This window comes from Staphylococcus sp. FSL W8-1268 (genome assembly GCF_038003965.1).
Taxonomy (GTDB): domain Bacteria; phylum Bacillota; class Bacilli; order Staphylococcales; family Staphylococcaceae; genus Staphylococcus; species Staphylococcus hominis.
Map to the genome: position 1 here is coordinate 865,073 of NZ_JBBOQE010000001.1, position 57,671 is coordinate 922,743.

At 30.5% G+C, this 57,671-nt stretch carries 57 protein-coding genes (2 of these 57 running past the window's edge); 42 read left to right on the forward strand and 15 right to left on the reverse strand.

The genetic code is table 11. The annotated features are described in order from the left end of the window. Positions 1-319, forward strand: the 3' end of a protein-coding gene (locus NST64_RS04400) for a DUF4097 family beta strand repeat-containing protein (protein WP_002455103.1). The gene continues 524 nt to the left of window position 1, outside the view; the window shows 319 of its 843 coding nt (coding positions 525-843); the start codon falls outside the window, past its left edge; its stop codon occupies positions 317-319. 65 nt (positions 320-384) lie between these two features. On the opposite strand, the gene NST64_RS04405 is transcribed toward NST64_RS04400, so the two are convergent. Beyond that, positions 385-1,425, reverse strand: a complete 1,041-nt coding sequence (locus NST64_RS04405) for a C45 family autoproteolytic acyltransferase/hydolase (protein WP_049417658.1) — start codon at positions 1,423-1,425, stop codon at positions 385-387. 279 nt (positions 1,426-1,704) lie between these two features. On the opposite strand from NST64_RS04405, the gene NST64_RS04410 reads away from it, so the two are divergent. After that, positions 1,705-1,878: a hypothetical protein gene (locus NST64_RS04410; protein WP_002450085.1), complete on the forward strand. Its 174-nt coding sequence runs from the start codon at positions 1,705-1,707 to the stop codon at positions 1,876-1,878. Positions 1,879-2,000: 122 nt separating this feature from the next. Further along, positions 2,001-3,047, forward strand: coding sequence for a 6-phosphogluconolactonase (pglS, locus tag NST64_RS04415; protein ID WP_049417657.1), 1,047 nt, complete (start codon positions 2,001-2,003; stop codon positions 3,045-3,047). A 57-nt stretch (positions 3,048-3,104) separates the two neighbouring features. Here pglS and NST64_RS04420 read toward each other — a convergent pair whose 3' ends face one another. From NST64_RS04420 to NST64_RS04430, 3 genes are all read right to left on the reverse strand, one after another. Next, on the reverse strand, positions 3,105-4,487 hold the full coding sequence (locus NST64_RS04420; protein ID WP_002450045.1) for an aldehyde dehydrogenase: 1,383 nt from the start codon (positions 4,485-4,487) through the stop codon (positions 3,105-3,107). 179 nt (positions 4,488-4,666) lie between these two features. After that, on the reverse strand, positions 4,667-5,596 hold the full coding sequence (locus tag NST64_RS04425) for a manganese-dependent inorganic pyrophosphatase (protein WP_002450056.1): 930 nt from the start codon (positions 5,594-5,596) through the stop codon (positions 4,667-4,669). A gap of 48 nt (positions 5,597-5,644) precedes the next feature. Beyond that, the gene (locus NST64_RS04430) at positions 5,645-6,205 is read right to left on the reverse strand and encodes a cysteine hydrolase family protein (protein ID WP_002450084.1); all 561 of its coding nucleotides are present in this window, start codon (positions 6,203-6,205) and stop codon (positions 5,645-5,647) included. Between the two features lie 133 nt (positions 6,206-6,338). On the opposite strand from NST64_RS04430, the gene NST64_RS04435 reads away from it, so the two are divergent. Further along, positions 6,339-7,421: a glycosyl hydrolase family 28-related protein gene (locus NST64_RS04435; protein ID WP_037554385.1), complete on the forward strand. Its 1,083-nt coding sequence runs from the start codon at positions 6,339-6,341 to the stop codon at positions 7,419-7,421. A 240-nt stretch (positions 7,422-7,661) separates the two neighbouring features. Next, positions 7,662-9,221, forward strand: coding sequence for an SLC13 family permease (locus NST64_RS04440; protein ID WP_049417653.1), 1,560 nt, complete (start codon positions 7,662-7,664; stop codon positions 9,219-9,221). Between the two features lie 180 nt (positions 9,222-9,401). On the opposite strand, the gene pheA is transcribed toward NST64_RS04440, so the two are convergent. Together pheA and NST64_RS04450 are read right to left on the reverse strand one after the other, a co-directional pair. Beyond that, a complete protein-coding gene (gene pheA, locus NST64_RS04445) occupies positions 9,402-10,202 on the reverse strand; it encodes a prephenate dehydratase (protein ID WP_049417651.1) in 801 nt (266 codons plus the stop codon). A gap of 30 nt (positions 10,203-10,232) precedes the next feature. Continuing rightward, positions 10,233-11,300 (reverse strand): nitric oxide synthase oxygenase, encoded by a 1,068-nt coding sequence (locus NST64_RS04450; protein ID WP_049438073.1) that lies wholly within the window; start codon positions 11,298-11,300, stop codon positions 10,233-10,235. A gap of 178 nt (positions 11,301-11,478) precedes the next feature. Here NST64_RS04450 and NST64_RS04455 point away from each other — a divergent pair, with 178 nt between their 5' ends. The 10 genes from NST64_RS04455 to NST64_RS04500 all read left to right on the forward strand — a co-directional run bounded on the left by NST64_RS04455 (position 11,479) and on the right by NST64_RS04500 (position 22,842). Next, positions 11,479-12,948: a nicotinate phosphoribosyltransferase gene (locus tag NST64_RS04455; protein WP_002450035.1), complete on the forward strand. Its 1,470-nt coding sequence runs from the start codon at positions 11,479-11,481 to the stop codon at positions 12,946-12,948. Beyond that, positions 12,941-13,777: an ammonia-dependent NAD(+) synthetase gene (gene nadE / locus NST64_RS04460; RefSeq protein WP_002450018.1), complete on the forward strand. Its 837-nt coding sequence runs from the start codon at positions 12,941-12,943 to the stop codon at positions 13,775-13,777. Before NST64_RS04455 ends, nadE begins: the two co-directional genes overlap by 8 nt. 110 nt (positions 13,778-13,887) lie before the next feature. Beyond that, a complete protein-coding gene (locus NST64_RS04465) occupies positions 13,888-14,493 on the forward strand; it encodes a DUF2179 domain-containing protein (protein WP_002450021.1) in 606 nt (201 codons plus the stop codon). Beyond that, positions 14,474-14,656: an NETI motif-containing protein gene (locus NST64_RS04470; RefSeq protein ID WP_002455112.1), complete on the forward strand. Its 183-nt coding sequence runs from the start codon at positions 14,474-14,476 to the stop codon at positions 14,654-14,656. The genes NST64_RS04465 and NST64_RS04470 overlap by 20 nt, the downstream gene beginning before the upstream one ends. Positions 14,657-14,878: 222 nt before the next feature. Continuing rightward, complete coding sequence (purB, locus tag NST64_RS04475) at positions 14,879-16,174, forward strand: adenylosuccinate lyase (protein WP_002450041.1); 1,296 nt, start codon at positions 14,879-14,881, stop codon at positions 16,172-16,174. A gap of 103 nt (positions 16,175-16,277) precedes the next feature. Then, positions 16,278-16,580, forward strand: a complete 303-nt coding sequence (locus NST64_RS04480) for a YerC/YecD family TrpR-related protein (protein ID WP_002450083.1) — start codon at positions 16,278-16,280, stop codon at positions 16,578-16,580. Positions 16,581-16,739: 159 nt separating this feature from the next. Further along, complete coding sequence (locus tag NST64_RS04485; protein WP_002450036.1) at positions 16,740-17,432, forward strand: heptaprenylglyceryl phosphate synthase; 693 nt, start codon at positions 16,740-16,742, stop codon at positions 17,430-17,432. Then, complete coding sequence (gene pcrA / locus NST64_RS04490) at positions 17,432-19,624, forward strand: DNA helicase PcrA (protein ID WP_002450038.1); 2,193 nt, start codon at positions 17,432-17,434, stop codon at positions 19,622-19,624. The genes NST64_RS04485 and pcrA overlap by 1 nt, the downstream gene beginning before the upstream one ends. Before the next feature lie 3 nt (positions 19,625-19,627). Continuing rightward, entirely contained in the window at positions 19,628-21,631 is a 2,004-nt protein-coding gene (gene ligA, locus NST64_RS04495; RefSeq protein ID WP_002450088.1) for an NAD-dependent DNA ligase LigA, read from the forward strand. A gap of 11 nt (positions 21,632-21,642) precedes the next feature. Then, entirely contained in the window at positions 21,643-22,842 is a 1,200-nt protein-coding gene (locus NST64_RS04500) for a CamS family sex pheromone protein (RefSeq protein WP_049417644.1), read from the forward strand. A 59-nt stretch (positions 22,843-22,901) separates the two neighbouring features. Here NST64_RS04500 and putP read toward each other — a convergent pair whose 3' ends face one another. Beyond that, positions 22,902-24,380, reverse strand: a complete 1,479-nt coding sequence (gene putP / locus NST64_RS04505) for a sodium/proline symporter PutP (RefSeq protein WP_107632335.1) — start codon at positions 24,378-24,380, stop codon at positions 22,902-22,904. 485 nt (positions 24,381-24,865) lie between these two features. Here putP and gatC point away from each other — a divergent pair, with 485 nt between their 5' ends. The 7 genes from gatC (at position 24,866) to dinB (ending at position 32,646) form a co-directional block, all read left to right on the forward strand. Then, positions 24,866-25,168, forward strand: coding sequence for an Asp-tRNA(Asn)/Glu-tRNA(Gln) amidotransferase subunit GatC (gatC, locus tag NST64_RS04510; RefSeq protein ID WP_002450027.1), 303 nt, complete (start codon positions 24,866-24,868; stop codon positions 25,166-25,168). Between the two features lies 1 nt (position 25,169). Continuing rightward, positions 25,170-26,627, forward strand: a complete 1,458-nt coding sequence (gene gatA, locus NST64_RS04515) for an Asp-tRNA(Asn)/Glu-tRNA(Gln) amidotransferase subunit GatA (RefSeq protein WP_002450043.1) — start codon at positions 25,170-25,172, stop codon at positions 26,625-26,627. A gap of 12 nt (positions 26,628-26,639) precedes the next feature. Next, positions 26,640-28,067: an Asp-tRNA(Asn)/Glu-tRNA(Gln) amidotransferase subunit GatB gene (gatB, locus tag NST64_RS04520; RefSeq protein ID WP_017175240.1), complete on the forward strand. Its 1,428-nt coding sequence runs from the start codon at positions 26,640-26,642 to the stop codon at positions 28,065-28,067. Between the two features lie 301 nt (positions 28,068-28,368). Beyond that, entirely contained in the window at positions 28,369-29,289 is a 921-nt protein-coding gene (locus NST64_RS04525; RefSeq protein ID WP_002450025.1) for a diacylglycerol kinase, read from the forward strand. Positions 29,290-29,420: 131 nt separating this feature from the next. Further along, positions 29,421-30,782: a 23S rRNA (uracil(1939)-C(5))-methyltransferase RlmD gene (rlmD, locus tag NST64_RS04530; protein WP_039984324.1), complete on the forward strand. Its 1,362-nt coding sequence runs from the start codon at positions 29,421-29,423 to the stop codon at positions 30,780-30,782. A 136-nt stretch (positions 30,783-30,918) separates the two neighbouring features. After that, complete coding sequence (locus NST64_RS04535; protein WP_002488057.1) at positions 30,919-31,467, forward strand: DUF3267 domain-containing protein; 549 nt, start codon at positions 30,919-30,921, stop codon at positions 31,465-31,467. A gap of 108 nt (positions 31,468-31,575) precedes the next feature. Further along, positions 31,576-32,646: a DNA polymerase IV gene (gene dinB / locus NST64_RS04540; RefSeq protein WP_002450074.1), complete on the forward strand. Its 1,071-nt coding sequence runs from the start codon at positions 31,576-31,578 to the stop codon at positions 32,644-32,646. A gap of 27 nt (positions 32,647-32,673) precedes the next feature. Here dinB and NST64_RS04545 read toward each other — a convergent pair whose 3' ends face one another. Continuing rightward, positions 32,674-33,231: a 3'-5' exonuclease gene (locus tag NST64_RS04545; protein ID WP_002450022.1), complete on the reverse strand. Its 558-nt coding sequence runs from the start codon at positions 33,229-33,231 to the stop codon at positions 32,674-32,676. 241 nt (positions 33,232-33,472) lie between these two features. On the opposite strand from NST64_RS04545, the gene NST64_RS04550 reads away from it, so the two are divergent. Together NST64_RS04550 and NST64_RS04555 are read left to right on the forward strand one after the other, a co-directional pair. Continuing rightward, entirely contained in the window at positions 33,473-34,783 is a 1,311-nt protein-coding gene (locus tag NST64_RS04550) for a Mur ligase family protein (RefSeq protein ID WP_340731096.1), read from the forward strand. A gap of 2 nt (positions 34,784-34,785) precedes the next feature. Continuing rightward, complete coding sequence (locus NST64_RS04555; RefSeq protein ID WP_002450023.1) at positions 34,786-35,502, forward strand: type 1 glutamine amidotransferase; 717 nt, start codon at positions 34,786-34,788, stop codon at positions 35,500-35,502. A 44-nt stretch (positions 35,503-35,546) separates the two neighbouring features. On the opposite strand, the gene NST64_RS04560 is transcribed toward NST64_RS04555, so the two are convergent. Next, positions 35,547-36,536, reverse strand: a complete 990-nt coding sequence (locus NST64_RS04560; RefSeq protein WP_049417637.1) for an FUSC family protein — start codon at positions 36,534-36,536, stop codon at positions 35,547-35,549. A 173-nt stretch (positions 36,537-36,709) separates the two neighbouring features. On the opposite strand from NST64_RS04560, the gene map reads away from it, so the two are divergent. Further along, positions 36,710-37,462, forward strand: coding sequence for a type I methionyl aminopeptidase (gene map, locus NST64_RS04565; protein ID WP_002450057.1), 753 nt, complete (start codon positions 36,710-36,712; stop codon positions 37,460-37,462). Positions 37,463-37,510: 48 nt separating this feature from the next. On the opposite strand, the gene NST64_RS04570 is transcribed toward map, so the two are convergent. Further along, a complete protein-coding gene (locus tag NST64_RS04570; RefSeq protein ID WP_002450063.1) occupies positions 37,511-38,521 on the reverse strand; it encodes a HoxN/HupN/NixA family nickel/cobalt transporter in 1,011 nt (336 codons plus the stop codon). A 368-nt stretch (positions 38,522-38,889) separates the two neighbouring features. On the opposite strand from NST64_RS04570, the gene NST64_RS04575 reads away from it, so the two are divergent. Genes NST64_RS04575 through vraR form a run of 4 tightly spaced genes read left to right on the forward strand, consistent with a single transcriptional unit; the run spans position 38,890 to position 41,519 of the window. Further along, the gene (locus NST64_RS04575) at positions 38,890-39,135 is read left to right on the forward strand and encodes a hypothetical protein (RefSeq protein ID WP_340731097.1); all 246 of its coding nucleotides are present in this window, start codon (positions 38,890-38,892) and stop codon (positions 39,133-39,135) included. Positions 39,136-39,155: 20 nt separating this feature from the next. Beyond that, on the forward strand, positions 39,156-39,857 hold the full coding sequence (vraT, locus tag NST64_RS04580; RefSeq protein ID WP_002450089.1) for a cell wall-active antibiotics response protein VraT: 702 nt from the start codon (positions 39,156-39,158) through the stop codon (positions 39,855-39,857). After that, a complete protein-coding gene (gene vraS, locus NST64_RS04585; RefSeq protein WP_002450020.1) occupies positions 39,854-40,888 on the forward strand; it encodes a sensor histidine kinase VraS in 1,035 nt (344 codons plus the stop codon). The genes vraT and vraS overlap by 4 nt, the downstream gene beginning before the upstream one ends. 1 nt (position 40,889) lies before the next feature. After that, the gene (vraR, locus tag NST64_RS04590; protein WP_002450048.1) at positions 40,890-41,519 is read left to right on the forward strand and encodes a response regulator transcription factor VraR; all 630 of its coding nucleotides are present in this window, start codon (positions 40,890-40,892) and stop codon (positions 41,517-41,519) included. A 79-nt stretch (positions 41,520-41,598) separates the two neighbouring features. Here vraR and NST64_RS04595 read toward each other — a convergent pair whose 3' ends face one another. From NST64_RS04595 to NST64_RS04605, 3 genes are all read right to left on the reverse strand, one after another. Next, positions 41,599-42,807, reverse strand: a complete 1,209-nt coding sequence (locus NST64_RS04595; protein WP_002450069.1) for a YihY/virulence factor BrkB family protein — start codon at positions 42,805-42,807, stop codon at positions 41,599-41,601. Between the two features lie 91 nt (positions 42,808-42,898). Continuing rightward, the gene (locus NST64_RS04600; protein WP_002450075.1) at positions 42,899-43,180 is read right to left on the reverse strand and encodes a hypothetical protein; all 282 of its coding nucleotides are present in this window, start codon (positions 43,178-43,180) and stop codon (positions 42,899-42,901) included. Positions 43,181-43,185: 5 nt separating this feature from the next. Beyond that, entirely contained in the window at positions 43,186-43,650 is a 465-nt protein-coding gene (locus tag NST64_RS04605; RefSeq protein ID WP_049417631.1) for a low molecular weight protein-tyrosine-phosphatase, read from the reverse strand. Positions 43,651-43,791: 141 nt separating this feature from the next. Here NST64_RS04605 and NST64_RS04610 point away from each other — a divergent pair, with 141 nt between their 5' ends. Genes NST64_RS04610 through NST64_RS04620 form a run of 3 tightly spaced genes read left to right on the forward strand, consistent with a single transcriptional unit; the run spans position 43,792 to position 45,823 of the window. Continuing rightward, positions 43,792-43,998, forward strand: coding sequence for a DUF1128 domain-containing protein (locus NST64_RS04610; protein ID WP_002450082.1), 207 nt, complete (start codon positions 43,792-43,794; stop codon positions 43,996-43,998). A gap of 11 nt (positions 43,999-44,009) precedes the next feature. Then, complete coding sequence (locus NST64_RS04615) at positions 44,010-45,257, forward strand: aminopeptidase (protein ID WP_002450076.1); 1,248 nt, start codon at positions 44,010-44,012, stop codon at positions 45,255-45,257. Between the two features lie 32 nt (positions 45,258-45,289). Next, the gene (locus tag NST64_RS04620) at positions 45,290-45,823 is read left to right on the forward strand and encodes an acyl-CoA thioesterase (RefSeq protein WP_002450051.1); all 534 of its coding nucleotides are present in this window, start codon (positions 45,290-45,292) and stop codon (positions 45,821-45,823) included. A 305-nt stretch (positions 45,824-46,128) separates the two neighbouring features. On the opposite strand, the gene yfkAB is transcribed toward NST64_RS04620, so the two are convergent. Next, complete coding sequence (yfkAB, locus tag NST64_RS04625; RefSeq protein WP_002450052.1) at positions 46,129-47,274, reverse strand: radical SAM/CxCxxxxC motif protein YfkAB; 1,146 nt, start codon at positions 47,272-47,274, stop codon at positions 46,129-46,131. A 143-nt stretch (positions 47,275-47,417) separates the two neighbouring features. Here yfkAB and NST64_RS04630 point away from each other — a divergent pair, with 143 nt between their 5' ends. From NST64_RS04630 to NST64_RS04660, 7 genes are all read left to right on the forward strand, one after another. Then, complete coding sequence (locus tag NST64_RS04630) at positions 47,418-47,579, forward strand: SE1561 family protein (RefSeq protein ID WP_002450046.1); 162 nt, start codon at positions 47,418-47,420, stop codon at positions 47,577-47,579. 109 nt (positions 47,580-47,688) lie between these two features. Beyond that, entirely contained in the window at positions 47,689-48,207 is a 519-nt protein-coding gene (locus NST64_RS04635) for a type 1 glutamine amidotransferase domain-containing protein (protein WP_002450071.1), read from the forward strand. 451 nt (positions 48,208-48,658) lie between these two features. Further along, a complete protein-coding gene (gene sgtB / locus NST64_RS04640) occupies positions 48,659-49,471 on the forward strand; it encodes a monofunctional peptidoglycan glycosyltransferase SgtB (protein WP_002450042.1) in 813 nt (270 codons plus the stop codon). A gap of 168 nt (positions 49,472-49,639) precedes the next feature. Continuing rightward, entirely contained in the window at positions 49,640-50,443 is an 804-nt protein-coding gene (recX, locus tag NST64_RS04645; protein ID WP_002488055.1) for a recombination regulator RecX, read from the forward strand. After that, positions 50,436-50,750, forward strand: a complete 315-nt coding sequence (locus NST64_RS04650; RefSeq protein WP_002455132.1) for a YfhH family protein — start codon at positions 50,436-50,438, stop codon at positions 50,748-50,750. The genes recX and NST64_RS04650 overlap by 8 nt, the downstream gene beginning before the upstream one ends. Positions 50,751-50,765: 15 nt before the next feature. Continuing rightward, positions 50,766-52,283, forward strand: a complete 1,518-nt coding sequence (locus tag NST64_RS04655; protein ID WP_107632395.1) for an ATP-binding cassette domain-containing protein — start codon at positions 50,766-50,768, stop codon at positions 52,281-52,283. Between the two features lie 8 nt (positions 52,284-52,291). Then, positions 52,292-53,056 (forward strand): hypothetical protein, encoded by a 765-nt coding sequence (locus NST64_RS04660; RefSeq protein WP_002450050.1) that lies wholly within the window; start codon positions 52,292-52,294, stop codon positions 53,054-53,056. Positions 53,057-53,172: 116 nt separating this feature from the next. Here the strand turns inward: NST64_RS04660 and NST64_RS04665 are convergent, their stop codons facing one another. Beyond that, on the reverse strand, positions 53,173-54,150 hold the full coding sequence (locus tag NST64_RS04665) for a metal-dependent hydrolase (RefSeq protein ID WP_002450068.1): 978 nt from the start codon (positions 54,148-54,150) through the stop codon (positions 53,173-53,175). A gap of 135 nt (positions 54,151-54,285) precedes the next feature. Between NST64_RS04665 and mutY the strand changes: the two genes are divergently transcribed. The 3 genes from mutY to NST64_RS04680 form a co-directional block, all read left to right on the forward strand. Then, a complete protein-coding gene (gene mutY, locus NST64_RS04670; RefSeq protein WP_002450062.1) occupies positions 54,286-55,332 on the forward strand; it encodes an A/G-specific adenine glycosylase in 1,047 nt (348 codons plus the stop codon). Positions 55,333-55,424: 92 nt separating this feature from the next. Then, positions 55,425-55,967 carry a nucleoside tri-diphosphate phosphatase gene (gene ntdP, locus NST64_RS04675; RefSeq protein ID WP_002450077.1) on the forward strand — a complete coding sequence of 181 codons (543 nt, stop codon included), beginning with the start codon at positions 55,425-55,427 and terminating at the stop codon, positions 55,965-55,967. A 153-nt stretch (positions 55,968-56,120) separates the two neighbouring features. After that, on the forward strand, positions 56,121-57,671 hold the 5' portion of the coding sequence (locus tag NST64_RS04680) for an ABC transporter ATP-binding protein (protein ID WP_002450087.1). 186 nt of this gene lie beyond the right edge of the window; the window shows 1,551 of its 1,737 coding nt (coding positions 1-1,551); it begins with the start codon at positions 56,121-56,123; the stop codon falls past the right edge of the window.

Sequence of the window (57,671 nt, forward strand, 5' to 3'; positions counted from 1 at the left end):
TATTAAAAATAGTCAATTTAAAGTAATAAATTCTAATATTGTGGTTAATCATTGTACCTTGAAAAATGGGTTATTCATTACAAATGAAGGAAAACTTGACTTTAAAAACATGCCAAGTCAAATTGATATGAAGAGTTCAAGTAAAAAAGGTGATATAAACATTGAGTATAAAACTAAGCCTAAAGACACCTTGTTAAAACTACATCCAGGAATGGGTGACAATAACATTAAGAATCCTTATTTTAAAGATAGCAAAGTAGGTAATAGTTATAATATTATAGAGTGTTATAACGTTAAAGGTGATATAAATATTAAATAGGATGAAAAAGATTAGACAAAACGTTGATTAATTAAATTTTAAAACGTTTATCTAATCTTTTTTTATTAATACGTAGCAAATGTTAAATCAGTATCTAGCTTTCCAGTAAATTCTATTAAATCAAGTTCATGACCCTCTAACCATGATTGAAAGTCGATAGATAGAGGGGGTCTATTCTCACCTAATGTCATCCAAGCTTTTAAATGTTTAGGTTCATACATTGATGTATGAATCGTTCCTGACCAACTTTTAAATAACTTACTATAAATGTCATATTTAGGATCATTAAAAAGTTTAAACGCAGTATATTTATCTATATCTTCTGAAGTTTGACTAATTGTGCGAGCAAGACGTTCTTTAGATTCTTTGGTATAGTTACGATTTTCATGTGTTAATATTTCAAAGTGATTAGTACAAACTTTATCATATCTAACATCAAATGAGCGTGGCGTAATTTCAACAATTGCATGATTTAAATGCTTATCCATTAAAATATAACTAAATGAACTTCTATGGGGTAACTCTTTTAGAAATTGAATTGCTTCTTTTACATCTTTACAATATTCTAAGACAAGTCGTCCTACCATATAACATACAAATCCATTTGCAGGATGCTTACGGTGCATAAAATTATATCCCATCACAAGACCTGCTTCATTCATACCATCCATACGACCAGTTACTCTAGAGGTTGGTCCTATTTGCGCGAGTCCACCATCATTTGGTTGATAAAGAAGATATCTGCCATCATATGTAGCAGGATGATAGTCATAATTACGAACCATATAATCTTTACCTTGAAAAACTGTACATCCACTTTCATTTAAATCAGTAAAACGATAGTGACCGAAATTTAAAATCATTTGTTTAGTCGGTAAATTTAATATCTCTTGCATTCCTAATAATTCTTCCCAGATTTCTGGTGCATACGTTTGGAAAATGCTATATGTTTCATTAACATCAATGTCAAAACGAGGTATACGCTTCTTCCATTCACGTTCTCTATTTTCTAGTAAGGGCGTCTGTTTTAACCACTGAGCAGTTTTGATACCTAAATCAAAATGTGATCCGCGAAAGGTCATAATATCTGACTTAACTTCTTGCATGAAAAATCCTCCTATCATTTGTTTTATTATTTATATTGAACAATAATTTATATTAAATTTAAAGCCTTATAATGTTTATTTATATATGATAGTAATTCACTGTGTAAATAAGACAAATGTCATTCATTATAAATAAAGAAAAAATATTTGATTTTTTAAAAATCTTTAATTTTAGGTTTGAAATAATATATAAAAAGGTATGTATTTAATCATAACGTTAACTATGTTAAAATTATTTAATGTAAACGTATTTATTTTAAGTACAGGGGTGAAACATAAATGTGGGATTTCATTAAAGGTTTATTTAAATTCTTATTAAGCTTTACAGCTATTACAGCACTAGTTGTTGGTGTAGTAGTAGTAGTATTTGGCTTTATTTTCAAAAAAGACTTTGAAGATATCGAAAGAAAAACAAAAGAAATCGTATCTGATATTGAAAGCAATAATGCTTAATGCAACGATGTACCATATACCAGTAATTTCATTTGAAGTTACTGGTTTTTTTTATTACTCTTAAATAAATACAATTAGCTAGTATAAATATTAATGATATTGAATATAATGGAGGTATTAAAATGACAACTAAAGGTTATGTGGGATCTTATACAAAAAAAGAAGGTAAGGGTATTTATATATTCGAACTTAATGAAGATAATGGAGAAATACAATCAGTAGATACAGGATATGATATCGAAGCATCGACTTATCTTGCTCAAACTGAACAATTTTTGTATGCAATTACTAAAGAGAATGAGGCATGTGGTGTAGCTGCATTTAAAAAAGGCGAGAATGGACAGCTTACACTCATTAATAAATGTTTAGCTTCAGAGAATGGAACAGGGTGTTATATTTCTGTTTCTAGTGATCATAACTTCTTATTCGAAGCGGTTTATACTGCTGGAATAGCACGTATATATCAACTTAATCCTGACACAGGCGAAGTGGTAAAATTAATTGAAGAGTTAGAACATAGTTATCCAACTGGAACACATGAGCGTCAAGATCATAATCATGTTCATTTCATTAGAGAAACCCCTGACCATAAATATGTAGCTGTGACTGATTTAGGTGCAGATAAAATTGTAACATATACATTCGGAGTTGAAGGGTTTAAAGAACATGCGGTATCAGAATTCCATGCTGAAGATGGACCGCGTCATATTGAATTCCATAATAATGGGAAATACGCGTATGTTGTTCATGAGTTATCTAATAGAGTAAGCGTTGTACAATATCATGATGGAAAATTTGAAGAAATTGAACGTCATTTAACGATTCCTGAAGATTTCACTGGAGAAACTAAATTAGCAGCTGTGAGACTATCTCATGATGAACAAAATTTATATATTAGTAATCGTGGACATGATAGTATAGCGATATTTACAGTAGTTGATGATGGAAAAGGAATTAACCCAGTTGAAATAGTAAAAAGCGGGGGAGAATTTCCAAGAGATTTTAATATTACTGAGTCAGATGAATACCTTGTATGTGCACATCAAGAAGGAAATTACGCGTTAACAGTATTTAGACGTGATACAAATAGTGGTATGTTGATTGCTACTGACAATCAGTATACCGCACCTGAAGGTGTATTTGTTGATTTCTTGAATTCATCGTTATAGATAAAAAATACCCCTATAATGTAAACACTTGTAAAGTGAGCCATTATAGGGATTTTTTTATAAGTTTTTGAAAAATGTTCTAATATATTTGAATTTACCTTTATAAGGGGGATAGATAATACTCGAATCTAGTCGAGTAGATTTAAAAATATATGATTTCATATGACTAAATGTATCAAATGAATATTTGCCATGATATTCGCCAATTCCTGAAGCACCTACGCCACCAAAGGGTAAATTTGGGTTAGCTAAATGCATTAAAGTGTCATTGATTGCACCGCCACCAAATGACAATTCTTCTAGCACACAGTTCGTTGTATTTTCATCTTCACTAAATAAATATAAGCTTAGAGGTTTAGATTTGCTTTGAATAATATCTATCGCTTCATTAAAATCATCGTAGACGATGATTGGTAATAATGGACCAAAAATTTCTTCTTCCATAATTTTAGATTGTGGAGTAATACCGTCTAAAATTGTAGGTTCGATATATTGTTCATTTTCATCAGTATGCCCACCAAAAATCACTTCATTACGATGTATTGCTAATAATTCAGAAAGTCGATTGAAATGTTTTGTATTAACAATACGTCCAAAATCAGGGCTATTTTGAATATTTTTGCCATAGAATTCTTCAATAGATTGTTTAAATGCTTGAATTAATTCATTTTTAACTTTTCTATTCACTAAAATATAATCTGGTGCTACACAAGTTTGACCAGCATTGGTGAATTTACCGAAGCTAATACGATCACTTGCTACTTTAATATTAGCAGTTTCATCTACAATCACTGGTGATTTACCACCAAGTTCAAGTGTGACAGGAACTAAATTTTTACTTGCTGCTTCGTAAACAATTCGACCTACATTTTCGCTACCAGTAAAGAATATATAATCAAATGGAAGATTGATTAATGTTTGAGTTTCTTCAACGCCACCTTCAACGACAGCTACAAAATCGCTTGCAAACACATCTTCAATCACTTTTCGCACTACTTGTGCAACATGAGGAGTAAGTTCAGAAGGTTTAATGATGGCGTTATTACCAGCTGCTATAGCACCAATAAGAGGTTCGAATAAAAGTTGTACAGGATAATTAAATGGACCGATAATTAATATTGTCCCATAGGGCTCAGGCTTAATATAACTCTTTGATGGAAACATAAATAGGGGTGTATCTACTTGCTTAGTTTTAGCCCAGTTTTTTAATTCTTTACGAGCTGTTTTTATACTTTTTAAAAGTATACCAATTTCAGTAGCATACGCTTCTACTGAACCTTTCCCTAAGTCTATTTTTAATGACTCTAATAATTCTGTTTCATGGTCTTTAATACTTTTACTTAATAATTTTAATTGTTGTTTACGAAATTTGATATCTTTAGTTTGATGTGTTTTAAAAAACTGTTTACTTTCTTGAAATTGTTTTTCTATTAAATTCAATTGTAGTACCTCCTGTACAGTCAATCCTAATACCGTTATAGGTGTGATTGACTATATAATTTTAGTTAAATGTATCCAAGGTTAAAACATTTGAATGAATGATTAAAATAAATTAAAAAAAGGCTGAGAGTTAAGTAACCTACTATCTCAGCCTTATTATATATGAATTAAAATATGAATTATTTAGTTAAAATTTCAGTGATTTGAGGTACAACTTGTTTTTTACGAGAAACTACACCTGATAAGAAAGCCATACCATCATCTAATTGAACATTGAAGGCTTGACCAACTTTATCTTTTTCAGCCCCGACAACTAAAATTTTAGAATCACTGTTAATAATATCAGTGACAACTAATACAAATAAATCATATTTTTCGTTTGCACTTGTTTCTAACATTGCTTTTTCCAATTCATCTTTACGATTTAAGACTTCATCAATATCTACAGTATTGACTTGAGCAATACGAGTAACATAATCTCCCATATTAAATGATTTAGCATCCATATTTAATAACTCTTCAGCAGATTTATCAGTTGTTGAAGCACCTGCTTTCAACATTTCTAAACCATATTCATCTAAATCGACATTAGCAATGTCTTTTAATGCTTTAGCAGCATTTACATCTTCTTCAGTACATGTTGGAGATTTAAATAATAAACTATCTGAAATAATAGCTGAAATCATTAATCCAGCAATTTCAGGTTTAATCTTAAAGTTACGTTCTTTATACATTTTATAAAGAATTGTAGCAGTACAACCTACAGGTTCTGCACGATAGTATAAAGGACCTGCTGTTTCAAAGTTCGCAATTCTATGATGATCTACGACATTCACAATATTCGCTTTAGCAATAGTTTCAGCACTTTGTTGGAATTCATTGTGGTCAACTAAGATAACGTCTTGACCTTCTAAATCATCATTTAATAAAGTTGGTGCATCAACTTTAAAATGATCTAATGCATATTTTGTTTCAGCACTCACTTCACCTAAGCGATAAGGAGTTGCTTCAGAATTTCCAGTTTGTTGTTCAAAATCAGCCATTATAATAGCTGAAGATATTGCATCTGTATCCGGATTTTGATGTCCAAAAATATAAGTTTTTGCCATTGATTTATTCACCCTTAATTTTTAAATTTATCCTTATTTTAGCATGTTTTAATTGATAACTTCTACCTTTGCACCTAATGAGTTTTTAAAATGAGCTAAAGCGAACTGATGACCCTCTTCATTAAATGAGGCAACACCTTGTTCAGGGATAATAATATGATAGCCTAAATTATAAGCAGAAATTGCTGTATGGAGTACACATATATCAGTACATACACCTACAATTTCAACAGTATCAATATGTCTTTCTCTTAATAAACTATCTAAAGCAGTACCATAAAAAGAATCATAACGTCGCTTATCTAAATAATGTACAGTATCTTCATTTTTATATTTATCAAAAAATGATTTTACCTTACCATATAATTGACGACCTGAAGTGCCTTCAATGTTATGTGGTGGGAATAATTTAGTTTCAGGATGATACGGGTCTTCTTCAAAATGTAAATCCATCATGAAAAAGATATTATCATGTTGATGTTGATATTGATTGAGTCTTTCTACAATAAACTGTTCAATATCTTGGCCTGGTTTACCACAAGTTAATCGGCCGTCATCAGCGATAAAATCATAAGAATAATCTACAACAATCAATGCTTTGTTAGTCATAATAAACATCCCTTTCTTAATAAATGTTTGAATACCTTAAAAAATGTATAATATTAAATTATAAATATAGTATAGCTATACACCATTATGGTTACAAATATATTTAATAACAACATAAGATAGGGGATAAAAAATATTGATCAATGCACAGGATTTTGGTTTAAAAGGAAAACATAAACGAAGAGATACTAAAGCTATACAAAAAGCACTTAATGCCGCAAGATACGGAGAACATACAGTTTATATACCATCTGGGACTTATTATATTAGTAAAGCATTAGTGATATATGATCATACCACTTTAATATTAGAAGATGATACCATCTTGCAGCGTCACTCGAGAGATGCATTGTTAAAAAATGGTAAAAAATTTGGTTTCTATCATGGATATCAAGGAAATGGGCATATTAAAATAAAAGGTGGTATATTTGATATGAACGGTTCAAAGTACCCCTACAATAATACCGCAATGTCTATAGGTCATGCTGAAGATATCGAGTTAATAGATATTACAGTACTTGATGTTGTAGGTGGACATGCACTAGATGCTTGTGGAATCAATGGTTTATATATTAAGGACTGTAAGTTTAAAGGCTTTTTTGATGTAAATGGTGATCGCTCATTTTCTGAAGCAATTCAATTAGACATTCAAGTGCCTGGGTCATTTCCTAAATTTGGTACGACTGATGGCACGATTACCAAAAATGTTGTCATTGAAGATTGCTATTTTGGAAATTCAAACCAATATAAAATGCAAGCTTGGAATAGAGCGATAGGCTCTCATGCCAGTCGTTATAATCGCTTTTACGAAAATATTCATATAAGGAATAATGTGTTTAACGGAATGAATGAATATGCATTAACTCCGTTAAAATCAAAGACAATGTTTATCTCAAATAATACCTTTATAAATTGTAATGGTGGTATTCGTTTTCTTGGAGTTAAAGATGGAAAAAATGCGGCTGATGTTTCTACAGGACAAGTTCAAAAGACTCAAGCTGGAGATAATTTGACTGTAACCGGTAATCATTTCGAAGGAGAAATGAAAAGAGATGCTATACACGTGAGAAGTTATAATAATGTAAAACATACTAATGTTTTTATTGCAGGTAATTCGTTTAATCATTCGACACAAAGATTACATTTAGAAGATATTTCTAATTTGACATTTAATCAAAATGATAAAGTTAAAGTTAAAAAAATTAATATTGATTAGTATTTAATTTAAAAAGGTATAATTATAGATGAAAAATAAATGATACGCGCTTTATTATGATATATAATAAAGCGTTTTCTTTTATGTTATAATATCATTATATATTTTCAAAAAAGTCAGATTTCTATGAGGCTTGTTTGCAATATAATAGGTATCAAATCAACTTTGTTGAGATGATGCCATATTTCTAAAAATAGAATATATTAAGTTAAGTTTCTAATTTTAAAGGGGGAGAATTAGATGGCTAAGCAATCAGGTTTTCGAAGAAATGCACAATACTTAACATTTTTTTCTAAAAAAGATCATACAAATCAATCTTATTCTATGGGGCAATTATTGGGGCTCATTTTAGGACCGTTATTGTTTGTTCTTATCTTATCATTCTTTCATCCAGTAGAACTTCCTTTCAAAGGGGTATATGTTTTAGGAATTACGGTGTGGATAGCTATTTGGTGGATTACAGAAGCGATACCAATTGCTGCAACGAGTTTTTTACCACTCATACTTTTGCCTTTAGGACATGTACTTTCGCCTGAACAAGTCTCTTCTGAATATGGTAATGATATTATCTTTTTATTTTTAGGTGGTTTTATTCTTGCAATTGCTATGGAAAGATGGAATTTACATACACGTGTAGCTTTAACTATTATTAGATATATTGGCGCAAGCACGAGTAAAATATTATTAGGCTTCATGATTGCTACAGGATTCCTATCAATGTTTGTATCAAATACAGCGGCTGTTATGATAATGATACCTATTGGTTTAGCAATTATTAAAGAAGCGAATGAGTTGAAAGATGATGACGTTAAATCAGATAGTATTTCGAAGTTTGAAAAATCACTTGTCTTAGCTATTGGTTATTCTGGGACCATCGGAGGATTAGGTACACTTATTGGAACACCGCCACTCATTATACTAAAAGGACAATTTGAACAACATTTTGGACAAGAAATTAGCTTTGCTAAATGGATGATTGTTGGTATTCCTACAGTCATTATTTTAATAGCATTAGCATGGGCTTATTTAAGATTTATCGCATTTAGACATGATTTGAAGTATTTACCGGGTGGTCAAACATTGATTGAAGATAAACTCAATCGTCTTGGTAAAATGTCTTATGAAGAAAAAGTGGTTCAAGCTATTTTTATTCTTGCAAGTTTACTATGGATAACAAGAGAATTTATTTTAAAAAGTTTTTCAATAACATCTGAAGTTGCAGACGGTACAATTGCAATATTTATTTCTATTTTACTTTTTATATTTCCGGCTAAAAGTAAAGAAAAACATAAGCGAATTATTGATTGGGAAGTGGCAAAAGAATTACCATGGGGTGTACTTATATTATTTGGTGGAGGCTTAGCTTTAGCAAAAGGAATTTCAGAAAGTGGTTTAGCAAAATGGCTAGGTGAGCAACTAAAAATGTTAGATGGGGTGCATCCACTAGTAATAGTTATTGTCATTACAATATTTGTGTTATTTTTAACAGAAGTGACTTCAAATACAGCAACTGCTACAATGATTTTACCTATTCTTGCTGCGCTATCTGTAGCAGTAGGTGTACATCCAATGTTATTAATGGTACCCGCAGCTATGGCAGCAAACTGTGCTTACATGTTACCAGTAGGAACACCCCCAAATGCTATTATATTTGGATCAGGTAAGTTGAGTATTAAAGAAATGGCTAAAGTAGGAGTTTGGGTTAATTTAATTTCTGCAGTGATTATTATAGTAGTTGTTTATTTCTTAATGCCATATATTTTAGGATTTGATATTTCTGATACATTAAATTTAAAATAAAATTAAATATCTTGAAATCATATATTCATTATGTATGTTTTATCTTAATATTTTAAATAAATATATAAAAAGAGCCTGGGACATCATGAGTTCATGAGTGGTCCTAGGCATTTTTAATATGATGCGGCTAGGTTTTCAGAATGAAAGGATACATTCAACACAAATATTGTCCACTCCCTTTTATTGACGATGAAAAGCACCAATAATTTTCACTGAAAAATCTAATGTTTCTAATATTGATATAACTTTATTCAAATTATCTGATAGCCCGGTATCTGCTTGTACGAAGAAGCGATACATACCCAGTTGAGTTTTCAGTGGTCTTGATTCAATCCATGATAAATTAATATCAAATAATGCAAATGTAGTCAGTATACTTGCCAGTAATCCAGCTTTGTCATACTTAGGAGTAATTAATAGCATTGTGTTATTCGTTTTAGACTCAAAGTCATTATCATTTTTTATGACTAAAAAACGTGTAACATTATGCGGGTAATCTTGAATATTACTCTCTATAGCAGTATATCCGTACATTTCACCACTACCTACAGGGACAATGGCTGCTACATCCGAGGAGATTTTTTCTAATCCTTGAATCGTACTCTCAACATAATCGTAAGAAAATTGATGTTTTTGAATGTATTGGCTTGTTTGACTGATGGCTGGTGCGATAGAGTATACCTTTTTTATATTTTCTATCTTTGAGTCCCTTGTCGCATATAAACCAAAATTAATATCTAAATGTATTTCCCCATGTGCAAAAACATGTTGTTGAGCTAGTGCATCTGCCACAATGTTTATAGTTCCTTCAATTGAATTTTCTATGGGTACAATTGCTACAGATTGAGCGTCACTATTTACTGCCTTAATGACTTCATATAAATTAGACTTTGGTATGAAGTTAAAATTATCTTTTGAAAAATATTTTTTAGCAGCTAAATATGAAAATGTACCTTCGGGACCTAAATAATATAAATGCATGATGAATTGTCACCTCATGAATCTTGTACATTAGTGGAATGGACATTTCATCGGTGTCGCTTTTTTATAATGGAAATTAGGGTCTTTAATAATATTTTTGTATCCATGATGGTAATTAGCAGTTAACGTTGGCGATAACGGTGGGGCTAACCATGACCATTTTCCAGTAACATCACGATGATGCTGTTCCTCTTTTTCTTCAAATAATTCAAATTGTTTAGCAGCAGTTAAGTGGTCAACAATAGAAACACCCTGTGATTTAAAAGAGTGATAAACTGCATAATTTAATTCTACTAATGTACGATCTTTATTAAATGAATTATTTTTAAGTGTACCAAATTCAAATGTTTCTGCAACTTTTTCAAGCAAATTATAGCGGTAAGTATCAGTAAAATTACGAACTGCAATTTCAGTGACCATATACCAACCATTAAAAGGAGCAGTTGGATATGTAATTCCACCTATTTTCAAATCCATATTAGAAATAATAGGAACACCATACCATTTTAAATGTAAATCTTTCAGCTTTGGAAATTGATCATGTTCTATATCTACTTCTTTAATCAATGAAGCTGGAAATTCATGATATTTTATAGGTGAATTTGGTAATTGATAAATAAGAGGAAGCACGTCAAAGTCTGAACCTTTGCCTTTCCATCCCAAATGATTAGCTAATTGTGTTATCTCGCGTTCTGATGGATCACCTTTATCTTCATATCCTGCGTAACGTATTAATTGATTGTTATATATTTTAGGTGCATCAGTTGAAGAAAATATAGTGATATATGGTTTGATTTTACCGCCATTTGTTGCTTTGTTTAAATGATTATGAAGCGCATCTAAGAAATGTTGTTCTGTATAAATATCGCGTGCATCCACAACATTTAATGATTCCCAAAATAAGCGCCCGACACATCGATTGGAATTACGCCATGCCATTTTAGCGCCATAATTTAGTTCTTCATAAGTATGTGTATAGGTACCTGTCCGATTGATTTCTTTCCCTATCTCAGTGATACGTTTAGAAATAGTATGATTTGAGTAATTTAATTCACCATACATAGTTTGGATAAAATTTGTAGCTTCTTCTAATAGCATATAATCACCTCAATAGTATTATAAGCGAGTAACTGATATAACACATACAATAAATACTTATGTCATGAATTTGTCGAATTAAAAAAATTTAATTTTTAAATTAAAGACTATTATCGAAAATACTCACTATTACTGAATTGTGATAAAATATACAAAAAGGTTGTTAGGAGAGATGAGGATGTATCGTTACGAAGATGATAGTTTAATGTTACATAATGACTTATATCAAATAAATATGGCAGAAAGTTACTGGAATGACGGTATTCATGAAAGAAATGCAGTGTTTGATTTGTATTTCAGAAATATGCCATTTGGAAGTGGATATGCTGTTTTTAATGGGTTAAAAAGGATGATTCAATTTATAGAAAACTTCCATTTTAGTGATTCTGATATCGAATATTTACAATCAATAGGATATAAAAATGATTTTTTAAAATATCTTAAAAATTTGAAATTTACAGGGAATATTCGCGCGATGCAAGAAGGGGAATTGTGTTTTGGGAATGAACCATTATTACGAGTAGAAGCGCCATTAATTCAAGCTCAACTTATTGAAACGATTTTACTTAATATTGTAAATTTTCATACGCTTATTACAACGAAAGCTAGTAGAATTCGTCAAGTTGCACCACAAGATACGTTAATGGAATTTGGTACACGACGTGCACAAGAAATTGATGCCGCAGTTTGGGGAGCACGTGCAGCATATATTGGTGGGTTTGATTCAACAAGTAATGTCCGAGCAGGCAAATTATTTGGTATTCCAGTTTCCGGAACTCATGCTCATGCACTAGTTCAAACATATGGTGATGAGTATAAAGCATTTAAGATTTATGCAGAACGACATAAAAATTGTGTGTTTTTAGTAGATACGTTCCACACTTTAAAATCAGGGGTACCAACTGCAATTAAAGTTGCAAAAGAATTAGGAGATTCCATTAATTTTATAGGTATAAGATTAGATTCTGGTGACATTGCATATTTATCGAAAAAAGCTCGTCGTATGCTTGATGATGCAGGCTTTAAAGACGCAAAAATCATTGCTTCAAATGATTTAGATGAGCAAACAATTACCAGTTTAAAGGCACAGGGTGCAAAAGTAGATTCTTGGGGTATAGGGACTAAATTGATCACGGGTTATGATCAACCAGCCTTAGGAGCAGTTTATAAGCTTGTCGCTGTTGAAAATAATGAAGGTGAATATGTAGATCGTATCAAGCTATCAAATAATGCGGAAAAAGTTACTACGCCTGGTAAGAAAAAAGTATATCGTATTATTAATACTAAAACTGGCAAGGCTGAAGGTGACTATATCACGCTTGAACATGAAAATCCTAATAAAGAAAAACCATTAAAGATGTTCCATCCAGTTCATACTTATAAAATGAAACATGTTAAGCATTTTGAAGCAATTGATTTACATCATTCAATTTTCGAAAATGGTAAATTAGTTTATGACTTACCAAGTGAAAAAGAAACTCAAGATTATTTAAAACAATCATTATCACAATTGTGGGAAGAAAATAAACGTTATTTAAATCCACAAGAATATCCAGTAGATTTAAGCACAAGTTGTTGGAATAATAAACAAAAGCGCATTCTTGAAGTGACAGAACATGTTAAGGAAATGGAGGAAGACAATGACTAATTTACAAGATATCGTAGTAAAAGAAATGAAAGTAAAGAAACATATTGATAGTCAACAAGAAATTCGTGAGATTATCCAATTCATTAAAAACTATGTTCAATCACATACATTTATTGAGTCATTAGTACTTGGCATATCTGGTGGTCAAGATTCTACACTTACTGGTAAATTAGCGCAATTAGCAGTTGAAGAACTCCGTAAAGAAGGAAGAGAATGCCAATTTATAGCAGTTAAACTTCCCTATGGTAAACAAAAGGATGCTGATGAAGTAGAAGATGCACTTCATTTTATTCAACCTGATGAAGTGATTACAGTTAATATTAAACCAGCAGTAGATCAAAGTGTAGCATCATTGAAAGAAGCGGGTATTGAACTTACAGATTTCCAAAGAGGAAATGAAAAAGCAAGAGAGCGCATGAAAGTACAATTTTCTATTGCTTCAAATCGTAGTGGTATTGTTATAGGAACGGACCATTCAGCTGAAAATATCACAGGTTTTTATACTAAATATGGTGACGGTGCTGCTGACATTGCACCTATCTTTGGACTAGATAAACGCCAAGGTAGACAGCTTTTAGAATATTTAGAAGCGCCAACACATTTATATGAAAAAGTGCCTACTGCTGATTTAGAAGATGATAAACCTCAATTACCTGATGAGGAAGCATTAGGGGTAACTTATAATCAAATTGATGACTACTTAGAGGGCAAAGAAGTACCAAGTGATGCAAAAACAACGATAGAGAATCATTATGTTAAAAATGCACATAAAAGAGAATTGGCATATACTCGCTATACTTGGCCTAAACATTCATCTACAAAAGAATAAATGAATACTCTAATAATTAAATGATTTAATTACTATTAGTTTTTAGTGACAAAATTATTTGTGACTGATAAAATTATTTCGAATTTTAGTTAAATGAAATGAGGAATAATATGTCAGTAATTACGTCAAATCCATGGATAATGGTATTAGCGATATTCATCATTAACGTTTTTTATGTTACATTTCTTACAATGCGTACGATTTTAACGTTAAAAGGATATCGTTATATGGCAGCAGTAGTAAGTTTTCTTGAAGTTTTAATATATGTTGTTGGATTAGGGCTAGTGATGTCTAGTTTAGATCAAATTCAAAATATTATTGCATATGCCTTTGGATTCTCAATAGGTATCATTGTTGGAATGAAAATTGAAGAAAAGCTTGCATTAGGCTATACAGTTGTAAACGTAACATCTGCAGAATACGAGCTTGATTTACCTAAAGAGTTACGAAATTTAGGTTATGGTGTTACTCACTATGAAGCACATGGTAGAGATGGAAGTCGAATGGTAATGCAAATTTTAACACCTAGACGTTATGAACGAAAATTAATGGAAACTGTTCGTAGTTTAGATGAAAAAGCATTTATCATTGCGTATGAACCTAGAGCCATTCACGGTGGATTCTGGACTAAAGGTGTTCGAACTAAGAAAGTAAAAGCATATGAAGTAGAAGAAATAGAAAGTGTTGTGGAACATAGTGAAGTTCAAGGTAAATGAAAATGAAACTATTTCAGATTGTATTGCACGTATGAGAAAAGAAGGATACATGCCAGTCAGACGTATTGAAAAACCTGTTTACTTTGAAGATAAACAAGGAAATATAAAGATATTACGACAAGATATTCAATTTGTTGGTAAGAAAATAGAAAATGACATTTAATAACTGCTCATATATGGGTCTTTGACAATTTAGAAGTCAGAGACCTTTTAATATTTTTATAAAGTTCGTAAACCTATATTCAATTAGAATAAAAAATCTTTATACTTTTAGTATAGAATCTGTTAAACTATAAATATAGAGTTAAATACGAACTATTTTACTTAAAAACGATTTAATGTACAGCTTTTTATAAAAATAATTACATAAGATAGGAGTTTAATAATGATTGAACGTTATTCAAGAGAAGAAATGTCTAGTATTTGGACAGACCAAAATAGATATGAAGCATGGTTAGAAGTGGAGATTCTTGCTTGTGAAGCCTGGAGTGAATTAGGGTATATTCCTAAGGACGACGTAAAAAAAATTCGTGAAAATGCTAAAGTGGATGTCAATCGTGCAAAAGAAATTGAACAAGAAACACGTCATGATGTAGTAGCATTTACAAGACAAGTATCTGAAACACTTGGAGAAGAACGTAAATGGGTTCATTATGGATTAACTTCTACAGATGTTGTAGATACTGCATTAAGTTATGTAATTAAACAAGCGAATGAAATTATTGAAAAAGATATTGAACGCTTTATTAAAGTACTTGAAGAAAAAGCTAAAAAATATAAATATACATTAATGATGGGTCGTACACACGGTGTTCATGCTGAGCCAACCACTTTTGGCGTAAAAATGGCATTATGGTATACAGAAATGAAACGTAATTTAAAACGTTTTAAAGAGGTACGTAAAGAAATTGAAGTTGGGAAAATGAGTGGCGCAGTAGGAACATTTGCCAATATTCCTCCTGAAATTGAAAGTTACGTTTGTAAACATCTTGGAATTGACACAGCCCCTGTATCAACTCAAACACTTCAACGTGATCGTCACGCTTATTACATTGCAACTTTAGCGTTAATTGCGACATCATTAGAAAAATTTGCTGTAGAAGTTCGTAATTTACAAAAAACTGAAACGAGAGAAGTTGAAGAAGCATTTGCAAAAGGTCAAAAAGGATCATCAGCAATGCCGCATAAACGTAATCCAATCGGTTCAGAAAATATTACAGGTATTTCAAGAGTGATTCGTGGTTATATTACAACTGCTTATGAAAATGTCCCATTATGGCATGAACGAGACATATCTCATTCTTCTGCAGAGCGAATTATGTTACCAGATGTAACAATTGCATTAGATTATGCTTTAAATAGATTTACTAATATTATCGACCGTTTAACAGTATTTGAAGATAATATGAGAAATAATATTAATAAAACATTTGGTCTTATTTTTTCACAACGCGTTTTACTTGCATTAATTAATAAAGGTATGGTTCGTGAAGAAGCATACGATAAAGTACAACCTAAAGCGATGAAATCTTGGGAAACTAAAACACCTTTCCGTGAACTTATAGAACAAGATTCAACCATTACAAATGTTTTATCTAAAGAAGAATTAGACGAGTGTTTTGATCCAAAACATCATTTGAACCAAGTCGATACCATTTTCAAACGTGCTAATTTAGAATAGTTACTAATATAGTTTTAGCATGTTCAATTGAAATAACTACACTTTAATTAATTAATGCGTTAAAATATAGTTATATTTAATTTGAAAATAGGGGTTGCTTGAGATGCAAATTGAAAAATTAAGAGGAGAAGCATTGGATGAATTATTTGATGCCATCTTAACACTTAAAGATAGAGAAGAATGTTATCAATTCTTTGATGATTTATGTACAGTCAATGAAATTCAATCTTTATCTCAAAGACTTCAAGTTGCTAAAATGATAAAGCAAGGTTTTACTTATGCAACTATAGAACAGAAATCTGGTGCATCAACAGCTACGATATCTAGAGTTAAACGCTCACTGCAATGGGGTAATGATGCGTATACAATGATTTTAGATAGATTAAATGTTGAAACAAAAGAATAAATAAAGAGAGACAATTGCTTAGCTAAAAATAGCAATTGTCTCTTTTTTGTGAATATAATTTTTACAATTTGAACTAGTATAAACTTAGTGTATTGATTTAGAATTGCAAAGGTAAAAATGCTATAATTTAGTGTATGTTAAAAGAAGGAGTTATGGATAATGTATGACATTAGAAAGTGGCAGCATGTATTTAAACTTGATTCTGCCAAAGAGATTAGCGACGAAAATTTAGAAGCCTTATGTATGTCAGATACTGATGCCATCATGATTGGTGGGACAGACGATGTAACTGAAGATAATGTCATTCATCTTATGAGTAGAGTTAGAAGATATCCATTACCTTTAGTACTAGAGGTTTCAAATTTAGATAGCGTAATGCCTGGCTTTGACTTTTATTTTATACCCTCAATATTAAATAGTAATGATGTGACATACCATAATGGTTTGCTTCATAAAGCATTAAAACAATATGGTCATATGATTAATTTTGAAGAAGTGATGCTTGAAGGGTATGTCGTTCTTAATCCAGATAGTAAAGTAGCCAAACTTACGCAATCAAATACTCAGTTAGATGTTGAAGATATTGAAGCTTATGCTCAACTCGTTGAAGAAATGTATAAGTTGCCAATTTTGTATTTAGAATATAGTGGTACATATGGAGATAAAGATATCGTAAAAGCCACTTCCCAAATGTTAACCCATACACAATTATTTTATGGTGGTGGTATTAGTTCTTTAACTGAAGCTAAAGAAATGAAAAATTATGCCGATACAATTATTGTAGGTAATATTATATACTCAGATATTAAAAAAGCTTTAAAAACTGTAAAAATAAAGAAGGAGTCGAAATAATGAATGCTCTAGTAAGTAATATGAATAAAGAACAAAGTGAAGCAGTTAGAACGACAGAAGGTCCTTTGCTTATCATGGCTGGCGCAGGGTCAGGTAAAACAAGGGTGTTAACACACCGCATAGCCTACTTATTAGATGAAAAAGATGTTTCTCCGTATAACATTTTAGCTATTACGTTTACTAATAAAGCTGCAAAAGAAATGAAAGAGCGTGTGGAACACTTGGTTGGTGAAGAAGCTCAAGTGATTTGGATGTCAACATTCCATTCAATGTGTGTAAAGATTTTAAGAAGAGATGCAGATCGTATTGGCATTGAACGCAACTTTACCATTATTGACCCAACTGATCAAAAATCTGTAATTAAAGATGTACTTAAAAATGAAAATATTGATAGTAAACGTTTTGAACCGAGAATGTTTGTTGGTGCCATCAGTAATTTAAAAAATGAATTGAAAACGCCCGAAGATGCGATGAAAGAAGCAAATGATTTTCATTCACAAATGGTTGCAACAGTATATAGTGGATACCAACGTCAACTATCTAGAAATGAAGCATTGGATTTTGATGATTTAATCATGAAAACGATTCGTTTATTTGAACGTGTACCAGATGCATTAGAATACTATCAAAATAAATTTCAATACATCCACGTAGATGAGTATCAAGATACAAATAAAGCACAATATACACTTGTTAAATTACTTGCAAGTAAATTTAAAAATTTATGTGTTGTAGGTGATTCTGATCAATCAATATATGGATGGCGTGGTGCAGATATTCAAAATATACTATCTTTCGAGGAAGACTATCCTGAAGCAAAGACTATTTTCCTAGAACAAAATTATCGATCAACAAAAACCATTTTAACAGCTGCAAATGAAGTGATTAAACATAATACTGAACGGAAACCTAAAGGGTTATGGACCGCAAATAATGGTGGAGAAAAGATTAAATATTATGAAGCGATGACTGAACGTGACGAAGCAGAATATGTAGTTCGTGAAATTATTAAACATCGTAAGTCTGGAAAAGACTATAATGATATGGCAATTTTGTATCGAACAAATGCACAATCACGTGTGTTAGAAGAAACATTTATGAAATCAAATATTCCTTATACGATGGTTGGTGGCCAAAAGTTCTATGATCGTAAAGAAATCAAAGACCTGTTAAGTTATTTAAGAATAGTGGCAAATAGTAATGATGATATTAGTCTTCAAAGAATTATTAATGTTCCTAAAAGAGGGATAGGGCCATCATCAGTTGATAAAATTCAACGATATGCACTAGATAACAATATTAGTATGTTTGATGCATTAGGAGAAGTGGATTTTATAGGGCTCTCTAAAAAAGTAACTCAAGAATGTATACAATTTTATGAAATGGTTCAAAACTTAATTAAAGAACAAGAATTTTTAGAAATTAGTGAGATTGTTGAGGAAATACTTGAAAAATCAGGTTATCGTCAAATGTTAGAACGTGAACAAACAATTGAATCACGTAGTCGTCTTGAAAATATTGATGAATTTATGTCTGTACCTAAAGACTATGAAAAAGATACACCTTTAGAAGAACAATCATTGATTAACTTTTTAACTGATTTATCACTTGTCGCAGATATTGACGAAGCACAAATTGATAGTGGTGTAACGTTAATGACCATGCATTCTGCAAAAGGATTAGAGTTCCCAATTGTATTCATAATGGGTATGGAAGAATCACTTTTCCCTCATATTAGAGCAATTAAAAGTGATGATGACCATGAGATGGAAGAAGAAAGACGAATTTGTTATGTAGCCATTACACGTGCAGAAGAAGTGTTATATATTACACATGCGACTTCTCGTATGTTATTTGGACGTTCACAAGCAAATCTACCATCACGCTTCTTAAAAGAAATCCCTGAAGAATTATTAGAAACACCAGCAAAATCAAAACGACAAACAATCACTTCTAAGTCAACTACACCGTCAAAACGTGGTTTTAGTAAACGTACGACTTCTACTAAAAAACAAGTATCTGCTTCAGATTGGAAGGTAGGAGATAAAGTGACACATAAATCATGGGGCGAAGGTATGGTGAGCAATGTAAGTGAAAAAAATGGCTCTGTTGAATTAGATATTATATTTAAATCTGAAGGTCCTAAGCGTTTATTAGCTCAATTTGCGCCTATCGAAAAAAAGGAGGATTAGTAAATGGATAACATTCAAAATCGTGTCAATGAACTGCATGATTTATTAAATCAATATAGTTACGAATATTATGTGAAAGATAATCCTTCTGTACCTGATAGTGAATATGATAAATTATTACGTGAATTAATTGATATTGAAAATGCACATCCTGAACTAAAAACTGACGATTCTCCAACAGTTAGGGTTGGTGGAGAAGCTCAATCATCATTTGAAAAAGTAAATCACGAAACACCTATGCTTAGTTTAGGTAATGCTTTTAATGAGGAAGAACTAAGACGTTTTGATGAACGTATTCGAGAACATATTGGTAACGTGGAATATATGTGTGAGCTAAAAATTGATGGTTTAGCAGTTTCTTTAAAATATGAAGATGGACGATTTGTGCAGGGATTAACGCGAGGAGATGGGACCACAGGAGAAGATATTACAGAAAATCTACGTACTATTCATGCGATTCCTCTTAAAATTAAAGAACCTTTAAATGTTGAAGTTCGTGGAGAAGCATATATGCCACGTCGTTCCTTTATGAGATTGAATGATGAGAGAGAAAAAAATGAAGAACAACCATTTGCTAATCCACGTAATGCAGCAGCAGGTTCTTTAAGACAATTAGATCCTAAATTAGCTGCTAAACGTAAACTAAGTGTCTTTTTATATAGTGTAAATGATTTTACAGATTTTAGCGCTACTACTCAAAGTGATGCATTAGATGAATTAGATCGTTTAGGGTTTAAAACTAATCATGAACGTGCACGCGTAGAAGATATAGAGGGTGTACTAGAATATATTAAAAAGTGGACTAAACAACGTGAACAGCTATCTTATGATATTGATGGAATTGTTATTAAAGTGAATGATCTTGATCAACAAGACGAAATGGGATTTACTCAAAAATCTCCACGTTGGGCAATCGCTTATAAGTTTCCAGCTGAAGAGGTTGTCACAGAACTTAAAGATATTGAATTAAGTATAGGACGTACTGGCGTCGTTACACCGACAGCCATTTTAGAACCTATTCGTGTTGCGGGTACTACAGTTTCAAGAGCATCACTTCATAATGAAGATTTAATTAAAGAACGTGATATTAGAATCGGTGATAGCGTTATAGTGAAAAAGGCTGGAGATATTATTCCTGAAGTCGTAAGAAGTATTATTGACCGTCGTCCAAATGATGCAAAACCATACCATATGCCAACGCATTGTCCAAGTTGTGGTCATGAATTAGTGCGTATTGAAGGAGAGGTTGCGCTTAGATGTATCAATCCAAAATGCCAAGCGCAACTTGTGGAAGGATTGATTCATTTTGTTTCTCGACAAGCGATGAATATAGACGGACTAGGAAATAAAATCATTCAGCAACTGTATCATCATCAGCTTATTAAAGATGTAGGTGACATTTTTTATTTAACTAAAGAAGATTTATTGCCTTTAGAACGAATGGGCACAAAAAAAGTAGAAAACTTATTAAGCGCTATCGAACATGCAAAACAAAATTCTTTAGAACATTTATTATTTGGTTTAGGTATACGACATCTTGGCGCCAAAGCAAGTCAAATTTTAGCAGAGAAATTTGAAACCATGGATCGTTTACTTAAAGTAACAGAAGAAGAACTGGTAGCGATCCATGATATTGGAGATAAATTAGCACAATCTGTAGTAACGTATCTAGATAATGAGGATATTAAAGCACTTATTGAAAAATTAAAAGATAAAAATGTCAACATGATATATAAAGGTGTTAAATCCTCTGAAATTGAAGGACATCCGGAATTTCAAAATAAGACTATTGTTCTTACTGGAAAATTACAACAAATGACACGTAAAGAAGCAACAACATGGTTAGAAATGCAAGGTGCTAAAGTAACAAGTAGTGTAACTAAAAGTACAGATTTAGTAATAGCTGGTGAAGATGCTGGCTCAAAATTGTCTAAAGCTGAACAATTTGGTACAGAAATATGGTCCGAATCACAATTTATTGAAAAACAAAATGAAATAGCAGAATAGAGGAGAACGTAATGAAGCGGTTATTATTATTAGTTATAACGTCGCTTATGATATTGACAGCGTGTGGCAATGGGAATGATAAAAATAGTCAGTCAAATAATAAGCAACAAGAACAAAATTCAAATAATGTAAAAACAGTTGCCACTGATCAAGAAGTTCAAGGAGATAATTATCGTACAATCTTACCATTTAAAGAAAGCCAAGCTCGTGGAGTATTACAAGATAATATGGCTAATAGCTATAATGGTGAAGATTTCGAAAATGGTTTATTACATCTAAGTAAGTCTGTATTTCCAACTGATAATTTTTTATATCAAGATGGGCAGTATTTAGACAAAAATACAGTTAACGCATATTTAAATCCCAAGTATTCTAAAGACGAAATTGATCACATGAGTGAAAGTGAAAAAGAATCAAAAAAAGCTACTGAAAATTTAGGTCTTAATCCATCACATGATGGAGAAACTAAACCAGAAAAAATAGCAGAAAGCTCTCCTGCTTATTTATCTAATATCTTAGAACAAGATTTTTATGATACAAATGATACAAAAGGAAAAAAAATTAAAGGCATAACAATTGGTCTTGCTATGAATAGTGTCTATTATTATCAAAAAGAAAAAGATGGAGAAACATATAGCAAATCGCTAGATAATAAAGAAATTGAAAAACAAGGTAAAGCAATGGCTCAAGAGTTACTTACACGCCTTAGAGCAAATAAAGATTTGAAAAATATTCCAATTCACTTTGCAATATATGTTCAATCGAGTCAAGATGCAATTACGCCAGGACACTTTATTGCTAATACGATTGTTGATGATAAACAAACTAAAATTAATAAATGGAATAAAATTGATGAGATTTCAGCACTTTTACCTTCAACAGAAGCAGAAAAATATGACAAAAATCTAAATAATAACTTTAAACAATTTAATGACGATCTTCAATCTTATTTTTCTAATTTTACTCAAGCAATTGGAAAAGTGAAATTTGTAGATAAGAAACCTAATAGACTAGTGATTGATTTGCCAATCGATTACTATGGTCAAGCTGAAACAATAGGAATTACACAATATGTAACAGAACAAGCTAAGAAATATTTTGATAATATAGATAGTTACGAAATTCGTATAAAAGATGGTAACAATTCAAGAGCACTTATTAGTAAAACAAAAGATGACAAAGACCCACAAGTCCATATTTATAGTAATTAATTAAAAAGAGGTTGTGACACGTCGTGTCGCAGCCTCTTTTTAATTTTCAATAAATTAATTTATTTTTCGCGAACAATTGTTTTAACTTGATTTAACTGTTGTTCAATAGAATAGTCTGATTTATAGGTGAAGATGCTAACAAGGTATGTAACGATTACACTACTAATAAAACCAGGTATAATTTCATACATGCCAAATAGTTCATTAATATTAGCAAGTGGTTTAACCCAGACAATCCAAATAATGACTACGAGAGCTCCAGCAATCATACCACTTATCGCACCCTCACGTGTTAGTTTTTTCCAATATAAAGAAAAAAGAACAAGTGGGCTAAATGCTGCACCAAAACCTGCCCAAGCATTTCCGACTAGGTTTAATATGGTGTCATTAGGAGACCATGCAATAGCAAGAGCTACAATGGCTACAGCTAACACAGACAATCTGCCTACCAGTACAAATTCTTTTTGATGTGATTGAGCATGTTCTTCACCGCGAATGAGCTTATAGAAATCTTCTGTAAGTGAGCTTGAAGTCACTAATAATTGTGAAGAAATTGTACTCATAATAGCAGCTAGGATAGCAGCAAGTAAGAATCCACCTACTAAAGGATGGAAAAGAACTTGGCTCATGATAATAAATAATGTTTCTGGATCGTCCATTTTAATGTGATTTTTCGAAATAAAAGCAATTCCAGTTAACCCTACACCCACAGCTCCAAGTAAACCTACAGTCATCCAACTTATTCCTAAGCGTCGTGCTTTAGGTAAAAGTTTGTGAGATTTAATAGACATAAATCGTACAATAATATGAGGCTGACCAAAATAACCTAATCCCCATGCAAATAATGAAATCATACCTAAAAAAGTAGTACCTCTAAATAAATCCATATTAGTTGGTTTCATTTCAGCTACTTGATGGAATGTATCCCATCCACTAAGTTGTATCAAAGCAACTATTGGTACCATTACCATTGCGATAAGCATGATAACCCCTTGGAAAAAGTCAGTAATAGAAACAGCTAAATATCCTCCGAAAAAGGTATATAAAATAACGATAATTGCGACTGAAATAAGTCCCAAATGATAATTTAATCCAAATGCGCTTTCGAATAATTTACCTCCAGAAACAAAGCCAGAGTGAGTATATAAAGTGAAAAAAATAACAATAATAAGACCAGAAATAATTTTAATGATACTATGTTTATCATTAAGACGGTTTTTGAAAAAATCAGGGAGCGTAATTGCATCTCCAGCAACTTCTGTATATACTCTAAGCCTTGGTGCAACAACGAGATAGTTAACATAGGCGCCAATAGTTAAACCAATTGTAATCCATATTGTCGATAAACCTGTGCTATAAACAGACCCTGGAAGTCCCATAATCATCCAACCACTCATATCTGAAGCACCGGCTGATAAAGCAGTAATATATGGGCCTATATTCCTCCCACCTAACATATACTCACTTAAATTGCCGGTTGCCTGTTTATAACCATAGTAACCAATCACTAGCAGAATAATAAAATAGATTGCAATCATAATATAAGTCTGTCAGTTTGTGTTAGCATGAGTGCCTAAATTTACACCTAATACAAACATTGTAATTACCCCCTTTAAAACTTTTAAATTTATGTTTTTCAACAACATTGTACTGAAAAAAAGAAGTGACGATTTTTAAATTAGTTACGTGTAATATTATACAATGATATTTATAGATTAGAGAAGTAAAATTTTATCTATAAATAACAGTTTATTTTAATGTAATTATAAGCGTTAACAAGAATTAGAGTATAGATAAAAAATAATTCATTTTATTATATAACGTTAATATTAATAAATTATTAATAGAAATTAATGTATATTTATAGGTAACTATGTAAATGAGTTACATAAGAAAGTTGTTTTAATTCTTAACTTTGCTAAGAATAGTTAATACACCGATTATCATAATAAATATTTAGATTTTTAACTGAAAATTTGATACAATTTTATGATGAATGAGTAATAAGGAGGCTTTTTTAATAATGACTAAAGTTACACGCGAAGAAGTTGAACATATAGCACATTTAGCAAGACTTCAAATTTCTCCTGAAGAAACTGAAGAAATGGCTAATACACTTGAAAGTATCTTAGATTTTGCAAAACAAAACGATTCAGCAGATACTGAAGGTGTGGAACCAACATATCATGTCTTAGATTTACAAAATGTGTTACGTGATGATAAAGCAATCGAGGGTATTCCTCAAGAACTTGCATTAAAAAATGCGAAAGAAACAGAAGACGGTCAATTTAAAGTACCAGCTATCATGAATGAGGAGGACGCTTAAGATGAGTATTCGCTATGAATCTGTTGAAACACTTTCAGAAATGATTAAGAATAAAGAAATTAAACCTTCTGAAGTAGTTAAAGATATTTATGATGCTATTGAAGAAACAGATCCAACAATTAAATCATTTTTAGCTTTAGATAAAGAAAATGCAATTAAAAAAGCTAAAGAATTAGATGAGTTACAAGCTAAAGATCAATTTGAAGGTAAATTATTTGGAATCCCAATGGGAATTAAAGATAATATTATTACTAAAGATGTCGAAACAACTTGTGCAAGTAAAATGTTAGAAGGTTTTGTACCGATTTATGAATCAACAGTGATGAATAAATTACATCAAGAAAACGCAGTGTTAATTGGTAAATTAAATATGGATGAATTTGCAATGGGTGGTTCTACCGAAACATCTTATTTCAAAAAAACTGTAAATCCATTTGATCATCAAGCAGTGCCAGGGGGATCTTCTGGAGGTTCAGCTGCAGCAGTGGCAGCAGGATTAGTACCATTTAGTTTAGGTTCTGATACTGGTGGATCAATCAGACAACCAGCTGCATATTGTGGTGTAGTAGGTATGAAACCTACATATGGCCGTGTATCACGTTTTGGTTTAGTTGCTTTTGCATCTTCATTAGATCAAATTGGACCAATTACTCGTAATGTTAAAGACAATGCGATGGTATTAGAAGCAATTGCAGGCGTAGACAAAAATGACTCTACAAGTGCACCGGTTGAAGATGTTGATTTTACTTCTGAAATTGGTAAAGACATCAAAGGTCTTAAAATTGCACTTCCTAAAGAATACTTAGGAGAAGGTGTTAACGAGGAAGTAAAAACTTCTGTAAAACAAGCAGTAGAAACATTAAAGTCACTTGGTGCAGAAGTTGATGAAGTGTCATTACCAAATACTAAATATGGTATTCCTTCTTATTATGTAATTGCATCATCTGAAGCATCTGCAAACTTAGCACGTTTCGATGGTATTCGTTATGGCTACCATTCAAAAGAAGCGCAAACGTTAGAAGAATTATACAAAATGTCTCGTTCGGAAGGCTTTGGAGACGAAGTTAAACGTCGTATCTTCTTAGGTACATTCGCATTAAGTTCTGGTTATTATGATGCATTTTATAATAAATCTCAAAAAGTTAGAACATTAATTAAAAATGACTTCGATAAAGTATTCGAAAATTATGATGTTGTTGTAGGGCCTACAGCTCCAACAACGGCGTTTAATTTAGGCGAAGAAATTGATGATCCTTTAACAATGTATGCAAATGACTTATTAACTACGCCTGTTAACTTAGCTGGTTTACCTGGTATTTCTGTGCCATGTGGCCAATCAAACGGACGTCCAATCGGTTTACAATTTATTGGTAAACCATTTGATGAGAAAACATTATATCGTGTGGCATATCAATATGAAACACAATTTAACTTACACGACGCATACGAAAAATTATAAGGAGTGGAAATAATGCATTTTGAAACAGTTATCGGACTTGAAGTTCACGTTGAATTAAAAACAGACTCAAAAATGTTCTCTCCATCACCAGCACATTTTGGGGCTGAACCTAACTCAAACACTAATGTTATTGATTTAGCTTATCCGGGTGTCTTACCTGTTGTAAATAGAAGAGCAGTAGATTGGGCGATGCGTGCGTCAATGGCTCTAAATATGGATATTGCTACAAATTCTAAATTTGATCGCAAAAACTATTTTTATCCAGATAATCCGAAAGCATATCAAATTTCTCAATTTGATCAACCAATCGGTGAAAATGGATATATTGATATTGAAGTTGATGGTGAAACGAAACGTATTGGTATTACTCGTCTTCATATGGAAGAAGACGCAGGTAAATCAACTCATAAAGATGGTTACTCTTTAGTAGACTTAAACCGTCAAGGTACACCATTAATAGAGATTGTATCTGAACCAGATATTCGTTCTCCTAAAGAGGCATATGCTTATTTAGAAAAATTACGTTCAATTATCCAATATACTGGTGTATCTGATTGTAAAATGGAAGAAGGTTCACTACGTTGTGATGCTAATATTTCATTACGTCCTTACGGTCAAAAAGAATTCGGTACTAAAACTGAATTAAAAAACCTAAACTCATTTAACTACGTGAGAAAAGGTTTAGAATATGAAGAAAAACGTCAAGAAGAAGAATTATTAAACGGTGGTACGATTGGTCAAGAAACACGTCGTTTTGATGAATCAACGGGTAAAACTATTTTAATGCGTGTTAAAGAAGGTTCTGATGATTATCGTTACTTCCCAGAACCAGATATTGTACCTTTATATGTCGATGATGAGTGGAAAGAACGTGTGCGACAAACCATTCCAGAATTGCCTGACGAACGTAAAGCTAAATATGTTAATGAATTAGGCTTACCTGAATATGATGCGCACGTATTAACGCTTACTAAAGAAATGTCTGATTTCTTTGAAGGTGCGATTGAACATGGCGCAGATGTTAAACTAACATCTAACTGGTTAATGGGTGGCGTTAATGAATATCTTAATAAAAATCAAGTAGATTTAGAAGATACAAAATTAACTCCTGAAAATCTTGCTGGAATGATTAAGCTTATCGAAGATGGAACAATGAGTAGTAAAATTGCCAAAAAAGTATTCCCAGAATTAGCTGAAAATGGTGGAGATGCTAAACAAATTATGGAAGATAAAGGTTTAGTTCAAATCTCAGATGAAGCTACATTATTAAAATTTGTTAATGAAGCTTTAGATAATAATCCACAATCTGTTGAAGATTATAAAAATGGTAAAGGTAAAGCTATGGGCTTCTTAGTGGGTCAAATTATGAAAGCTTCAAAAGGTCAAGCTAATCCTCAAAAAGTTAATCAATTATTAAAACAAGAATTGGATAAAAGATAATAGCTCATCTCATATGAGGTATTAAATATAAGTTTAAGCTAAACTGTTCACAAAGTGTTTAAGATTGTGAACAGTTTTTTATTCGTATTTCTAGAGAAAAAGCTATTGGATTTCAATAGGATAGATAAGCACAGTATTTAGTTTGTTCCTAGTGTCAAAAGAATGAGATATGCTTTACTTCGGTTAGTTTCTTACAACAAATGATGCCCACAAAAATTTAAAAGAATTGGTATAAATACTTTTAACTCATTCATAAATCATTTAATATAGTGTTATGTAAAAAAAAGTAGAGGGATAACTTATGAGAAAACGAGCAAGAATCATTTATAATCCAACTTCTGGAAAGGAGCTATTTAAACGTACTTTACCAGATGTTTTAATAAAATTAGAACGTGCAGGTTATGAAACAAGTGCTTATGCAACTGAACGAGAAGGAGATGCTACACTTGAAGCGGAACGTGCACTTGAACAAAACTATGATATTATTATAGCCGCTGGTGGTGATGGCACTTTAAATGAAGTTGTAAATGGAATTGCTGAACAACCCAATAGACCTAAATTAGGTATTATACCTATGGGTACAGTGAATGATTTTGGAAGAGCTTTACATTTACCAAATGATATTATGGGTGCAGTAGATGTTATTATTAAGGGTCATACGACAAAAGTAGATATCGGAAAAATGAATAACCGATATTTTATAAATTTAGCTGCTGGAGGTAAGCTCACGCAAGTATCCTATGAAACACCTAGTCGCTTAAAATCTATTGTTGGACCTTTTGCTTATTATATAAAAGGGTTCGAAATGTTGCCGCAAATGAAGGCAGTCGATTTGAGAATTGAATATGATAATGAAGTATTCCAAGGGGAAGCACTGTTATTCTTACTAGGACTTACCAATTCAATGGCAGGCTTTGAAAAACTCGTACCTGATGCTAAGTTAGACGATGGGTATTATACTTTAATTATCGTTGAGAAAGCAAACTTAGCTGAATTAGGCCATATCATGACATTAGCTTCTAGAGGTGAACATACCAAACATCCTAAAGTAATATATAAAAAAGCAAAATCAATTAATATTTCATCATTTACAGATATGCAATTAAATGTAGATGGGGAATATGGTGGTAAATTACCTGCAAACTTTTTAAATTTAAAACAGCATATTGAAGTTTGTACGCCTAAAGATATTTATAATAGTGAGCTCTCAGAAAATAATTAAAGTATTTAAGAAATAAACGGATTAGGGAAAATGAAATAAGAAGTTAAAAAGAGGTTATCTATAATTTCGGGTTTGAAAAGATAAGAAGTTATACGTACCTCTTTTTCATATGGAGTGAAAAAATAATTGTGATGATTAATAAAAATGATGTAATAAAAGGAAAAGTGATCGATTTAACACATGAAGGACATGGTGTGATTAAATTAGATCGTTATCCTATTTTTGTTCCTAATGTGTTAATTGATGAAGAAGTAGAATTTAAGGTAATTAAAGTAAAGAAAAACTTTGCTATTGGTAAACTAATAAAAGTACTAAAACAAAGTGAGCAAAGAGTAATACCTCCTTGTATATATTATGAGAAATGTGGAGGATGCCAGTTACAACATATGTCTTATGAATCTCAGCTAAAAATGAAAAAACAACAAGTTGTGAATTTATTTCATAAAAAGGCGAAATTAGAGGAAACAGTGATTCATGATACTATTGGTATGGATTATCCATGGCGATATAGAAATAAATCCCAGCTTCCTGTAGGTAAAGATAAAAATAATAAAACGATAATGGGATATTACCGTCAAAGAAGTCATGACATCATTGATATGGATAGTTGTTTAATTCAAGATGAAAAACAACAAGAACTAATGAATGATATAAAACAGTGGTTAAATGAATTGAATGTAAGCATTTATAATGAAAAAAATAAAAAAGGGTTATTACGTCATGTAGTCATTCGAACAAGTCATTATACAAATGAAGTTATGATTATATTTGTAACAAATGGTTCTAAATTTAAAGAAGCTGAAACCCTAGTACATAGACTAACAGAGGTATATCCTAACATAACAAGTATTAAACAAAATATTAATAATTCACATTCAAATGTCATAATGGGTAAGCAATCGATGACTTTATATGGAAAAGATAAAATTACAGATCAGTTAAGTGAAACTATTTTTGAAATTAGTGATCAATCGTTTTATCAAATTAATTCTGTTCAAACAGAAAAATTATATCAGAAAGCTATCGACTATGCTCAATTAAGTGGAAATGAAATTGTTTTAGATACATATTGTGGTATAGGAACGATTGGGCTTTACATGGCACCAGTGGCTAAACATGTATATGGTGTCGAAATTGTGCCATCAGCCATTCAAGATGCCAAACAAAATGCTTTAATTAATCATTTTGATAATACAACGTTCGAATGTGGTAAAGCAGAAGAAGTGATAATTGAATGGAAACAAAAAGGAATAGAACCTGATGTTATCATGGTCGATCCTCCACGAAAAGGATGCGATCAAGTCTTTATAGAAACATTATTAGAGTTAGCCCCTAAACGTATTATCTATATTTCATGTAATCCTTCAACACAACAAAGAGATGCTCAGCTTTTAGCTAATCTATATTATTTAAAAGAAATAACACCAGTCGATATGTTTCCACATACAACACATATTGAAACTGTGGCCTTATTCGAAAGAAAAACATTGTAATTAAATTAAAGTAAATGAGGAGAAGTTTATTAAAATAAGATTACAAAGGGTTTAAGTTATGTATAATCGCTTTCATTCTAACACTTCTACATGTATACTATGGAAGAGTTTTAGCGAAATGGGTGGAGGTTGACAGATGCACAAAATTGATTTATCACACAATCGAATCAAAATATCAAAATTACTTACCATTCAAGTTGTTATGATGTTATTTGCAATTTTAGTTACATATAAGTGGGCAATTAATTATGTTGATATTATTGAACAACGTTTTTTGACAAATGTCATTTATGGAATACTTGGTTTTATTGGAGTATTAATTATTCACGAATTAATACATAAGTATTTATTTTTTATCTTTTCTAAAGGACAGAAACCACAATTTAAATATAAAAATGGAATTTTGCTCATTTATTTGTCATCTAAATACTTTAATAAATGGCAATTTTGTGCAGTCATGCTTGCGCCATTAGTGATCATTACAATAGGGTTAATGCTTTCATTTTATCACTTTGCTTACTCTTCTATTATATTTATATCAAGCATACACATCGGGTATTGTTTGATTGATATTTATCTAACAGCTATAACAATTATTAACAAATTTAAATATATTCATTCTACTGATGAAGGTATCTTTATGTATCATCATTTGCCTATATCTATAAATAATGACTATGAATAAACATCTGCATAAGTCTTAATATTATTATAAATGCATTTATAAAGTGTTTTCTTTTAGGGTGCAGTATAATAGTATTGAGGCTTATTTTATTTAAAAAGGAGTGAGACAATGACAGAAAGGAGAATCGTTCATATTGATATGGATTGTTTCTACGCTCAGGTAGAAATGAGAGATAATCCTAAATTACAAGGAAAACCTGTCATTGTAGGTGGAAAAGCAAGTCATCGAGGAGTCGTTTCAACCGCTTCATATGAAGCACGTAAATATGGTGTTCATTCAGCAATGCCTATGTCGCAAGCACATAAACTATGTCCGAATGGGTACTATGTTAGAGCAAGATTTGATGTATATCGGGAAGTTTCAAGTAAGATAATGGAAATTTTTAAACAGTATACTGAGATTGTAGAGCCTTTAGCACTAGATGAAGCGTATTTAGATATTACTCATTTAGTTAAACCTCATCGATCAGCATCAAAAATTGCTTCAAACATACGTAAAGATATCTTCAATAAAACAGGTTTAACGTCTTCTGCTGGTGTTTCTTATAATAAATATTTAGCTAAATTAGCTAGTGGAATGAATAAGCCTAATGGAATGATGGTTATTCATTATCAGAATGTGCATGACATACTAATGAACTTAGATATAGGCGATTTTCCAGGCGTTGGAAAAGCTTCTAAAAAAATCATGCATGAACATGATATTTATACTGGTAAAGATTTATATAGCAAATCGGAATTTGAATTGATTCGCTGGTTTGGAAAAAAAGGACGAGGACTTTATCAAAAAGTAAGAGGAATTGATGATAGTGAAGTAAAGGCAAGTAGGATTCGTAAGTCAGTAGGAACAGAACGTACTTTTTCAACAGATATTAATGATGATGAAGCGATTCTACAAAAAATATGGGAACTTTCTGGTAAAACATCTGAACGATTAACTCAATTGCAAAAGTCTGGCACAACAGTTACTGTCAAAATTAAAACGCATCGCTTTGAAACATATTCTAAACAAAGAAGTTTGAGAGAAGCGGTAAGTAAAGACATCGATATTTATAATATAGCTTATGATTTATATCATGAATTAAAAGACCCTGATGTACCTATCAGATTAATTGGTGTTACAGTAGGTCATCTAGAGCAATCAACATATCAAAATATGACCATTTATGATTTCATTTAAAGATAGAGATAGATAAGACGTTTTAAATTACCTATTTCTATCTTTTAAATTTTTACCATGAAATTGAAGCACACTTTGTAAGCTATCATAGTGTTTTAATAATCTATAAGTAATCATTGCGCAAGCTTTTGCGTCATTTAGGGCATCATGATGACCATGAAAATTTAAGTTGTAATGGTTCATTAGATGTTTTAATCCATATCGATAAGCTTTGATCGTACGTCTAGCAAGTTGATACGAGCAGAAATAGGTAAGTGAGGGAACAGCTATGTTTAAATGTTTTAAGCTTTGATGTAATACACCCATATCAAAAGCAGCATTATGTGCCACTACGGGTAATTGATTTATAAATTGCAACATATATGGAAAGACTTCTTTAAAATCTGGCGCATCTTTAACGTCCTTAGGATGAATACCATGAACATGAATATGTGTTTCTGAAAAATAGTCATGAGGATTAACAAGCGTGTAAAACGTTTCGACTATTTCGTTATCTACTACTTTTACCATGCCAACAGAACAAATACTTGTTCTTTTTTTATTTGCAGTTTCAAAATCCAAAGCTATAAATGAATTTTTAACCATTCTATATTCCTTTCTAAATACTTAAATTGAATTATTCACAGTTTAACAGAAAGTACGGTTTAAATATAAATAATTGCTTTTTTTCATAATCTATAAATAACAAAGTAAAAAAATAGATACGGAATTTAAAGTGAAAAAGTTATAATTAGAAGTGTATTTAGTTACTTTTAATTGAGAATATTTTTTGTTATTTTAGATACATGGTATAATTACTCGAGTGAATTATGCGAGGAGGAAAGACATGAGACAATGGACAGCAACACACTTGGCTAAATTAGCACGCAAGATAAGTATCGCAGCAGGAAAAAAAGGAACTGATTTACCAGGTCAAATTGCTCGCAAAGTAGATCAAAATATTTTACGAAAGTTAGCTTCACAAGTTGATGATATTGTTTTTATCAGTGGAACAAATGGGAAAACAACAACTTCCAATTTGATTGGGCACACTTTAAAAGCAAATAATATTGAAATTATACATAATAATGAAGGTGCTAACATGGCTGCTGGAATTACCTCGGCATTCATCATGAAAAATGTAAAAGGTATTAAAGTAGCGGTTATTGAAATTGATGAGGGTTCAATTCCAAAAGTATTAAAAGAAGTTACACCTTCAATGATGGTATTTACTAATTTCTTTCGCGACCAAATGGATCGATTTGGTGAAATTGATATTATGGTTAATAATATTGCAAAATCAATTAGTAATAAAGGGATTAAATTAATTTTAAATGCCGATGATCCATTTGTAAGTCGTTTGAAAATAGCGAGTGATACAATTGTATATTACGGAATGAAAGCTCATGCACATGAATTTGAACAAAGTACTATGAATGAAAGTAAATATTGTCCGAATTGTGATAGATTATTAACTTATGATTATACCCATTATAATCAATTAGGACATTATCATTGTGAATGTGGATTTAAGCGTGAAACACCTAAATATGAGGTTTCACAATTTGAGGTACAGCCATTTATTGATATGGATGTGAACGATGCACACTTTGAAATGAAAATTGCTGGTGATTTTAATGCTTTTAATGCACTTGCTGCATATTCAGTATTAAAAGAATTAGGCTTAAATAATGATGCAATTCGTAAAGGATTTAACACATACACTTCAAATAATGGCCGAATGCAATACTTTAAACGTGGTCAAAAAGAAGCAATGATTAATTTAGCTAAAAATCCTGCTGGCATGAATGTGAGTCTATCAGTCGGAGATCAACTTAAAGAAAAAAAAGTATATGTTATCAGTCTGAATGATAATGCAGCTGATGGCAGAGATACATCTTGGATTTACGATGCAGATTTTGAAAAGTTACGTAATCAAAATATAGAAAAAATTATTGTAACGGGTACAAGAGCAGAAGAATTACAACTTAGACTGAAATTAGCTGAAGTAGATGTTCCAATTATTTTAGAGAAAGATATTTATAAAGCTACAGCTTTAACTATGAATTATGCAGGCTTTACAGTAGCGATTCCAAATTATACGTCACTTTCACCTATGTTAGAACAACTTAATCGCTCATTTGCAGGAGGACGTTAGATATGTACGAATTAACAGTTTTTCATTTTATGTCGGACAAATTAAATTTATATAGTGATATAGGAAATATTATTGCTTTAAAACAGAGAGCAAAAAAACGCAATATTAATTTAAAAGTTATCGAAATTAATGAAACTGAGGGAGTTACATTAGAAAATTGCGATATTTTCTTTATTGGTGGGGGTAGTGATAGAGAACAAAGTATCGCTACTAAAGAGTTAAGTAAAATTAAAACAATATTAAAAGATGCAATAGAAGATGGAATGCCAGGTTTAACCATTTGTGGTGGATATCAATTTTTAGGTACTAAATATATTACCCCTGATGGTACAGAGTTAGAAGGACTTGGAATTTTGGACTTTTATACAAAATCAAAAACAGATCGTTTAACAGGGGATATCGTAATTAAAAGTGATACATTTGGAACAATAGTAGGTTTTGAAAATCACGGTGGTCGTACATATCATAATTTTGATACATTGGGGCATGTAGTAACAGGGTATGGAAATAATGATGATGATAAAAAAGAAGGTATTCATTATAAAAACTTATTAGGAACTTACCTGCATGGCCCTATATTACCGAAAAATCATGAACTTACTGATTATTTATTAGAGAAGGCATGTGAACGTAAAGGGATTCCATTTACACCTAAACAGTTAGATAATACTGAAGAAGAAGCTGCGAAATATGTTATTATTGAACGTTCAGAAAAATAAAAAAACGTTGGATGAATTGAATTATTTCAATTCATCCAACGTTTTTATGTTTTAACAAATCGATTATCTAGTAAATTATAGATAAGTAAAATTTCATAAATAACATGACTCTTAATTTGATTCTTATCGAATTCTTCTAATATTTTGACTGAAGATTTTAAAGTAGATACAGACTTAGATTCTCTTTTAAAAACTCCATCTAAAGGAATATTGTTGATACTATTACTAATTTTTATAATTGCCATTTTTTCCTCAGTAGTAAAACAAATATTTACATTTTTTGGTAAATAAATAATATTTGATAAATGTGTAGCAAGGAGTCTATCAATATACGCTCTATTTGACATATCTTTTAATTGTTTCCATTTATCTTCGTTATTTTTATGATAGCGTAATTCATCTCGTTGATAATTCATTAAAGTATCTGTTTTTTTATTCATATCAGATAAAGTTGATAATGAAGTATTACTATTATCTGAATCAAATTTTCCTAATAATAATTCATAACATCTAGAAGCGAATAGTTCATACAATTTAGTTTCTGAATGAATTAAGTTCTCTTCGATTTGATGATAATATTTAGGCGGTAATACGAAAAAATTTACTAATCCAGCAGTTACTAGACCAATTAAAGCTGTTAAGAGTCTTGAGAAAAAATTAAAAAGATAGGCTTCATGAATACCAGGTATCATAGCAACTGAAGTTAATACTGCAACAGTTGTACCAACTTGGAGATTTAATTTCGTACACGCTAAAATAGTAAAAATAGCACTAAAGGTGTAAGTAAATGGAGATTGATCGCCGAAGATATACGTAAAAATAACTGCAAACAATGCACCAATGACGGTAGCAGGAAGTCGACGATAACCTTTTCGTAAAGAAGCTTTAGCAGTTGGTTCGATCGAAACAATTGCTGTTAAAATTGCAAATATAGGAGTTAAGTTTAATAGTAAACAAAACAAAGTTGTTAGAAAAGTAGCTAGACCCGTTTTTATTGTTCTAGCGCCTATAATATGTTTATACCATTGATTCATATTGTTAAATCCTCTCAAAGAACAAACGTGATGATTATAATGTTAGAATAAGTTTAATATCAAGTTTGATGTAGTGAGACATCAAGTCAGTAGATATTACATTTCTTATTTAGTATATCAAAAAATTTTTGGTATAATAAGGTGGAATATTTTTTAAAAAGGAACGGGATAATATGATTGTAAAAACAGATGAAGAATTACAAGCGTTAAAAGAAATAGGATATATATGTGCAAAAGTGCGAGATACAATGCAAGAAGCAACTAAACCTGGGATTACTACAAAAGAATTAGACAATATCGCTAAAGAATTATTTGAAGAACATGGTGCAATCTCAGCACCTATTCATGATGAAAAATTCCCAGGTCAAACTTGTATTAGTGTTAATGAAGAAGTAGCTCATGGAATACCTGGTAAACGTGTTATTCGTGAAGGGGACTTAGTTAATATAGATGTTTCAGCATTAAAAAATGGATATTATGCAGATACTGGCATTTCTTTTGTAGTAGGAGAAGCGGATAATCCTTTAAAACAAAAAGTATGTGATGTAGCACTTGAATCATTTGATGCAGCAATGGCTAAAGTAAAACCAGGTACAAAATTAAGTAACATTGGTAAGGCAGTCCACGCTACAGCACGTAAAAATGATTTAACTGTTATTAAGAATTTAACAGGTCACGGTGTAGGTCAATCTTTACATGAAGCACCAAGTCACGTTATGAATTATTACGATCCTAAAGATAAGACGCTTTTAAAAGAAGGCGTAGTTATTGCAGTAGAACCGTTTATTTCATCTAAAGCAACATTTGTTACTGAAGGTAAAAACGATTGGGCATTTGAAACTAAAGATAAAAGTTTTGTAGCTCAAATTGAACATACTGTCATTGTTACTAAAGACGGTCCGATTCTAACAACAAAAATTGATTAAGAAAAAAGAGTTGGATAGAATTCGTTTTGAATTCTATCCAACTCCTTTTTATGACCAACGTTGTTCTACTTTGCCAAATTTCCAAATAAGTGTAGAAATAAGCCATGTAATTAAGAATAAAGCTACCAAGATGTAGCCTAAATAATCAAATTGAATCGACTGAATCATATTCCAAAACGTACCTTTAAGGTGAAGTTTATCTTCCATAATTTGAAGTAATTCAATTAATCCAATAATTAATGCCGCAATTACTGAAATGGCTGTAATTGTAATATTGTAGTAAATTTTGCGTATAGGATTAAAGAAAGCCCAATTATAGGCAGATTTCATAATAATGCCATCGAGTGTATCTAATAAGCTCATTCCTGCTGCAAATAAAATAGGCAGAGATAAAATGCCTAAAAACGAAATGGATTGTTGAGAAGCTCCTGATGAAAGTGCAAGAAGAGCGATTTCACTTGCAGTATCAAAACCTAAACCAAATAAGAAACCTAAAGGTAAGACATGCCAACTACGGCTAATCAATTTAAAATAAGGAGCAATAAAGCGAGTAATAAAACCACGTGATTCCAATAGTGCATCTAATTCTTCTTCTCGTATATGTTCATTACGTAATCGAGCAAAAAGCTTTATTAATGAAATTAGAATAAATAAATTTAATATTCCAATAAGAAGTAAAAAGAATCCAGACACTAATGTCCCTATAATACCGCCTATATTTTGAAAATATGGAAGTTCATCTTTAGCCCATTTTACTGAAATTCCTAGAAGAACAGACATTAAAAACACAACAGTTGAGTGACCTATAGAGAAGTAAAACCCAACTCCAACAGAATTTCGTTTTTGTTGAAGTAACTTGCGGACTGTATTATCAATAGCAGCAATATGATCTGCATCGAAAGCATGACGCAATCCAAGAGTATATGCTAAAATTCCCATACCAAATAATAAATGATTAGTATCAGCAATAAATAAAAAACTAAAGCCGATAATGTGAAGTAAAATAACTATTACAATATATGGAAGCCAACTTAAATCTCTCTTTTTAATTGTATTCAACTCATATGACCTACTTTCTAACTAAATATACATTATTATATGCTAATTTTGATGAATAATGAATTGATTTAACTATAAATTTAATTTAGCGCTATTTATTTATAGCATATTCTTCAATAAATTAAAATTAATCGTACTTAAGTATGAGAAGAAAATGGTTCCTAGGACTATATTAAGTAAGATTAAACTCATTTATAATAAAGTTTAATCAACAACGAGGTGGTTCTATGAATTATTTAGATTTATATTTACAACACTTTTTAAAAATAATTATAAAAAATAATATCAATGATTATCGCTCATTATTAGATGATAAGCTTCAAAATATGGAGTGATATATAAAATATTTAAAAAATAAAAAAGCAAAAATGAATACATTAATTGACAGTTTATCTGCTACACTAGAAAATAAGTATATTGATATGATAAATATGTATAATATAAAAAATGCGCAAGAAGTTCATAATTATGAAATAGATTTATTAAAACAACGTTTAGATAAATTTGAAGCATATTATGCCAAAATTGAAGCTAATATTCATCGTTGTACGAAAGAACGTATTGCTGCAGAAGAACAATATGCAATAATTGAACAAATGAGTTATGTAGCTTAATTAAAATCAGGAGGGACACATTGACACGTAAATATATATCTACTGAATTATTAATTATTTTTACAGCGCTAATGATTATCGCTAACTTTTATTACATCTTTTTTGAAAAAATTGGATATTTATTTATTTTATTATTAGGGTGTATATTAATTTATGTAGGATACCTTTACTTTCATAAAGTAAGAGGGTTATTAGCATTTTGGATAGGAGCACTACTCATAGCGTTTACCTTGTTATCCAACAAATATACGATTATTATTTTATTTATATTTTTAGTAATAATCATTATTAGATACTTAGTTTTTAAATTTAAACCTTTGAAGATTGCGGCGTCGGAAGAAGAAGTGACCTCTCCTCAATTTATTAAACAACGTTGGCTAGGTGAACAACGCACTCCAGTATATGTATATAAATGGGAAGATGTGCAAATTCAACATGGGGTTGGAGATATTCATATTGATATGACAAAAGCAGCAAATATCAAAGAAAATAATACGATTGTAGTTAGACATATTTTAGGTAAAGTACAACTGATTGTTCCAGTTAATTATAATATTAATCTTCACATGGCAGCATTTTATGGTACAGCTTATATAAATGGAGAAGCATATAAAGTAGAAAATAATCATGTCCAAGTAGAAGAAAAACCTAAAGAAGAAAATTATAGTGTAAATATATATGTATCAACATTTATTGGTGATGTTGAGGTGATTTATCGATGAATCACTATTTAAGAGCAATAGGATCCATGCTTATTTTAGTGTATAGCATGCTAACTGCGTTTTTATTTATAGATAAAGTTTTTGTAAATATTATATATTTTCAAGGAATGTTCTATACTCAAATATTTGGTATACCTGTGTTTCTATTTCTTAATTTAGTGATTATTTTACTTTGTATTATCGTTGGCTCTGTATTAGCTTATAAAATAAATCAGCAAAATGATTGGATAAAGAATCAAATTGAACATGCCATTGAAGGCGAAACGGTAGGGATTAATGATAAAAATATAGAACTATATAATGAGACAATTGATATTTATCAAATGTTAGTGCCTTTAAATCAAGAATTACAGAGATTAAGAATAAAAACTCAAAATTTAACAAATGAAAACTATAATATGAATGACATTAAAGTTAAAAAAATCATAGAAGATGAGCGTCAGCGTTTAGCAAGGGAACTACACGATTCAGTAAGTCAACAACTTTTCGCAGCAAGTATGATGCTATCAGCGATAAAAGAAACAGAACTAGCACCACCTCTTAATCAACAAATTCCAGTACTTGAGAAAATGATACAAGAATCTCAATTAGAGATGCGAGCGCTATTACTACATTTGCGACCTTTAGGACTCAAAGATAAATCATTAGGGGAAGGTATTAAAGATTTAGTCATTGATTTACAAAAGAAAGTACCTATGAAAGTCATTTATGATATACAAGATTTTAAAGTTCCTAAAGGAATTGAAGATCATCTATTTCGAATTACACAAGAGGCAATTTCAAATACATTAAGACATTCTAATGGAACTAAAGTGACAGTAGAATTATTTAATCATCAAGATTATTTATTATTAAGAATTCAGGATAATGGTAAAGGTTTTAACGTAGATGAAAAAGTAGAACAAAGTTATGGATTGAAAAATATGAGAGAACGTGCATTAGAAATAGGTGCAACGTTTCATATCGTATCTTTACCAGATTCAGGAACTAGAATAGAGGTAAAAGCACCTTTAACGAAAGAGGAGGGTTAATATGACGATTAAAGTATTATTTGTAGATGATCATGAAATGGTTAGAATTGGTATTTCAAGTTATTTATCTACTCAATCTGATATTGAAGTAGTAGGGGAAGGATCATCAGGAAAAGAGGCAATTGAAAAAGCACATACGTTAAATCCTGATTTAATTTTAATGGATTTGTTAATGAATGATATGGACGGTGTAGAAGCGACGACACAAATAAAAAAAGATTTGCCTCACATCAAAGTAGTCATGTTAACAAGTTTTATAGAAGATAAAGAAGTATATAGGGCACTTGATGCAGGGGTTGATAGTTATATATTAAAAACGACAAGTGCAAGTGATATTGCAGAAGCAGTTAGAAAAACATATCGTGGAGAATCTGTATTTGAGCCAGAAGTTTTAGTAAAAATGAGAAATAGAATGAAGAAGAAAGCAGAATTATATGAAATGCTCACTGAACGTGAAATGGAAATATTGTTATTAATTGCTAAAGGCTATTCTAATCAAGAAATTGCCAGTGCTTCACATATTACAATTAAAACAGTAAAAACACATGTGAGTAATATTTTAAGTAAACTAGAGGTACAAGATAGAACACAAGCGGTTATTTATGCATTCCAACATAATTTAATTCAATAATAAAAAAGCTCCTTATAAAGAGGTCTAAAAATGACTATCTCATAAGGAGTTTTTTCGTTAGATATTTTCTTTTCTATAGCTATTTATTATTATCTTTATCAAATTTATCTTTAATTTTATCAGCAAAAGATTCTTGTTCACTATGTTTATCATTTGGTGTAGGATCCACATCATAATTTTTTTCATATTTAGATGATGCTGTAGAATCGTATTCATATTTTGTATTTTCATTGTAGTGATTTTCATTATTATCATCATGTTTTAAGGCAGCTTCTTCAGGTGTAGAACCTTTAATAACATGTCTTTGGTGGATAATTGCATTAATTTCAGCACCAATAATAATAATAAAACATGTAATATAAATCCATAGTAATAAAATGATGATTCCAGCAAGACTACCATATGTTTTAGAATAGTTGCCAAAGTTAGATAAATACCAACCAAATGCAAATGATCCTAATAACCATACAATAGAAGTAAAGATTGCGCCAGGATATACAGATTTAAACTTAGTTTTAACGTTAGGTGCTACTGAATATAATGTTAAGAATAAAATAATAATAACAATAAGTGGTAACAATATACGCACTAAATCAAATATCCAAGCGACTTGTTGATCTAAACCTAACGGACCAAATAGATGATCTTTAATAAAATTACCAAATGTAGGTAATGTTAGAGCTATAGCTAATACAATAGCCATAACAATTGTAAACAAAATGCTTAATAATTTAAGAACAATAGGATTACGAGCATCTTCAACATCATAAGCAACATTAAATGAATTCATAATTGCTGTCATACCATTTGATGCTGACCAAATAGCTAAAATCAAACCAACTGATAATAAGCTACCACTAGAGTTACTTGTAATATCTTTAAAAATTTTAGTAACAACATCAGCAGTCTCAGCAGGAGCATTTTGACTAACTAAGTCTTTAATTTGCTGAGGATCAATTTGGAATAATGGTAATAAAGTTAATAAAAAGATTAACATTGGGAATAAAGCCAATACAAAGTGATACGTCATTTGAGCCGCTAAACCTGAAGCATCATCTTTACCAATACGATAAATAAGATAAGATAAAAAATTAGAATTTTTAGTGTATTTTGCAGGTTTATTCAATCTAGAAACGAAAAAAACTTGTTTATCTTTTTTAGGCTTCTTTGATTGAAATTCCTGAGGTTCTACGTATGTACGATCAACCTTTATTTTCTCTTTATTTTCTGTCTCTTTTTCCTTAATAGAGTTAAGGTACTTAGAGTTTGATTGATTTTTTTTTGACATAGACGTCTCCTTAAAAATTAATTCTAAAATAAAGGCAAAACTACCTAAGTAAAAAGGAATTTTGCCTTTATTTTCTGTCAATTATATTTGATTAGCTAAGACGATTGTTTTTACGATTTACAAATGTATCTTTAGCATCTTTAATTGATTTTTCTAATTCTGGATTATTACGACGAATTTCTTCGATCGTATCTTTCCAATACAATACTTCATTTTTAATTGAAGTAATTTTAGAAGGTTTACGAGAACGATTACCTTCTTTAATGTCTTTGAATGATTGTACTAATGCATTGCGTGTTGATTTATCTGCTAAAGTAGCAGCTCCACCAACGATAGCACCAATAATAATACCTGGAACAAATTTGTTTTCCATTTTAGTTACCCCTCTTTCAAATTAGCATCTTTAACGATGAAATCTATTAAATTGTCACAAGATGATTGTACCATGTCATATACACCTTCAAAATTATTTGTGTAATAAGGATCAGGCACATCAGTCTCTTCCATGTTACTAAATTCTAGCAATTTGAACAATTGACCTTTAAGATTGGGATTAATTGATTTAATATTATCCACATTACTTTGGTCCATAGCGATAATATAATCAAAATCATCATCAGGTTCAAATAATTCACTAACAATACCATCAAAAGGTATATGGTGTTGTTTCAGAATTTTTTGAGTACCTTGATGAGGAGGTTCACCTAAATTCCAACGTCCAGTACCCCTAGAATGTACAATAACATCAGAAATACCGCGTTCTTTTAATCGTTGACGTATGATTGCTTCAGCCATTGTAGAACGACAAATATTTCCAAGACATACAAAAGCTACATCTACCATCTTGTACTCCTCCAAACTTTAATATATAAACTATTTTATAGTTATTTTTAACATTTATAAAGTCATAATTTTACTAATTTCTATAAAAGTTTAATAAATTTTTATACTTTGATAAAATATGATAATAAAGAGGTGAAACAAATGGCACAGAATAATGAACAAATGATTAAAAATATTCGAAAAAAATTAAATATTGTAAATCAATCTTTAATTAATCCAGAAAAATTTAAAGATACAGATACAAAGGATATTAAAGATATTCATGATTTTGTTATGTCTAAAGATTCATTTTCACCAAGTGAAATTACAGCAATTGCTGATGAATTAGGTAATTTACGTCACGAGTAAGGAGAATTTAAATGGCCAATCAAGATTATCAAGACAAATTAAAACAATATGCAGAATTATTAGTAAAAGTAGGTATGAACGTTCAACAAAATCAGCCTGTATTTATCAGAACATCTGTAGAAACTATAGATTTAACGCGCTTAATTGTCGAAGTAGCCTATCAAGAAGGCGCTTCAGATGTAAGAGTGGTATATACAGATCCTATTTTAGAACGCTTAAAATATGAAAATGAAGCTGTTGATTATTTTGAAAATCATGCTGTTAAAGCTTATGATGTTGAAGAGCGTATGGATTATGCTCGTAGAGGAGCAGCGAATTTAGCACTTATTTCCGGTGATCCAGATTTATTAAATGGCATTGATGCAGAAAAATTAAAAGCGTCTCAGTTTAATTATGGACAAGCATTCAAAGGGTATATGGAAGGTAGCCAAAAAAATGCATTTCCATGGGTAGTAGCTGCATTTCCATCTAAAGCATGGGCAAAACGTGTATATCCTAATTTGCCTGAAGAAGAAGCATACAGTCAATTTATCGATGAAGTATTCGAAATTGTACGTGTGGATGGAAATGACCCAATAACAAATTGGGAGCAACATGTGAAATCTCTAAGTGTACATGCAAATAAACTTCAAGAAAAAAATTATAAGGCATTACATTATATGTCTGAAGGCACTGATTTAACAGTAGGACTACCAAAAGGACATATTTGGGAAGATGCAACAAGCTATGTAAATGGAAATCAACAACCATTTATTGCTAATATCCCAACGGAAGAAGTATTTACTGCACCAGATAGAAATCATGTAGATGGCTATGTAACTAATAAATTACCATTAAGTTATAATGGTAATATTATTGATGGATTCACTTTAACATTTAAAAATGGTGAAATTATCGATGTTAAAGCAGAAAAGGGTGAAGAAGTTTTAAAAGATTTAATTAGCACAGATGAAGGCTCTAAGCGATTAGGAGAAGTTGCTCTAGTTCCAGATGATTCGCCAATTTCAAATCGTAATACTATCTTTTATAATACTCTATTTGATGAAAATGCATCTTGTCATCTTGCTATTGGTTCAGCCTACGGGTTTAATATTAAAGGTGGCACAGAAATGTCTACTGAAGAAAAAATAGCAAGTGGGTTAAATGATTCTAATGTTCATGTGGATTTTATGATTGGAAGTTCAGATCTAACGATATATGGTATTTTACAAGACGGCTCTAAAGAATTAGTTTTCGAAAATGGGAATTGGGCACAATGACTCATTTAAATTAGGAATAGGAGAAATAAAGTATGTCAAATTCTCAAGTTAATAAAAAATCTATGTCTGAATCAAAAAGTATTAAAACACGACAAGTATTTCCTCAAGATACTAACCATCACCATACAATGTTTGGTGGATCATTGATGGCTAATATTGATGAAATAGCTGCAATTACAGCTATGAAACATGCGAATGCACAAGTGGTTACTGCTTCTACCGACTCGGTGGATTTTTTAAGGCCTATAAAAACAGGGGATATTACGTCTTATGAAGCAATGGTAAGTTATGCAGGATCAAGTTCAATGGAAATTTGTGTGCAAATTATTATTGAAGATGTGCTAAATAAGGAAAGGCATTTAGCAGCATTGAGCTTTTTAACATTTGTTGCCCTAGATGAAAATGGAAAACCAACACGTATTCCTAAGGTGTACCCTGAAACAAAAATAGAAAAGTGGTTCTATGAAGGGGCACCAAAACGTGTTCAACGAAGAAAAGAACGACGCGAAGACAGTAAAAGAACGATTGAATTTTTATCTGAAGTACAGCACATAGAAAATATTTAGGATTTATAATAAATGTCAATACATATGATATAAATTATATGTATTGGCATTAAATGATACGAAAGAGCCTTAGAGTCTTGTTTTTTTAAAAAAATATTTCAATGTAAAATTACATATAAATACAAAGTATTTTGGCGAGACTCTTGAGACAATAGGATAAGCTGAAGACTACAGGCTGAAGCTATCCCCTAAGAAAGCGAGCCAACAATACGCAATATTATAAAGAAAGAAGCCAGTAAATGAATTTATAATAAACTCATTTACTGGCTATTTTGCTAGGAATTATGTCCCAGTTTCTTTTAATTTTATTGAAAACTATGTTCAGTGTGCATTGCGATTTCATTTTCTCTAAAGTTTGTATTTGGATAATACATATTTTTAACTAATACATTTGGTCCTAAACATTGGAAAGCTTCACAATGACAATTTAAAGATTTTGCTAAATCTGTTGATAACCAAGCATCAAATACATCTGTGAGCTTATCATTTTTAATATTAGAAATTGTTCCGTTTTCATCACCAAAATCTGTTACAATAACGTCCCCACTAAATACATTTACATTTAAGCGACTACGGCCATCTGGGTCATTTCGAACAGTAACATTTTTTTCATTTCTTAATCGTTCAAGTAAAACTTGGTCATTTTCATCGTTTATGCAAGGATAGATTGGGAGAGTACCAAATAACATCCAAGTATTTTTATCACGAATGTCTAATAAATGATGAATAGCTTGCTTCATGTCTTTTAATGATAATACATTGAGTTGACTTGCAAAATCTGCTGGATACATAGGATGAACTTCATGACGACTACACTTCATATCATTAACAATTTCTTTATGTATGTTTTCTAAATGTGGTAGGGTATTTTGATTTAACATTGTTTCTGCTGAAACAAACATCCCTTGGTCAGATAATGTACTAGCATTATCTAGCATTTGTTCATATAATTTTAACTTTGCTTTTAAAGGAGGTTGTTTTTTCATTGCGCCAAAGCCCACCTCTGCAAATTCTTGGATGGTACCCCAATTATGAGAAATGTGCATGACATCAATATATTCAGCAATTTCTAGATATCGATCTTGAGGTAACGTTAAATTAGAATTCATTTGCACATATATGCCTCTTTGATGCGCATATTTCAATAATGGTTTAACAACATTATTTATAGATTTCTTTGAAAACATAGGTTCTCCACCTGTAATCGACATAGTACGTAAATTGGGAATTTCATCTAAACGTTGATAAATAAGATTCATAGGTAATGGATCAGGATCTTTTGTTTGTAATGTATAACCAACTGCACAGTGACTACATCTCATATTACATAAATTTGTTGTGGTAAATTCTACATTACTCAAAGTGAGTTGATCGAATTGTTTAATATCATTATAAGCTTCCCACGGATCATTATAAATTGAGATTGCTTGTTTAATTTTTGATGTTGTCATTATAAAAACTCCTAAACTTTTAAAACATTCTTCTTTATAAAATTACAATAAATATTATTAGAATTATATCTCTTTTTGTCAAATTTTGTTAGGATAGTTATGAATAAAAGCTAAAAATATTATATATAAGGAGTTAAATTCCGATGGATGAAAAACAAACTATTGAACAAATTAAAACAAGATTGTCTAAATTTTTAGAAGATATTGACCACGTTAATCCTGATGAAGTAAGTGTAAAAGATATTGATGAATGGATTGGATTATTAGATCAATTAGAAGAAAAAGTTAAGTTAGTTTCTAAGTAATTGTGGAGTATGAAAAAGTTTTTAACTAAATTTAATATTTATGTTTAAACCATCTTAAATTTGTCTATATATTAAATATAATAAAACGAAAGAAAAGGTGATTTTGGTTATGACTAAAAAAGTAGCAATTATTTTAGCTGATGAATTTGAAGATATAGAATTAACAAGTCCTAAAGAAGCATTAGAAGAAGCAGGATTTGAAACTGAAGTTATTGGAGATACTGCGAACGCTGAAGTTGTTGGGAAACATGGCGAAAAAGTTACAGTAAATGTAAGTATTGCTGATGCTAAACCAGAAAATTATGATGCATTATTAATTCCTGGTGGTTTCTCTCCAGATAATTTACGTGGAGATGCAGAAGGACGTTATGGAACATTTGCAAAATACTTTACTAAAAATGATGTTCCAACATTTGCTATTTGTCACGGACCTCAAGTTCTAATTGATACTGATGATTTAAATGGTCGCACTTTAACTGCAGTATTAAATGTTCGTAAAGATTTATCAAATGCAGGTGCCAATGTAGTTGATGAATCAGTAGTAGTTGATAATAATATTGTAACAAGTCGTGTACCTGATGATTTAGATGATTTCAATAGAGAAATCGTTAAAAAATTAAATGATTAATTTAAAATAACTTTTTGAAAGTTATATTTGAGCCTGAGACATATATAATTGTCTCAGGCATTTTTAATGTGTTGATAGTCGATGATTGAATTACAATATAACTGTATTTTGGATAGACTCCAATGAAACTGAGAATGTATCATTACAAGTCGTGTCAATTCATAAGCATCTGATTGATTTGTTTTTCTTGTTTTCTAGAAATGGAGAAAATATGTTTTAAATGTTACTTTTAAGCATGTATATATTGATGAACTTAATATCGTTTTTTAAATCCTCTTATCCAAATTTAAATAATTCCTCTCTATCTTCTTTAAAGTAACTTGGAAATTTCAGCGATATAAAAATCAATGATACACCTTGAGACTGATTTTTGATTGTATATATAGATAAAAATAACACTTACTGTTAAACTCTCAATTATAGAGTGACCTTTAAGTAAAGGAGCAAACCCATGAAAAGAAGACAAAGAGATAACTATCCAAAAGAGAAAACAACTTATGATCAAAATGAGCCTCATTATAATACCTATTATCAACCTGTGGGTTCACCACCGAAAAAGAAGAAAAGTAAACGGCTCTTTCTAAGAATGCTTATTATATTTATTATTATATTTGCTTTGTTTACTGGATTAATGTATTTTTTATCATCTAGAGCGAATGTCGATGATTTACAAACGATTGAAAATAAGAGTAATTTTGTATCATCAGACAATATGCCGAATTATGTTAAGGGCGCATTTATATCTATGGAAGATGAACGTTTTTCTAAACATCATGGATTCGATATAAAAGGGACAACACGTGCATTATTTTCAACGATTGGTGAACATGATGTACAAGGTGGGAGCACCATTACTCAACAAACTGTAAAAAATTATTATTACAATAATGAACGTTCATTTACACGTAAACTAAAAGAATTATTTGTCGCGCATAAAGTTGAACAGCAATATAGTAAAAATCAGATATTAAGTTTTTATTTGAATAATATTTACTATGGTAATAATCAATATGATATTGAAAGTGCAGCAAATTATTATTTTGGTGCAACTACAAATCAAAATAATAGTTATTATCCGATTATTACTGTATTACAAAGTGCAATGCTAGCAAGTAAAGTTAATGCCCCAAGTGTATATGATATTAATAACGTATCAAATAATTTCAAGAATCGAATTAAAGTGAATTTAGAAAAAATGCGACAACAGAATTATATTTCTGACAGTCAATATCAAGAAGCCTTATCGCAACTTAATAATTATTAATATAGTAATATAACAATTTAATTGAATATAAACTAAGAGTGAGAATGAGAATAAATAAACTTCCATTTCGCTCTTTTTTAATATCAAATACTATATATGTTAGATTTTCTGTTATAAAATAAATATATTATTAAAATACAATTTTTAATTAGTATGAGGAGAATAATGATGCCGAAAATTACTAAAATAGAAGTTCAAAAAAATAATAAAGAACGATTTAATCTCTTTCTTGATGAAGCATTTGAAATGGGAATTGATATAGATACACTCGTTAAATTCAATTTGAAAAAGAACCAAATGATAGATGCTGCAGAAATGGAAAAAATTCAAAAATACGAACACTATCGTCTAGGGATTAATATGGCAATACAATATTTATCATATAAAAAACGAACTGAAAAAGAAGTTAGTGATTATTTGAAAAAGAATGATATTAATGAAATGACAGTACAAAAAGTGATTGAATATTGTTATAAAGAGCAATATATTAATCATGAAGATTACGCTGAAAGTTTAAAAAATACAATGATCAACACAACAGATAAAGGACCTGAAGTATTTAAACAAAAACTATACCAAGTTGGAGTAGAACCTAATATTATAGATAGATATGTTAAACGATATGAAGAAGAGCAACCTATAGAATCTATCATTCATGTTGCTAAAAAAATAATGAAAACTAAAAAAGGTCCTGTTGTTAAAGTAAAGCAAAAAGTAATGCATAGCTTAATCCAAAAAGGATATACAATAGAAACTGCACAAAATGTACTTAATGAGTTAGACTTTGCTCAAGACGAAGAAGTGCTAGATGACTTATTACAAAAGGATTTAGAAAAAGTTTATAATAAGCAACGTCGTAAACATGACGGTAATACATTAAAAATGAAAACAATAGAAGCACTTATGAGAAAAGGATATAATTATGATAAAATAAAAATTAAATTAGCAGAAAGTGGTATTTTAGATGAGTGACAAAAGATTAAGTGAAATGTCTGAACAGGAATTGAGACATGAAATACAATTATGTAAAGAAAAAATGCGTAAAGCTGAAATGAATGGCATAATGAATGAATATGATGTTTATGAAAGTAAAGTCATTGTAGCTGAGAGTTATTTAGTCGATCGTTCTAAAATTAACATTGGCAGAATGTATAAATTAAATGATGGTAGTGAACAATACTTTAAAGTTGAACGTTTAAAAGGGGTTTTTGCTTGGGGTTATAGAATAAATAGTACGAATCCTGAAGAGGGTTTACCCATTGCATTATTAAAAATTTAGAAGGATGTAACACAAATGGGAAGTTCAATCGTTTTAAAATTATTAAATGTTACACAATACTATAGAAACCAAAAGAATAGAAAGTGGTATCTGCCGTTTGGATATGGCGCGGAAGACATAGAATTAAATAAAATATCTTTACACATTTATCAAGGAGAAGCCCTTGCACTTATAGGAGAACCTGGTTCATCCAAAACATTGATTGGAAGAATTATGGCCCAAGATATTGCACCTGATAGAGGGAAAGTTGTACAATCAGCAAGTATTTATTATGGAGATATAAAAAACAAACATTTATTAAATATGTCTGTTAAAAGTTATATTGAAGAAACACAATGCTTATTTAATTACAAGACGTCTTCACATATTGTCGATCAAATTATTAAATATGCGCATTTAGATGATAAATCTTCGATTCAAGTGAATAAACTTAGTCACTCTGAGTATGCGCAATTGATTTTAAGTGTTGCAAGAGTTTGTAAAACAGAAATTATTATTTTAAGTCATATTCTCGAATATCTTGATGAAGCTTTTTTAAATAAGGCAAAACAACTTTCAAAAGACTATGTGTCTAATGACTTATCAATTATATTTGTAGACGATGATATTTCTAAAATATCTCAAGTGAGTAACTATGTTACATGGATTTCTCACGGACAAGTGCGTATGGAAGGGTATTTAAATGACGTTTTACCGGTATTTAATGATCATGAAAGAGATAGATTAAGTATCGAAGATGAAGAAACACTTAAGAATTTTGATTTAGATTGGAAGAAAAGTAGAAGTAGATTGCCGGAAATGAGTTATAACTTTAAAAGAGTCGAACGATACAAACATGTTAAAGTTCCGGATTTTATAGTTAAATTTTGGACTCTTTTAGTTTCAACGTTAATCGTCTTAGTGTTACTTGGCACACTAGTAGTGAATAATATAGGAAAAATTGAAATTCCTATCAACGAATCTCAGAAGAAAGTTCAAAATCAAGACACGGATCCTTTTGAAAATAAACTTTCTTATGGAATTATTCTACATGTTGAAGTGACATTATCTAATCATCAAGATATTGAAATGCCAAAATATTCTTTTGTGACGATTACTGGAGAAAGTGCTTCAAAATATCGCTTAATTGTCGATGATGATACATATGAAGTAGGTAAGAACAAAATTTATTATTTTAATCCTGCTGCATTATATGAAACACATAAATTTAGTACTTTAGCGCCTTATATGAAGTCAAACTACAGTAAGTATGTTGATTATTTTAATACTCAATTACATAAACCACATAAGCAAGTGAAAAAGACGCTTGTTCCTGAAAAAGATCAACGATTTGTGGTGCCTATTACACAACAACCTATTAAAATGTTATTTAATGATGAGGATAAGTTAACTGGTTTTGTATTTCCTATAGTAGATAAATCAAAATTAGAGCGTAAATTTAATATTAAAGGTAATGTATGGATTTCAAAATTAAGTAATGGATATTTAATTGCAGATATGAAAAATAGTAAATGGATTTATATCGAATTGTAGGTGTAAACATGATAGATACGTTAATATTATATTTTAAATATTTTCCATCTCTTTTACATTTAGCTAAAGCAAAAGTAAAAGAGACTTGGAAATATGATGTGATTTTATTTTTAATACAATTAATTATCATTAGTATCATAATTGGAGTGATGTATTTATTTAATACCGAAGAAATTGAAAAGGCCCAATGGATATATCGAATGATTGCGTTCTATACTTTTGTAACCATTGCTTATATTATATATAAATCATTCAAATTATATAATTATGATTATCTTATTGCTAAATCATTTCAACTCACACCTATTATTACGCCCATCCTTAATGCACTGATAGGGGCTATAATCATCTGTGTTTTATCATTGATTACGTCAATCTTTAAGCCAGTAAACCTTGAAACATCGGTGATATCTTTTGTTTATTTCATACTAATGTCGATTATATTTATTGTTTTTATATCAATAACATTAGGTTTATTGACTTTAATAAGTAAAAAAGTATTTAAATTTTATGTGATAGCAATAATGATGTTATTCTTTTTAGTACCTATCATTTTTATACCTAATAATAAGGCAAATATGATTGATCAAATATTAAAAATTAATCCATTATATTATTTGATTGACGGATTATCAACTTCAATTGTTTTTGGATCTGTAAATATGTACAATATTGTGTATCATATTTATTTTATTGCTTTTTTAGTATTAATTGGAGTTATCAATTTTATTTTAACTCGACTTGTTGCTCATAAGAAATATGAATATATTTAATATATGAGTGAATCGCTATAAATAACATATATTTTAATGATGTTATAATAATAACCCCTAAATGACTGTCAATAAGTCATCTAGGGGTTGTTTAAATTATAGTTAAAGTTAATGAATTAATGAGAGTACAATTTTTTTTGAAGTTTTTCTTCTGTAAATACCCATCCAATATAGGAATGGTCAATTTTTTGATCTTGAGTAAGATGTGCAATTGCTGCAAAAGAATAATGTCCTTTATTTAGATAACGTAAATCTATCAATCGTATCTCAGTTGTTTGATCATCAAGTTTACGTATTTGCCAACGATAGATAGAAGAGAATTTTAGAAACGTTCTTATTTCAGGATTACTTTTTATTTGCCATAAAAGTGTATCGGGTGAAAATTGTTGACGTTTTACTTTATCGCTAAACGTTATATTACGACCATAAGCTCTACCTACATAATCATAGTTTTCAGTTTGAATCGCTACACGCCATTTCATAAATTTCATAGTAGGTGCAACAAAAATTTTCACAGGATGATGTTCATCATGAATGTGTTTCAACGCTTGAGATTTGATTATTGATTGCATTTTAAATCTAACGATATAATAAATAATTAAAACGCCAATAATTGGAAAGAACACTAGATATGGATGAACGCCTAATAACCATAGCGTGATTCCTATACATAATATTAAAAAAATAATTGGATCGAATGTATTGATTACACCGAGTTGTATCCACTTATTTGATATAGGTCTAAGTGCTTGTGTACCATATGAATTAAAGATATCTACAAAAACATGTAAAAAGACCGCTAACTGAGCCCACATCCATATATGAGTCACATCTACATGTGGAAAGATAACATATATTATAAAAGCAAGTAATATTGGCCATAAAATCGTAAAGGGTATGGAATGCGTAATACCACGATGATGTGAAATATAAGTTGCATTATTTTTTAATTTTAAAACCGTATCGCCATCAGGTATTAAAGAACCCGCAATTAAAGTTGTTGCAGTAGCTGTCATAGAATGTGACATTGCTGGGTCTTGTGTAGCTAAAGCAGTTAGTCCAATGCCGATAGCAATATGAGTGGCTGTATCCATAAAAGTTCACTCTTTTCATCTTGATTTAATATATATTATAATCTAAAAATTAGAATAACAAAATTAAGATACTTATCAAATATTAGAAAGTATTATAACTTATACATTTTTTTATGTAAGAGAAAGGATAATTTAATGTTAAATGAAACGACATTTAAAAATAATATTGTGACATGGTTTGAGAAAAATCAACGAGAAATGCCTTGGAGGGAAACGACTAATCCATATTATATATGGCTAAGTGAAGTTATGCTTCAACAAACACAAGTTAAAACGGTCATTGATTATTACAATAAATTTATTCATCGATTTCCTACAATTGAAGCGTTAAGTGAAGCAAAAGAAGATGAAGTATTAAAGTATTGGGAAGGTCTTGGATATTATAGCCGTGCCCGCAATTTTCATACAGCAATTAAAGAAGTACACCATAATTATAATGCGGAAGTACCATCATCCCCTAAAGTTTTTGGTGAATTAAAAGGAGTAGGACCATATACTCAAGCAGCTGTAATGAGTATTGCTTTTAATCGCCCTTTAGCTACTGTAGATGGAAATGTCTTTAGAGTATGGACTCGACTTAATAATGACCATCGTGATATCAAATTACAATCTACTAGAAAATCATTTGAAAAAGAGCTTGAACCTTTTGTACAAGAAGAAGCGGGTACATTTAATCAATCAATGATGGAATTAGGTGCAACAATATGTACACCTAAGAATCCGTTATGCCTATTTTGTCCAGTACAGGAAAATTGTGAAGCGTTTCGAAAAGGAACTACGTTAGATTTACCTATCAAAACTAAAAAACAAGCTAAGAAAATAATTAATCAGGAGGTTTTTTTAGTCAGAAATCAGAAAGGTCAATATCTGATTGAAAAACGTCAAGAAAAGCTACTTAATGGTATGTGGCAATTTCCAATGTTTGAAAGTCCGAATGGGATTCAAAAACTAGAAAATAAGTTAAACCATTCATTAACTTTATCTGAGAACATAATATTTCAATTAAAGCATCAGTTTACACATAAAACTTGGAATTTAAATGTTTATAGTGTGATTGAAGATATAAATATTGACTCAGCACAATTACCAGACTTTATGGAATGGTTTGATTTAGAAAATCGAGATGATTATTCTTTCCCAGTATCAATGAGTAAAATTTATGAGTTTATTGTTGGTAAATAGAAAAATATAATATCTCTCTATATCTCTTTAAAGAAGTTTAAAAAAATATGGTATAATTCGAATTGTAAAAACTTTAAAAGGTGGTGTGGAGTATGGTCAAAGAATCCATACCTAAAGAAGGCGAAAATATAAAAATCCAAAGCTATAAACATGATGGAAATATTCATAGAGTATGGTCTGAAACAACGATTTTAAAAGGAACAGATCACGTCATCATTGGTGGAAATGATCATACCTTAGTAACTGAAAGTGATGGACGTACATGGATTACTAGAGAGCCTGCAATCGTGTACTTTCATGCTGAGTATTGGTTTAATGTAATTTGCATGTTTAGAGAAGATGGTATTTACTATTATTGTAATTTATCTTCGCCTTTTGTATGTGATGAAGAAGCTTTAAAATATATTGATTATGATTTAGATATTAAAGTTTATCCAAATGGTAAATATCATTTGTTAGATGAGGATGAATATGAACAACATATGAAACAAATGAATTATCCTCATGAAATAGACGTAATACTAAGAAGAAATGTAGACATTTTACAACAATGGATAGAACAAAAAAAAGGTCCTTTTGCTCCTGACTTTATAAAAGTATGGAAACAAAGATATAAAAAAATTCGTAATTACTAAGCATAATTGAGGCAAATAGTAATTAATTAGTTTATAGTACTTGAGTAATAAATAAGAGGTTGAAACTACTTGCCTATTCTTAAATAAATGAGTTTATGAATAGAGGGTTCAACCTCTATTAATTTTTGATAATAAAATTAAGGAGGAGTCAGTGTGATTCGACGATATTTAGAATTTGTCAAACCATATAAATATCGTATTTTCGCAACGATTATTATTGGGATTATAAAATTTGGTATTCCAATGTTAATCCCATTATTAATTAAATATGCGATTGATGGTGTAATTAATAATGGTACATTAACCACCAATGAAAAATTCCATCATCTTGCTATAGCGATAGGTATTACTCTATTTATATTTTTAATTGTGCGCCCGCCAATTGAATACCTTCGACAATATTTAGCACAATGGACGAGTAATAAAATTTTATATGATATTCGTAAGCAATTGTATGACCATTTACAAGCCTTAAGTGCCCGATTTTATGCAAATAATCAAGTGGGACAAGTTATATCGAGAGTAATTAATGACGTAGAACAAACGAAAGACTTTATTTTAACTGGGTTAATGAATATTTGGTTAGACTGTGTAACGATTATTATTGCGCTTTCTATTATGTTCTTCTTAGATATTAAATTAACACTTGCAGCAATTATTATTTTTCCTTTTTATGTCTTTACAGTATATTTTTTCTTTGGACGTTTAAGAAAATTAACACGTAAACGTTCACAAGCATTAGCGGAAGTACAAGGATTTTTACATGAACGTGTTCAAGGTATGTCTGTAATAAAAAGCTTTGCAATTGAAGATAATGAAGCGAAAAACTTTGATAAAAAAAATAAAAACTTTTTAAGTAGAGCGTTTCAACATACTTCATGGAATGCCTATTCATTTGCAGCTATTAATACAGTCACAGATTTAGGTCCTATCATTGTTATTGGAGTAGGGTCATATTTAGCAATTACTGGTTCAATTACAGTAGGTACCTTAGCAGCTTTTGTAGGATATTTAGAACAATTATTCGGACCATTAAGACGTTTAGTTTCTTCATTCACAACTTTAACGCAAAGTTTCGCCTCTATGGATCGTATTTTTCAATTAATAGATGAAGACTATGACATTAAAAATAAAAAAGGTGCACAACCTATTGAAATAAAAGAAGGACATATTGAATTAAAAAATGTAAGCTTTAAATATAATGAAGATGAATCTTTAGTTTTAAAAAATATAAATTTAAATATAAATAAAGGTGAAACAGTAGCATTCGTTGGTATGAGCGGGGGAGGTAAATCTACGCTTATTAATCTTATTCCACGTTTCTATGATGTAAGTGAAGGTGAAATTTTGATCGATAGTCGTAATATTAAAGATTATTTAATAGGAAGCTTGAGAAATCAAATTGGACTTGTTCAACAAGACAATATTTTATTTTCTGATACAGTAAGAGAGAATATTTTATTAGGACGTCCTGATGCTACTGAAGAAGAAATAATCGAAGCAGCTAAAATGGCAAATGCGCACGACTTTATCATGAATTTACCGAATGGCTATGATACTGAAGTTGGAGAACGTGGCGTAAAATTATCTGGTGGTCAAAAGCAACGTTTATCTATTGCGCGTATTTTCTTAAATAATCCACCTATATTAATTTTAGATGAAGCGACAAGCGCACTTGATTTAGAAAGTGAAGCAATTATTCAA

Coding starts and splice junctions, on each gene's coding strand:
- NST64_RS04405 (WP_049417658.1), bottom strand. CDS start 1,425: ATGCAAGAAGTTAAGTCAGATATTATGACCTTTCGCGGATCACATTTT.
- NST64_RS04410 (WP_002450085.1), top strand. CDS start 1,705: ATGTGGGATTTCATTAAAGGTTTATTTAAATTCTTATTAAGCTTTACA.
- pglS (WP_049417657.1), top strand. CDS start 2,001: ATGACAACTAAAGGTTATGTGGGATCTTATACAAAAAAAGAAGGTAAG.
- NST64_RS04425 (WP_002450056.1), bottom strand. CDS start 5,596: ATGGCAAAAACTTATATTTTTGGACATCAAAATCCGGATACAGATGCA.
- NST64_RS04430 (WP_002450084.1), bottom strand. CDS start 6,205: ATGACTAACAAAGCATTGATTGTTGTAGATTATTCTTATGATTTTATC.
- NST64_RS04440 (WP_049417653.1), top strand. CDS start 7,662: ATGGCTAAGCAATCAGGTTTTCGAAGAAATGCACAATACTTAACATTT.
- pheA (WP_049417651.1), bottom strand. CDS start 10,202: ATGCATTTATATTATTTAGGTCCCGAAGGTACATTTTCATATTTAGCT.
- NST64_RS04450 (WP_049438073.1), bottom strand. CDS start 11,300: ATGCTATTAGAAGAAGCTACAAATTTTATCCAAACTATGTATGGTGAA.
- NST64_RS04455 (WP_002450035.1), top strand. CDS start 11,479: ATGTATCGTTACGAAGATGATAGTTTAATGTTACATAATGACTTATAT.
- nadE (WP_002450018.1), top strand. CDS start 12,941: ATGACTAATTTACAAGATATCGTAGTAAAAGAAATGAAAGTAAAGAAA.
- NST64_RS04465 (WP_002450021.1), top strand. CDS start 13,888: ATGTCAGTAATTACGTCAAATCCATGGATAATGGTATTAGCGATATTC.
- purB (WP_002450041.1), top strand. CDS start 14,879: ATGATTGAACGTTATTCAAGAGAAGAAATGTCTAGTATTTGGACAGAC.
- NST64_RS04480 (WP_002450083.1), top strand. CDS start 16,278: ATGCAAATTGAAAAATTAAGAGGAGAAGCATTGGATGAATTATTTGAT.
- NST64_RS04485 (WP_002450036.1), top strand. CDS start 16,740: ATGTATGACATTAGAAAGTGGCAGCATGTATTTAAACTTGATTCTGCC.
- pcrA (WP_002450038.1), top strand. CDS start 17,432: ATGAATGCTCTAGTAAGTAATATGAATAAAGAACAAAGTGAAGCAGTT.
- ligA (WP_002450088.1), top strand. CDS start 19,628: ATGGATAACATTCAAAATCGTGTCAATGAACTGCATGATTTATTAAAT.
- NST64_RS04500 (WP_049417644.1), top strand. CDS start 21,643: ATGAAGCGGTTATTATTATTAGTTATAACGTCGCTTATGATATTGACA.
- putP (WP_107632335.1), bottom strand. CDS start 24,380: ATGATTGCAATCTATTTTATTATTCTGCTAGTGATTGGTTACTATGGT.
- gatC (WP_002450027.1), top strand. CDS start 24,866: ATGACTAAAGTTACACGCGAAGAAGTTGAACATATAGCACATTTAGCA.
- gatA (WP_002450043.1), top strand. CDS start 25,170: ATGAGTATTCGCTATGAATCTGTTGAAACACTTTCAGAAATGATTAAG.
- gatB (WP_017175240.1), top strand. CDS start 26,640: ATGCATTTTGAAACAGTTATCGGACTTGAAGTTCACGTTGAATTAAAA.
- NST64_RS04525 (WP_002450025.1), top strand. CDS start 28,369: ATGAGAAAACGAGCAAGAATCATTTATAATCCAACTTCTGGAAAGGAG.
- rlmD (WP_039984324.1), top strand. CDS start 29,421: ATGATTAATAAAAATGATGTAATAAAAGGAAAAGTGATCGATTTAACA.
- NST64_RS04535 (WP_002488057.1), top strand. CDS start 30,919: ATGCACAAAATTGATTTATCACACAATCGAATCAAAATATCAAAATTA.
- dinB (WP_002450074.1), top strand. CDS start 31,576: ATGACAGAAAGGAGAATCGTTCATATTGATATGGATTGTTTCTACGCT.
- NST64_RS04545 (WP_002450022.1), bottom strand. CDS start 33,231: ATGGTTAAAAATTCATTTATAGCTTTGGATTTTGAAACTGCAAATAAA.
- NST64_RS04550 (WP_340731096.1), top strand. CDS start 33,473: ATGAGACAATGGACAGCAACACACTTGGCTAAATTAGCACGCAAGATA.
- NST64_RS04555 (WP_002450023.1), top strand. CDS start 34,786: ATGTACGAATTAACAGTTTTTCATTTTATGTCGGACAAATTAAATTTA.
- NST64_RS04560 (WP_049417637.1), bottom strand. CDS start 36,536: ATGAATCAATGGTATAAACATATTATAGGCGCTAGAACAATAAAAACG.
- map (WP_002450057.1), top strand. CDS start 36,710: ATGATTGTAAAAACAGATGAAGAATTACAAGCGTTAAAAGAAATAGGA.
- NST64_RS04575 (WP_340731097.1), top strand. CDS start 38,890: ATGAATACATTAATTGACAGTTTATCTGCTACACTAGAAAATAAGTAT.
- vraS (WP_002450020.1), top strand. CDS start 39,854: ATGAATCACTATTTAAGAGCAATAGGATCCATGCTTATTTTAGTGTAT.
- vraR (WP_002450048.1), top strand. CDS start 40,890: ATGACGATTAAAGTATTATTTGTAGATGATCATGAAATGGTTAGAATT.
- NST64_RS04595 (WP_002450069.1), bottom strand. CDS start 42,807: ATGTCAAAAAAAAATCAATCAAACTCTAAGTACCTTAACTCTATTAAG.
- NST64_RS04600 (WP_002450075.1), bottom strand. CDS start 43,180: ATGGAAAACAAATTTGTTCCAGGTATTATTATTGGTGCTATCGTTGGT.
- NST64_RS04605 (WP_049417631.1), bottom strand. CDS start 43,650: ATGGTAGATGTAGCTTTTGTATGTCTTGGAAATATTTGTCGTTCTACA.
- NST64_RS04610 (WP_002450082.1), top strand. CDS start 43,792: ATGGCACAGAATAATGAACAAATGATTAAAAATATTCGAAAAAAATTA.
- NST64_RS04615 (WP_002450076.1), top strand. CDS start 44,010: ATGGCCAATCAAGATTATCAAGACAAATTAAAACAATATGCAGAATTA.
- NST64_RS04620 (WP_002450051.1), top strand. CDS start 45,290: ATGTCAAATTCTCAAGTTAATAAAAAATCTATGTCTGAATCAAAAAGT.
- yfkAB (WP_002450052.1), bottom strand. CDS start 47,274: ATGACAACATCAAAAATTAAACAAGCAATCTCAATTTATAATGATCCG.
- NST64_RS04630 (WP_002450046.1), top strand. CDS start 47,418: ATGGATGAAAAACAAACTATTGAACAAATTAAAACAAGATTGTCTAAA.
- NST64_RS04635 (WP_002450071.1), top strand. CDS start 47,689: ATGACTAAAAAAGTAGCAATTATTTTAGCTGATGAATTTGAAGATATA.
- sgtB (WP_002450042.1), top strand. CDS start 48,659: ATGAAAAGAAGACAAAGAGATAACTATCCAAAAGAGAAAACAACTTAT.
- recX (WP_002488055.1), top strand. CDS start 49,640: ATGCCGAAAATTACTAAAATAGAAGTTCAAAAAAATAATAAAGAACGA.
- NST64_RS04650 (WP_002455132.1), top strand. CDS start 50,436: ATGAGTGACAAAAGATTAAGTGAAATGTCTGAACAGGAATTGAGACAT.
- NST64_RS04655 (WP_107632395.1), top strand. CDS start 50,766: ATGGGAAGTTCAATCGTTTTAAAATTATTAAATGTTACACAATACTAT.
- NST64_RS04660 (WP_002450050.1), top strand. CDS start 52,292: ATGATAGATACGTTAATATTATATTTTAAATATTTTCCATCTCTTTTA.
- NST64_RS04665 (WP_002450068.1), bottom strand. CDS start 54,150: ATGGATACAGCCACTCATATTGCTATCGGCATTGGACTAACTGCTTTA.
- mutY (WP_002450062.1), top strand. CDS start 54,286: ATGTTAAATGAAACGACATTTAAAAATAATATTGTGACATGGTTTGAG.
- ntdP (WP_002450077.1), top strand. CDS start 55,425: ATGGTCAAAGAATCCATACCTAAAGAAGGCGAAAATATAAAAATCCAA.